The sequence below is a fragment of the Halomonas sp. KAO genome (genome assembly GCF_015595025.1).
Classification (GTDB): Bacteria; Pseudomonadota; Gammaproteobacteria; order Pseudomonadales; family Halomonadaceae; genus Halomonas.
This window is the reverse complement of sequence record NZ_JADNRL010000037.1, coordinates 66619-124289: the sequence shown is the minus strand read 5'-3', so window position 1 is coordinate 124289 and position 57671 is coordinate 66619. Positions and strand designations below refer to the sequence as shown.

General features: G+C 63.6%; 51 protein-coding genes (1 of these 51 running past the window's edge). 13 read left to right on the top strand and 38 right to left on the bottom strand.

Annotated features, from left to right (window positions below; genetic code table 11):
- From IOC61_RS16545 to IOC61_RS16510, 8 genes are all read right to left on the bottom strand, one after another.
- Window positions 1–1040, bottom strand: partial view of a VRR-NUC domain-containing protein gene (locus IOC61_RS16545; RefSeq protein WP_195689833.1) — the 5' portion only. 667 nt of this gene lie to the left of the window's left edge; only the first 1040 of its 1707 coding nucleotides appear in the window; the start codon lies at window positions 1038–1040; its stop codon lies beyond the left edge, outside the window.
- Window positions 1041–1174: 134 nt separating this feature from the next.
- On the bottom strand, window positions 1175–2182 hold the full coding sequence (locus tag IOC61_RS16540; protein WP_195689832.1) for a YihY/virulence factor BrkB family protein: 1008 nt from the start codon (window positions 2180–2182) through the stop codon (window positions 1175–1177).
- Between the two features lie 78 nt (window positions 2183–2260).
- Window positions 2261–3310, bottom strand: a complete 1050-nt coding sequence (locus IOC61_RS16535; RefSeq protein WP_195689831.1) for an NAD(P)H-dependent flavin oxidoreductase — start codon at window positions 3308–3310, stop codon at window positions 2261–2263.
- A 132-nt stretch (window positions 3311–3442) separates the two neighbouring features.
- The gene (locus tag IOC61_RS16530; protein ID WP_195689830.1) at window positions 3443–3964 is read right to left on the bottom strand and encodes a retropepsin-like aspartic protease family protein; all 522 of its coding nucleotides are present in this window, start codon (window positions 3962–3964) and stop codon (window positions 3443–3445) included.
- Window positions 3965–4036: 72 nt separating this feature from the next.
- On the bottom strand, window positions 4037–5416 hold the full coding sequence (locus tag IOC61_RS16525; RefSeq protein ID WP_195689829.1) for an MFS transporter: 1380 nt from the start codon (window positions 5414–5416) through the stop codon (window positions 4037–4039).
- A gap of 91 nt (window positions 5417–5507) precedes the next feature.
- Entirely contained in the window at window positions 5508–7541 is a 2034-nt protein-coding gene (locus tag IOC61_RS16520) for a CocE/NonD family hydrolase (protein WP_195689828.1), read from the bottom strand.
- Between the two features lie 15 nt (window positions 7542–7556).
- Entirely contained in the window at window positions 7557–8864 is a 1308-nt protein-coding gene (locus tag IOC61_RS16515) for an ATP-grasp domain-containing protein (protein ID WP_195689827.1), read from the bottom strand.
- Between the two features lie 128 nt (window positions 8865–8992).
- A complete protein-coding gene (locus IOC61_RS16510; RefSeq protein WP_195689826.1) occupies window positions 8993–9166 on the bottom strand; it encodes a hypothetical protein in 174 nt (57 codons plus the stop codon).
- Between the two features lie 242 nt (window positions 9167–9408).
- Here IOC61_RS16510 and IOC61_RS16505 point away from each other — a divergent pair, with 242 nt between their 5' ends.
- Both IOC61_RS16505 and IOC61_RS16500 read left to right on the top strand, forming a co-directional pair.
- Window positions 9409–10404 carry an LLM class flavin-dependent oxidoreductase gene (locus IOC61_RS16505; RefSeq protein ID WP_195689825.1) on the top strand — a complete coding sequence of 332 codons (996 nt, stop codon included), beginning with the start codon at window positions 9409–9411 and terminating at the stop codon, window positions 10402–10404.
- An 84-nt stretch (window positions 10405–10488) separates the two neighbouring features.
- On the top strand, window positions 10489–10890 hold the full coding sequence (locus tag IOC61_RS16500) for a hypothetical protein (protein ID WP_195689824.1): 402 nt from the start codon (window positions 10489–10491) through the stop codon (window positions 10888–10890).
- Window positions 10891–10974: 84 nt separating this feature from the next.
- On the opposite strand, the gene pobA is transcribed toward IOC61_RS16500, so the two are convergent.
- Window positions 10975–12159 (bottom strand): 4-hydroxybenzoate 3-monooxygenase, encoded by a 1185-nt coding sequence (pobA, locus tag IOC61_RS16495; RefSeq protein ID WP_195689823.1) that lies wholly within the window; start codon window positions 12157–12159, stop codon window positions 10975–10977.
- 159 nt (window positions 12160–12318) lie between these two features.
- Here pobA and IOC61_RS16490 point away from each other — a divergent pair, with 159 nt between their 5' ends.
- Window positions 12319–13206 (top strand): helix-turn-helix domain-containing protein, encoded by an 888-nt coding sequence (locus IOC61_RS16490; RefSeq protein WP_195689822.1) that lies wholly within the window; start codon window positions 12319–12321, stop codon window positions 13204–13206.
- Between the two features lie 113 nt (window positions 13207–13319).
- Here IOC61_RS16490 and IOC61_RS16485 read toward each other — a convergent pair whose 3' ends face one another.
- The 3 genes from IOC61_RS16485 to IOC61_RS16475 are packed head-to-tail and all read right to left on the bottom strand — an operon-like array spanning window position 13320 to window position 16161.
- Complete coding sequence (locus IOC61_RS16485) at window positions 13320–14609, bottom strand: TRAP transporter large permease (RefSeq protein WP_161424177.1); 1290 nt, start codon at window positions 14607–14609, stop codon at window positions 13320–13322.
- Complete coding sequence (locus IOC61_RS16480; RefSeq protein ID WP_195689821.1) at window positions 14599–15126, bottom strand: TRAP transporter small permease; 528 nt, start codon at window positions 15124–15126, stop codon at window positions 14599–14601. Before IOC61_RS16480 ends, IOC61_RS16485 begins: the two co-directional genes overlap by 11 nt.
- Window positions 15127–15132: 6 nt before the next feature.
- Window positions 15133–16161, bottom strand: coding sequence for a TRAP transporter substrate-binding protein (locus tag IOC61_RS16475; protein ID WP_195689820.1), 1029 nt, complete (start codon window positions 16159–16161; stop codon window positions 15133–15135).
- A gap of 179 nt (window positions 16162–16340) precedes the next feature.
- Here IOC61_RS16475 and IOC61_RS16470 point away from each other — a divergent pair, with 179 nt between their 5' ends.
- Together IOC61_RS16470 and IOC61_RS16465 are read left to right on the top strand one after the other, a co-directional pair.
- A complete protein-coding gene (locus IOC61_RS16470; protein WP_229333207.1) occupies window positions 16341–17246 on the top strand; it encodes an MBL fold metallo-hydrolase in 906 nt (301 codons plus the stop codon).
- Between the two features lie 146 nt (window positions 17247–17392).
- Window positions 17393–18439 (top strand): porin, encoded by a 1047-nt coding sequence (locus tag IOC61_RS16465; protein ID WP_195689997.1) that lies wholly within the window; start codon window positions 17393–17395, stop codon window positions 18437–18439.
- A gap of 255 nt (window positions 18440–18694) precedes the next feature.
- Here IOC61_RS16465 and IOC61_RS16460 read toward each other — a convergent pair whose 3' ends face one another.
- From IOC61_RS16460 to IOC61_RS16430, 7 genes are all read right to left on the bottom strand, one after another.
- Window positions 18695–19783: an NAD(P)-dependent alcohol dehydrogenase gene (locus IOC61_RS16460; protein ID WP_195689819.1), complete on the bottom strand. Its 1089-nt coding sequence runs from the start codon at window positions 19781–19783 to the stop codon at window positions 18695–18697.
- A gap of 88 nt (window positions 19784–19871) precedes the next feature.
- Entirely contained in the window at window positions 19872–20786 is a 915-nt protein-coding gene (locus tag IOC61_RS16455; RefSeq protein ID WP_195689818.1) for a SphA family protein, read from the bottom strand.
- Window positions 20787–20858: 72 nt separating this feature from the next.
- Entirely contained in the window at window positions 20859–22325 is a 1467-nt protein-coding gene (locus IOC61_RS16450; protein ID WP_195689817.1) for an aldehyde dehydrogenase family protein, read from the bottom strand.
- A gap of 67 nt (window positions 22326–22392) precedes the next feature.
- Window positions 22393–23268, bottom strand: a complete 876-nt coding sequence (locus IOC61_RS16445; RefSeq protein ID WP_195689816.1) for an MBL fold metallo-hydrolase — start codon at window positions 23266–23268, stop codon at window positions 22393–22395.
- A gap of 190 nt (window positions 23269–23458) precedes the next feature.
- Entirely contained in the window at window positions 23459–25009 is a 1551-nt protein-coding gene (locus tag IOC61_RS16440) for an FAD-binding oxidoreductase (protein ID WP_195689815.1), read from the bottom strand.
- A 32-nt stretch (window positions 25010–25041) separates the two neighbouring features.
- On the bottom strand, window positions 25042–25587 hold the full coding sequence (locus IOC61_RS16435; RefSeq protein WP_195689814.1) for a hypothetical protein: 546 nt from the start codon (window positions 25585–25587) through the stop codon (window positions 25042–25044).
- A 4-nt stretch (window positions 25588–25591) separates the two neighbouring features.
- The gene (locus tag IOC61_RS16430; RefSeq protein ID WP_195689813.1) at window positions 25592–25972 is read right to left on the bottom strand and encodes a c-type cytochrome; all 381 of its coding nucleotides are present in this window, start codon (window positions 25970–25972) and stop codon (window positions 25592–25594) included.
- 316 nt (window positions 25973–26288) lie between these two features.
- Between IOC61_RS16430 and IOC61_RS16425 the strand changes: the two genes are divergently transcribed.
- Complete coding sequence (locus IOC61_RS16425; protein WP_195689812.1) at window positions 26289–27998, top strand: sigma-54-dependent Fis family transcriptional regulator; 1710 nt, start codon at window positions 26289–26291, stop codon at window positions 27996–27998.
- Between the two features lie 34 nt (window positions 27999–28032).
- Here the strand turns inward: IOC61_RS16425 and IOC61_RS16420 are convergent, their stop codons facing one another.
- The 9 genes from IOC61_RS16420 to IOC61_RS16380 all read right to left on the bottom strand — a co-directional run bounded on the left by IOC61_RS16420 (window position 28033) and on the right by IOC61_RS16380 (window position 37070).
- Window positions 28033–28875, bottom strand: coding sequence for a 3-keto-5-aminohexanoate cleavage protein (locus IOC61_RS16420; RefSeq protein WP_195689811.1), 843 nt, complete (start codon window positions 28873–28875; stop codon window positions 28033–28035).
- Window positions 28876–29035: 160 nt separating this feature from the next.
- Entirely contained in the window at window positions 29036–29668 is a 633-nt protein-coding gene (pcaG, locus tag IOC61_RS16415) for a protocatechuate 3,4-dioxygenase subunit alpha (RefSeq protein ID WP_195689810.1), read from the bottom strand.
- Between the two features lie 13 nt (window positions 29669–29681).
- Window positions 29682–30410: a protocatechuate 3,4-dioxygenase subunit beta gene (pcaH, locus tag IOC61_RS16410; RefSeq protein ID WP_195689809.1), complete on the bottom strand. Its 729-nt coding sequence runs from the start codon at window positions 30408–30410 to the stop codon at window positions 29682–29684.
- Window positions 30411–30509: 99 nt separating this feature from the next.
- Window positions 30510–31424, bottom strand: coding sequence for a pca operon transcription factor PcaQ (gene pcaQ, locus IOC61_RS16405; protein WP_132041967.1), 915 nt, complete (start codon window positions 31422–31424; stop codon window positions 30510–30512).
- Window positions 31425–31519: 95 nt separating this feature from the next.
- Entirely contained in the window at window positions 31520–32698 is a 1179-nt protein-coding gene (locus IOC61_RS16400) for an alpha/beta fold hydrolase (protein ID WP_195689808.1), read from the bottom strand.
- 13 nt (window positions 32699–32711) lie between these two features.
- Window positions 32712–33914, bottom strand: coding sequence for a 3-oxoadipyl-CoA thiolase (pcaF, locus tag IOC61_RS16395; RefSeq protein ID WP_195689807.1), 1203 nt, complete (start codon window positions 33912–33914; stop codon window positions 32712–32714).
- An 18-nt stretch (window positions 33915–33932) separates the two neighbouring features.
- Window positions 33933–34700 carry a CoA-transferase subunit beta gene (locus IOC61_RS16390; protein ID WP_311430307.1) on the bottom strand — a complete coding sequence of 256 codons (768 nt, stop codon included), beginning with the start codon at window positions 34698–34700 and terminating at the stop codon, window positions 33933–33935.
- 20 nt (window positions 34701–34720) lie between these two features.
- Entirely contained in the window at window positions 34721–35551 is an 831-nt protein-coding gene (locus IOC61_RS16385) for a CoA transferase subunit A (RefSeq protein WP_195689805.1), read from the bottom strand.
- 175 nt (window positions 35552–35726) lie between these two features.
- The gene (locus IOC61_RS16380; protein ID WP_195689804.1) at window positions 35727–37070 is read right to left on the bottom strand and encodes a class-II fumarase/aspartase family protein; all 1344 of its coding nucleotides are present in this window, start codon (window positions 37068–37070) and stop codon (window positions 35727–35729) included.
- A gap of 170 nt (window positions 37071–37240) precedes the next feature.
- Here IOC61_RS16380 and IOC61_RS16375 point away from each other — a divergent pair, with 170 nt between their 5' ends.
- Window positions 37241–38026, top strand: a complete 786-nt coding sequence (locus tag IOC61_RS16375) for an IclR family transcriptional regulator domain-containing protein (RefSeq protein ID WP_195689803.1) — start codon at window positions 37241–37243, stop codon at window positions 38024–38026.
- 18 nt (window positions 38027–38044) lie between these two features.
- On the top strand, window positions 38045–38992 hold the full coding sequence (locus IOC61_RS16370; protein ID WP_195689802.1) for an AEC family transporter: 948 nt from the start codon (window positions 38045–38047) through the stop codon (window positions 38990–38992).
- Window positions 38993–38996: 4 nt separating this feature from the next.
- Here the strand turns inward: IOC61_RS16370 and aroQ are convergent, their stop codons facing one another.
- Complete coding sequence (gene aroQ / locus IOC61_RS16365; protein ID WP_195689801.1) at window positions 38997–39437, bottom strand: type II 3-dehydroquinate dehydratase; 441 nt, start codon at window positions 39435–39437, stop codon at window positions 38997–38999.
- Between the two features lie 298 nt (window positions 39438–39735).
- Between aroQ and IOC61_RS16360 the strand changes: the two genes are divergently transcribed.
- Together IOC61_RS16360 and IOC61_RS16355 are read left to right on the top strand one after the other, a co-directional pair.
- The gene (locus tag IOC61_RS16360) at window positions 39736–41184 is read left to right on the top strand and encodes an alanine/glycine:cation symporter family protein (protein ID WP_195689800.1); all 1449 of its coding nucleotides are present in this window, start codon (window positions 39736–39738) and stop codon (window positions 41182–41184) included.
- Between the two features lie 165 nt (window positions 41185–41349).
- Entirely contained in the window at window positions 41350–42789 is a 1440-nt protein-coding gene (locus IOC61_RS16355; RefSeq protein ID WP_195689799.1) for a sodium:solute symporter family protein, read from the top strand.
- Window positions 42790–42818: 29 nt separating this feature from the next.
- Here the strand turns inward: IOC61_RS16355 and IOC61_RS16350 are convergent, their stop codons facing one another.
- The gene (locus IOC61_RS16350) at window positions 42819–43709 is read right to left on the bottom strand and encodes a LysR family transcriptional regulator (protein WP_195689798.1); all 891 of its coding nucleotides are present in this window, start codon (window positions 43707–43709) and stop codon (window positions 42819–42821) included.
- A 111-nt stretch (window positions 43710–43820) separates the two neighbouring features.
- Between IOC61_RS16350 and IOC61_RS16345 the strand changes: the two genes are divergently transcribed.
- The 3 genes from IOC61_RS16345 to IOC61_RS16335 are packed head-to-tail and all read left to right on the top strand — an operon-like array spanning window position 43821 to window position 47610.
- A complete protein-coding gene (locus tag IOC61_RS16345) occupies window positions 43821–45458 on the top strand; it encodes an amidohydrolase (protein ID WP_195689797.1) in 1638 nt (545 codons plus the stop codon).
- The gene (locus IOC61_RS16340; RefSeq protein WP_195689796.1) at window positions 45448–46401 is read left to right on the top strand and encodes a CobW family GTP-binding protein; all 954 of its coding nucleotides are present in this window, start codon (window positions 45448–45450) and stop codon (window positions 46399–46401) included. The genes IOC61_RS16345 and IOC61_RS16340 overlap by 11 nt, the downstream gene beginning before the upstream one ends.
- Before the next feature lie 18 nt (window positions 46402–46419).
- Window positions 46420–47610: a pyridoxal phosphate-dependent aminotransferase gene (locus IOC61_RS16335; protein ID WP_195689795.1), complete on the top strand. Its 1191-nt coding sequence runs from the start codon at window positions 46420–46422 to the stop codon at window positions 47608–47610.
- A gap of 118 nt (window positions 47611–47728) precedes the next feature.
- Here the strand turns inward: IOC61_RS16335 and IOC61_RS16330 are convergent, their stop codons facing one another.
- From IOC61_RS16330 to trmB, 8 genes are all read right to left on the bottom strand, one after another.
- Window positions 47729–49114 (bottom strand): NAD-dependent succinate-semialdehyde dehydrogenase, encoded by a 1386-nt coding sequence (locus tag IOC61_RS16330; RefSeq protein ID WP_195689794.1) that lies wholly within the window; start codon window positions 49112–49114, stop codon window positions 47729–47731.
- Window positions 49115–49148: 34 nt separating this feature from the next.
- Complete coding sequence (locus tag IOC61_RS16325) at window positions 49149–50798, bottom strand: thiamine pyrophosphate-dependent enzyme (RefSeq protein WP_195689793.1); 1650 nt, start codon at window positions 50796–50798, stop codon at window positions 49149–49151.
- Between the two features lie 122 nt (window positions 50799–50920).
- Window positions 50921–53899 (bottom strand): bifunctional [glutamate--ammonia ligase]-adenylyl-L-tyrosine phosphorylase/[glutamate--ammonia-ligase] adenylyltransferase, encoded by a 2979-nt coding sequence (gene glnE / locus IOC61_RS16320; protein WP_195689792.1) that lies wholly within the window; start codon window positions 53897–53899, stop codon window positions 50921–50923.
- 79 nt (window positions 53900–53978) lie between these two features.
- Window positions 53979–54350, bottom strand: coding sequence for a diacylglycerol kinase (locus IOC61_RS16315; protein ID WP_195689791.1), 372 nt, complete (start codon window positions 54348–54350; stop codon window positions 53979–53981).
- A gap of 42 nt (window positions 54351–54392) precedes the next feature.
- Window positions 54393–55832 (bottom strand): D-alanyl-D-alanine carboxypeptidase/D-alanyl-D-alanine-endopeptidase, encoded by a 1440-nt coding sequence (gene dacB, locus IOC61_RS16310; protein ID WP_195689790.1) that lies wholly within the window; start codon window positions 55830–55832, stop codon window positions 54393–54395.
- Window positions 55833–55864: 32 nt separating this feature from the next.
- Window positions 55865–56194: a DMT family transporter gene (locus IOC61_RS16305; protein WP_195689789.1), complete on the bottom strand. Its 330-nt coding sequence runs from the start codon at window positions 56192–56194 to the stop codon at window positions 55865–55867.
- Window positions 56191–56610: a PACE efflux transporter gene (locus IOC61_RS16300; RefSeq protein WP_195689788.1), complete on the bottom strand. Its 420-nt coding sequence runs from the start codon at window positions 56608–56610 to the stop codon at window positions 56191–56193. Before IOC61_RS16300 ends, IOC61_RS16305 begins: the two co-directional genes overlap by 4 nt.
- A gap of 44 nt (window positions 56611–56654) precedes the next feature.
- Window positions 56655–57344 (bottom strand): tRNA (guanine(46)-N(7))-methyltransferase TrmB, encoded by a 690-nt coding sequence (gene trmB, locus IOC61_RS16295; RefSeq protein ID WP_195689787.1) that lies wholly within the window; start codon window positions 57342–57344, stop codon window positions 56655–56657.
- Window positions 57345–57671 lie beyond the last annotated feature (327 nt).

Sequence of the window (57671 nt, the reverse complement as noted above, 5' to 3'; positions counted from 1 at the left end):
CTCAGGCGGCGGCGCAGTCGCGTCAGCAGCCGGCCCAGGGCCTGGGCCTCCACGTCGTCGCGGGTGACACGCGCCAGCGGCTCGGCCAGGATCAGCGCCTGACGCCAGCGCCCCTGACGCTCGGCCAGTCGCAGGTAGCGAATCCGCCCCTCCCCACTGGCCTCGGGTGCCGGCCAGCCGGCTCGTCGGTAGAGTGTCGATGCCAGTTCGGCCATCCCGTCACGCTCCGCCCGACGCCCCAGCGCGAGGCACAGGCGCGCGTCTCGCGACGCCAGCCAGGAGTTGCCGGGCCTGGCGGGCAGCGCCTCGGCCAGATCCGCAGGCGACTCGCCCTCCTCCAGCCGCCGCCGCAGGTCATGCAGTGCCAGATAGGCATCGACCTGGTCACGCCGGTGAAAGGCCCGGGAGTCGACACCGAATGCCACTCTTTCGAAGCGCTGATGCCCCAGCTCGGCAAGCACGAACTCCGACCAGTCCTGGCGCAGGTTGCCGAAGAACATCAGCCGCAGACGATCACAGGTCGCCATGATGCGCACCCGCACCACTCGTTCGGGGGCCTCCGGCCACCAGGCGCTCAGCGGTCGCGGCACCGGCTCTCGCGCCAGCAGCGCCTCGCGCAGGGCTCCCTTGCCCACGGTCGCAGGCAGGCCCGCCTCGGCGATCTCTGCCGCCAGGGCCTGGCGCAGCTCGGTGAGTCGCAGCTGGGTGAAGAGCGTCGCCACATCGAGCACCGGCGCCTCTTCCACCAGCCCGGCCGCCACCAGCGGCGCCAGCGCCGACTCGGTATCGCCGATCTCGGCATCGATCTCGGGATAGGCCAGCCGCGAAGGGCGAAAGTGCTCGCCCTTGCGCATGACCATGCGCACCAGCAGCGCCCGTGAACCAAGCGGCAGGCCGGCAAACAGAGCCAGGAAGGCGTGCTCATCATCGCCGAGCAGGTCGCCGTGGCGCTCGGCCACCCAGGCCAGCACATGCTCGAAGTTTGCCAGGTAATACAGCGGGTCTTCGAGGGGGGCGGCGATGCCTTGATTACTGTTCATATATCCATGATATCAGCCGACAGGGGCAGACTCACCCCTCCAACGACGGCCAGTCGCCGGAAAAGTCTTGAGCGGTGCTGCCATCTGCGACAGCCCAAGGCAGCAATGTCGGTGGCGGCGCCGGCAGGCCAGCGTCATAAGGAATCATCCGGGTCGGAGGTCTTGCACTTCCCAGGACTGACGCCGCGCCATGGCCCCCCATGGCCCACGGTGTCGGCTGCATAGGCGTCGCGCTCTCCGAGGGGGCGAGGCTCACCGACGGTCGTATCACGGTAGGTCTGGCGCTCCATTTCCGCGTTGAACTCGGCCCCGAGCAGCACCACAAAGGCCGAGAGCCAGAACCACAGCATCAGCATCACCACCGCGCCCAGTGACCCATAGATTTCGCTTACGCTGACCACGCGACCGAAATAGAGCGATAGCCCAATGGAGCCGGTCAGCCACACCAAGGTGGCGACGACAGAGCCGACGCTGAGCCACCTCCAGCGTGGCGACCGCCGATAGGGCCCGAAGCGGTAGAAAACGGCAATCACCAGCATCATCACCACCAGCAGTGTCGGCCAGCGCAGCCAGGCGATGGCCCTTACCAGCAGGGTATCCAGCCCCAGCATGCCGATCGCCAGCGGGAAGAAGGCGACAAAGGCAACGGTGACCAGCAGCATGAGGATCAGCCCCAGCGTCAGAGCCGCGACGATCAGGCCGCGATGCAGCGCTCCGCGTCTGTCCTGTTCTCCATAGACAACATTCAGTCCCAGCACCATCCACAGCACGCCCTTGGAGCCGATAAACATCGCTACCAGCACGCTGCCCAGCGCCGTGAGACTGAGGCCGGTACTGGTGCTCTCGCCGATCTTGCGTGCCTGGTCGTTGATCAGGCTGGAGGCCTCGGGCGGCAGGTAACGGCTCAGCTGAATGATCTGACCCGCCAGGTCCTGAGGATCCATCACCAGCGCCCAGATCGAGATGATGGCCGCGATCATCGGGAAGAGCGCCAGCATGGCATTGAAGGCAATACCGGCAGCCATCATGGCGACGAGATCCTGGGTGACCTCCTGCTTGACGCGCCACAGGATGTCCAGCCAGCCACCCGCGGGGATCTGACCGGGCTTGCTGGCGCAACGCCCATGTGTCTGCTTCGCCATAGGCACCTCCGTTGCAGTGGGGAAGCTGCAGCGCTCTCCTTGCTCATTTATCGATGTTGCCAGTTGATATCGGCAGTCTCACATCCCGGCGGCAAGCTCGGCGATGACGCCGGCGGCGGGGATCGGACGACAGCGACTGGCGTTCTGCCCGGCCCAGAGTGGCGAGAAGTCACCGCTGCCCGTGGCCTCGGCGGCAGCGCGTAGCGGCGCGATTGCCGAGGTGGCCAGGGGAAAGGCCGGGGCCACCTCGGCCATGGGCCCCAGCTCTCGCATCAGCCGGGTGACGATGCCTCGGGCCGGACGACCGCTATAAAGGTTGGTCAGCGCCGTATGACATGCCGCCTCCGACTGCAGCGCGCGGCGATGGATCGCCGAGATCGTGGTCTCGGGGCAGCACAGCAGGGAGGTGCCTACCTGCACGGCATCGGCACCCAACGCCCGGGCCGCCGCCACCCCGCTGGCATCGGCGATCCCCCCGGCGGCGACCAGGGGCAGGCCGACGGCATCACGCACCTGGGGCAACAGGGCAAGGATGCCCATCTGGGTCGTGATCTCCTCTCTCAGGAACATGCCGCGATGCCCTCCAGCCTCCAGCCCCTGAACGATCAACGCATCGGCTCCCCGAGCGTCGAGCCAGCGAGCCTCCTCCACCGTGGTGGCCGTGGAGAGAACCGTGGCGCCCCAGGCCTTGATCCGTTCGAGCAGGGCGGCGTCGGGCAGACCGAAGTGAAAGCTCACTACCTCGGGCCGAAAGGGTTCCAGGACATCACAGGCCTGATGGTCGAAGGGGCGACGCCCTGGCCCCTGGGTCACTGCATCGATATCCAGGCCGAACTCGGCGAAGAAGGGCGCGAGCGCCTTGTGCCAGCGCGCCTGGACGCCAGGGTCCGGCTCGGGAGGAGCATGGCAGAAGAAGTTGACGTTGAGTGGCGCCGAGGTGGCGGCGCGGAACGCCGCGAGCTCCTCGCCCATGGCCTCGGGCGAGAGCATGGCACAGGGCAGCGCCCCCAGCCCTCCGGCTCGCGCCACGGCGATGGCAAGGGCGCTGTCCTGGGCACCGGCCATGGGTGCCTGGAGGATAGGCAGCTCGATGCCGAGACGCTGGTGCAGAGATGGCGAGAGGGTCATGACAGGCTCCGTCACGGGGGTGAGTATCGCTATAGTCTGCTTGCCCCCTCTTGTCCGCGGCAAGACGACATTGGGCGCAGCGCAGGTCTTCAACAAGAACCGGCGCGGTGGCTGTTGCGGGATGGTCAACGCTCACTCTGCGGCGGGCTCCAGCACCATCTGGGCGTCCCGGATGCGGATATCGAAATGGTCGAGGAAGCTCATGCCCAGCAGGGCGGTATCGCCCTCCAGGCCCAGGCTAACGGAACCACGCACATCACGGGCCACATAGCCGCCCAGGCTGACCTCATCGAGCATGGTGAGATCACCGCGCACTCGGCCGTTGGCGGTATTGAACCAGGCGCTGCCGGTCGCCTCGAGCCCCAGCCGCTCGGCCATCTGCCGCGGCAGTGCCACATAGGTGGCACCGGTATCCACCAGAAACTCCACCGGCTCGCCGTTGATTCGACCGGTGGCCACGAAGTGGCCGCCGCGATTGCGCTCGAGCACCACCGGCGTGCCCTCACCCACGGCATTGACCAGATGGCTGTTGGGGTTGCGCTGGCGCTCCACGAAACCCTGGAACCACCAGGTCCCGGTCGCGATGAACAGCATCCAGAACAGCAGCATCATGCCAAGCCCGGTGCGCTTCACTCCCCTGCCCTGATCGCTCATCCTGTCACTCCCGGCAAGGCCCCGATCTCCTTTGACCCACTCGAGGCTAGTGGATTCCCCACGCTCGACGGATCACTCTGCCGAGAGATCACCCCTGGCGCGGCCGTTGCGTGCCTCCCAGGCCGCGGCGGCGCGCTGGCCTCGAGCCTGGTCGACGAACAGGCAGATCAGGATGGCAACGACAAACAGCGCCGCACACAGCAGTATCGAGGCCTGCAGCCCCACCACCGACTGCAGCAGCCCCAGGGCGATGATGCCGAAGACACCGGCCAGCTTGTTGGCCAGCCCCCAGAAGCCGAAGAACTCGGCGGCCTTGCGGGTCGGCGAGAAGAGCCCCACCAGGGCACGGCTGGCGGACTGACTGGAGCCCAGCGAGAGCCCCGCCAGGCAGCCGACGAAGAGAAACAGATGCTGGGCCTCCCAGCCGAGCCCGAAGCGCCCATTGAGCAGGGCCGTCACCTCGGGGGTGGCCCAGATGGCAAGTATCGCCGCCACCCACAGCACCAGGGTGAACTGGTAGGTGAGCTTGGTGCCGATGCGATCCTGGATAAAGCCGAAACCCAGGGCACCGGCCGCCGCGGTGACCTGCACGATGATGAACATCAGGTTGCGAATCGACTCGTCCCAGCCGATCACCTGGGCGCCGTAGATAAAGGCGAAGGCGATGATGATGTAGACCCCGGCCATGGAGAAGAGCAGCGAGACCAGGAAGGTCGCCAGGTCCCGAAAGCGCCGCAGCTCATGCAGGGTCGTCGAGACACGCTCCCGGGCGATATCCCGGTAGGGCTTGCCGGCGGGCTGCGGCGTGCCACGCTCCTTCACCCACAGGAAGGTAGGAATGGCGGTGACCAGGAAGAAGCCGGCGGCGAAGGGCCCCACCCAGCGAATACGCTCGAAATTCTCCGCCGTCGCCTCCCCCAGCGCCACCAGGGTGAAGCCGGCGGCGAAGAGCCCCCCGACGTAGCCCAGCGCCCAGCCGAACCCGGAGATCTTGCCCAGATCCTCCGGCGGCCCGAGATCGGGCAGGAAGGCGGCGATAAATGACTCGCCCATGGAGTAGGCGTAGTTGGAGACCACGATCAGCGCGAGGCCAAGCAGCACGTAGCCCGGCGCCACGAAGTAGAGCATGGCGGTGGCGGCCACCGTGGCCAGGTAGCTGGCAAACAGGAAGCGCTTCTTCTCGGCGCGGTAGTCCATCACCGCGCCGCACAGCGGCCCGGTGACCACCACCAGCAGATAGCTGACGGCCAGCGCCAGGCTCCACAGGAAGTTGGCCAACCGGTAGTCGCCGCCGCGCTCACCGACGATCACCGTGGTGAACAGTTCACCGAAGACCACGGTGATGATCAGCAGGGTGTAGGCCTGGTTGGCGAAGTCGAACATCGCCCAACCCAAAATCTCCTTGCGCGAGGCCCTGGGCCTGCTGGGCGCGTCGGCGGCGGTCACGCTCATGGCGGGGCATCCCTATCGAGAAAGGGGCCAAGATAGCAGTCGCGGGCCTCCCCGGCCATTGAGGTTCGAGGGGCAAGGGTAGAGACAAGTGCTAGACCAGATCCCGAGTGATCGTCTCGTCCCAGGTCCCTGCATAGATACGGGTATCGCCCTCCCAGGCATCCAGGGTGGCACGGATACGGAAGTTGTCGACGTCGCTGGTCAGCAGGGTTCGGGTCAGGGTGTGGACCTCCCAGTCACCACGCCTGAAGCTGCGCCTCCACTCGGTCCAGCCGCTGACGCTGTCATAATTGCCGTAGGTGTACTGGTAACGCTCGGTGACCCGAGCCGCAATCTCGAGGCCAATATCGTCGATTCGATAGCGCCCCTCGTCGTGAATCACCTCCAGCATCGTCTTGTCGCTGGCGAGATCACGGATCACCCGCCAGGTCTCCTGGGTCGGCTGTAGCAGCGTCTTGGCCAGGGGCGGTGCGCCTTCGGGCTCGGCGAAGGGCACCAGGGCTGCCTCCTCCTGTGGCCGCGGCTCACGCAGGGGCAGCAACAGGCGGCTTTCCGCGGGCCACACGGTCAGGCGGACCGGGCGGGGTGCCGGCCAGGCCAGGGGCCAGTAGCTGGTGGAGAGCGCCAGGCGGATGGCATGACCGGCGGCGAATTGCTGGGCAATATGCTTGAGTGATATGCGCACGCGGTAGCGCCGTCCCGGCTCCATTGGCTCGGGGTGCTCATCGCTGTCGCGGTGGCTCAGGTTGAGCAACCCATAGGAGACCCGGGTGGCCTTGTCGTCTTGCCCGATATCGGAGAGGCGCAGCGCCACCATGGCCACCGGCTGGTCGGCGGCCACCATCAGCTCGACCACCGGAGCCCCGCAGATCTCCAGGGGGGCATCCAGGCGAGAGGTCTGGAAGACCAGTGCCCCGCCATCCTCGTCGCGCTGATCATAGGGCAGGTCCGGGGGGGCATTGTAGGAGCACCATTTGCCGGCGTAGAGCCCCACCGAGAGCGGCGACCGGATATCCAGGGTCGCCTCGGGGTCGCTCCCCGCCATCTCCTCTTCAGGCAGCAGGTCATGCCCCGGGGTCAGCCGTAGCGCCCAGGGGAGGATGTTCGGCGATGGCCAGTCGGGTTCGGCGACCCAGCGTCCGGGGCGCTCGTCGTAGCGGGCCGAGGGTGGGGCAGAATCCTGCATCCACAGCCGCAGCATGGGCTCGTCCATGATCCCGGTCTGCTCGCCCTTGAGCCACTGATCCCACCAGCGCAGCGACTCCTGAAGGAAGCCGATGGCCGGACCGGGCACGCCGAGATGCGGATACTTGTGAGCCCAGGGGCCCACCAGCCCCTTGCGCGGAACATCTATGCCCTCCAGCAGGCGAAACACCGCGTTGCAGTAGCCATCCGCCCAGCCGCTGACCGCATAGACCGGACACTGGATCCGCGCGTAATCCTCGCATACCGAGCCATGTTTCCAATAGTCGTCGCGACGCTGGTGTTCTAGCCACTGAGTGAGCCACAGGCCGCTGCCATCGAGGCGCTGCATCCACATATCGCGCCAGCGATCCCCCACCAGCTCCGGATCCGGCGGACAGGCGTTGCCGTCGAACATGGTCGATGCCCAGGAGAGATTGTCGGCGAGCAGACAGCCCCCCATATGATGAATGTCATCGGCGTAGCGATCGTCGGTAAAGCACAGAGTGATCACCGCCTTGAGCTGAGGCGGCTGCAGAGCGGCGATCTGCAGGCCGTTGAAGCCACCCCACGAGATGCCCACCATGCCCACGTCACCGGTACACCAGGGCTGGTCGGCCAGCCACTCCAGAACCGCCAAGCCGTCATCGAGCTCCTGGGGGGTATATTCGTCGGTGAGCACGCCGTCGGAATCGCCGGTGCCGCGGATATCGACCCGTACCCCGGCGTAGCCATGGCCGGCCCAGTAGGGGTGAACCTGGACGTCACGCTCGGCGGTGAGGTCGCGCTTGCGATAGGGCAAGTACTCGAGGATCGCCGGAACGGGATGACGCTCGGCGTCCACGGGACGCCAGATGCGCACCCCCAGGCGAATGCCGTCGGGCAGCGTGATCCAGGTCTCCTCCTCCATAACCCGGCGCGGAAAATCGGTGACGATGCGCATTCCTGTCCTCCTCCGTCAGCCTTCGATCTCGTCGAACTCGAACGTCAGTCGGGCCGCCAGACGCTCGTAGTCCTCGAGGAGGCGTTCTGCGCTGTCGGCGCCCATCCAGATATAGGCCAGGGCATAGCTGTAGCTGTCCTGCTCGAGCAGCGTCGACAGGCGCTGCCCGGCCTCCACCTGAAGGGCGATCACGCTACCCGGAAAATCCGCCTCCAGGGCGGCGACTTCCGCGTCACTCGGCACTCGGGTGGCCACGGCATCGACGAAGAACACCCGATAGAAGAACTTGGCCGCCACGGCGTATTCACCCTGGCGATGCGGCATGTCGGGGCGCCGCCCCAGGGCCAGGTCGATGGTGACCTGCTGGTTGCTGACCCCGTCGACCTTCTCGAAGAGGTCGCAGTGGGACTGGGAGATACGGGTATTGATCTCCAGCAGCCAGATGCGGTCCTGCACCTCGTCCCAGAAGTACTCGATGTTGAAGGCCGAGTTGTCGAAGCCGATGTGGCGCATCACCCTGTCGGTGAGTTCGCGCATCTTGTCCTGGATGGGGGCGGGCAGCCCCGAGGGGTAGCGATAGTGGAAGAAGCTCAGCACCTGAGGATAGCGCAGCGAGTCGACGATGCCGTAGCTGACCACCTCGCCCTCGAAGACGTAGCCCTCCACCGTGCACTGCCACCCGCCGATGATCTCCTCGGCCATGCAGAAGTGGCCGTCCACGGCGGCGATCTCGTCGGGCAGCCGGGCACGCTCGAGCACGGTGTTGAAGGGATCGGCGATCAGGCCGATCTCCTCACGCAGTTTCTCGATGGCGTGGTAGAAGTCTTCCGGGGTGTCGATGCGAAAGCCCAGCCGCGACCCCGAGGACTTGATTGGCTTGATGAAGAACGGGAAGTAGAGTCCGGCTTCGCCGATATGGACCAGCGCCTCGTCATCGAAGGGATCGAAGGCCGTGAAGCCGGGAATATAATCGGCGATCACCTCCTTCTGCACTCGGCGACTCCAGTACTTGTGCTCGCACTTGAGCAGGCTGGACAGCGTGGGGGAACGAGTGCCGAAACGCTCGCAGAGGATCGGCAGCATGGTCGACACCGGGAAGTCCATGTAGCCGACGATGGCATCCACGCTGCCATCGAAGGCCTCCAGCCGCTCGGTGGCTTCATCGAGCATGGCGGAAATGTCGAAGACCTCGGTGTCGTAGACCGCCGCGGGGTCGATGACCCCATGAAAGCGCCAACCGTCGGCTCCCCTGAGGCTCTCTAACCGCTCCCGGTTGAAGTCGTTGAGCCCCACCACGAAGACATGGCGCACTGCACTGTTCATGGTCACCTCCCGCCGCCCCTCGACGGCACCACTGACCAAGCCTGGTCGCCGTCACGGCGACACGGCCATCATCTTGCAGCATAGTCCTTGCAGCATGATCCAGCCGAGGAGGGATGAGCGGGCCCAGGCTACAGCACCAGGCTGACGATCAACGCCGAACCGCCGACCACCAGGGCGATGATCACGGCCAGTACGACCAGGCGATCGAGCCAACGATCGAAGCGTGTATACCGGGCAGCGGAGTGTCGCCGTCGAGTCGCTCCCCGACGGCGACGCTCACCCGTAACAGGAGTGGGAGGCATGGCGGAAGTCCGATTTCACCATTGATACCCAAAGCTTACGACCTGCACCAGCGGTAGGCCAGCGATGAGAGGCCCTCGCGGGGATTGATAGGTCACTCGACCACCTTGAGGCTCGAGGCAGTTGCCCCTCCCCCGCCCGGCGAAGCGGTCTCGACGTAAGCGGCATTGCATCGAAGGCGATCCGCCCCCATCAATACTCTTCAGCAGGCTAACTTTTTCGCCCCACGCCAACCGGAGCTTTCATGTCTCGCCTCGCCGCTACTTCCTTGTCCGTTCTCGACCTGGCCCCCATCCGCGAGGGTGGCAGCGCCGCCGACAGCTACCGTGAAAGCGTGGCCCTGGCCCAATTGACCGAGCGCCTGGGCTTTACCCGCTTCTGGCTCGCCGAACATCATGGCATCGAGGGCATCGCCAGCGCCGCCACCGCGGTGCTGATCGGCCATGTGGCCGGTGCCACCCAGCGCATCCGTGTGGGCAGCGGCGGCATCATGCTGCCCAATCACCCTCCCCTGGTGATCGCCGAACAGTTCGGCACCCTGGAAACCCTCTACCCCGGGCGTATCGACCTGGGGCTGGGCCGCGCACCGGGTTCCGACGGTGCCACCATGGCGGCGCTGCGCCGTGACCCCTATGCCGGGGTGGACGACTTCCCGCAACGCCTGGAGGAGCTGCAAGGCTTTCTCGACGACCCGCGACCCGACCAGCGGGTGCTCGCGGTTCCCGGCCAGGGCACCCATGTCCCCCTCTGGCTGCTGGGCTCCAGCGGCTACAGCGCACAGCTCGCCGCACGCCTGGGCCTGCCCTTCGCCTTCGCCGCCCAGTTCGCCCCGGGGTATCTGTTCGAGGCACTGCGCCTCTACCGCGACAACTTTCAGCCCTCTGCGGTCCTCGAGCGCCCCCACGCCATGGTCGGGCTGCCGGTGGTCGCCGCCGAGACCGATGCCCACGCCGACTACCTGGCTTCCACCATGCGCCAGAAGTTCCTGGGCATGATTCGTGGTCGACGCACCAGCGCCAAGCCCCCGGTGGAACACCTGGAGATGTCGCCTATCGAGGAGGCTCAGCTGCAACAGTTCCTGGGCGCCGCCATCGTCGGCGGCCCCGAGACCGTGCAGCAGGGGCTGGAGGCCTTCCTCGAACAGACCGGCGCCGACGAGCTGATGCTCAACACCGACGTCTATGCCCTGGAGGACCGCCTGAGAAGCTACGAGATCGTTGCCGACATGTGGAAGAGGTAGTCTATAAGGAACGAACTCTGTCCCCGGGCTTTCCAAGGGGCAGTTCATCTTGCGTCACACCCGACGCGACCCCTGGAGGTTAACATGCCCGATTCCCAAGGCCCGCACCGAGATCCCCGCCAGAATCCCGCCTGGCGCGCCGCCCAGCAGTGGCAGCAGCGCGCACGCCAACGCCAGGGCAATGGCCTGCTCGACAGCCTCAAGATGCTGCTCGCCTGGCTGCTGTTCGGCATCCTGATGATCGTGGCCATGGTCTTCGGCCTGATCTTCATGCTGCTGGGCTGGGCGCTGATGCCGCTGCTGCGCCACCGCCTGAAGAAGCGCATGGAGCAGATGCGTGCCGATCAGGCCGAAGATGTCAGCGGCGGCTTCAGCTACCGCGAGACCCATTATCGCGAGACTCACTCCTCCAGAGGAAACCACCACGAACAACAGGTGCTGGAGGGGGACTACGAGGTGAAGGGAGACGAGGAGCAGAAGCGGTAAGCAGAGTCGACAAACACTACGGGCCCGCCATCAGGCGGGCCCGTATCACGATAGCTCCACATCAAGGGTCGCCAGAGAGCAGGCTTATTCCAGCGACTCGTAGGGTAGCCCGACGTAGTTCTCGGCGATGGTGGTCAGCCCCGCCTCGGAGCTTGTCACATAGTCGAGCTCGGCCTGCTGCATGCGAGTATTAAAGTCCTCTTCTTCGGAGAACTTGTGCAACATCGAAGTCATCCACCAGGAGAAGCGCTCGGCCTTCCAGATCCGCTTTAGGCATGTCGCGGAGTAGTTGGGGATCAGATCGGTACGCCCTTCCTGGTAGACCTGAACCATCAACCGATAGAGAGTGTTGACGTCGCTTGCCGCCAGGTTGAGCCCCTTGGCCCCGGTGGGCGGCACGATATGTGCCGCATCCCCTACCAGGAACAGCCGGCCGTACTGCATCGGCTCGACCACGAAGCTGCGCAGCGGGGCAATGCTCTTCTCGAGAGACGGTCCGGTAACCAGCTTGGCGGCGACATCATCGGGAACACGCCGCTTGAGCTCCTCCCAGAAGCGCTCGTCGGACCACTCCTCGACCTTCTCGTCCAGACCCACCTGAATATAGTAGCGGCTGCGGGTCGATGACCGCATGCTGCACAGGGCGAAGCCACGTTCGTGACGGGCATAGATCAGCTCGTCGGCCACCGGCGGAGTATCGGAGAGCAGGCCCAGCCAGCCGAAGGGATAGACCTTCTCGAACTCCTTGATGCGATCCGCCGGGATTGACTTTCGCGAGATACCGTGGAAGCCGTCGCAACCTGCCACGTAGTCGCAATCGAGACGGTGAGTCTCGCCATCCTTTTCGAAAGTGATATAGGGACTATCGCTCTCGAGGTCGTGGGGCTGCACGTTGTCGGCCTCGTAGATGGTCGTGCCTCCGATCGCTTCCCGCGCCTCCATCAGATCACGCGTCACCTCGGTCTGGCCGTAGACCATCACGGTCTTGCCCCCTGTCAGCCCGGCCAGGTCGACGCGCACACGACGATTGTCCAGGGCCAGCTCCACACCATCATGAACCTCACCCTCTTCATCCATGCGCTTGTCGACACCCGCCTCGCGCAGCAGATCGACCATGCCCTGCTCGAGTACACCCGCACGAATACGGCCCAACACGTACTCACCGCTCTTGCGCTCGAGAATAATATTGTCGATTCCCTGGCGGCTCAGCAGCTGGCCAAGCAGAAGGCCCGAGGGCCCGGCACCGATGATCGCGACCTGAGTTTTCATGACGGGGAGACTCCACTGTTTGGAATGGTGAACAGATGTTCGCTATATGAATTGTATTTTTTACTGAAAACCCGCCCCGAATAAGGCAATATTGGTAGTTAAATATGGACAATCACAATACAAGCCTGCAACTTTAGTCACATGCCTGCTGAAAAGCTTATGTCCACCAACGCCGTCCCCGTCTTCAAGCTGTATGGCGAGACGCGCCACTGGCCAACCCCGGATCTACTCCACTGGGAATCGATTGCCGAGCGCAGCCGGCTGCACGACTGGAAAATCCAGCCTCACCGCCATGCCGACCTGCTGCACCTGCTCCATTTGACCACCGGGCGCGTCCGCCTTGAGCTGGAGGGGAGCCAGCGCTCCCATGAGGCTCCCCTGATCATCGTAGTGCCCGCCATGAGCATCCATGGCTTCCACTTCTCGCCGGATACCCAGGGCCATATCATCACCCTGGCCAGCCCCCTGGCCGAACGGCTGGAGCAGCAGCTGGGTGCCCTGTCAGGAGCGATGTCACTGGCCACCGCCTACCCTCTCGAGGCCGATCGACCGGCCCGGCGCATCGCGACCCTGGTGGACCAGCTGGGAGATGAGTATCGCCACCCCGCCCCCGGCCGCGAGCGCATCCTGGAAGCGCTCACCGAGGCGCTGTTCATCGAGATCTCCCGCCTGATCGCGAGACCGCTCCACACCGGCAGCACGAGTGCGCCTCGCCCCCAGGAGCGAGGACTGGTACATCTGCAGAACTACCAGGCACTTATCGAACAACAGTTTCGTCAGCAGCCTAGTGTCGAACGGTTCGCCGAGCAGCTCGGCATGACCAGCGCTCATCTCAACCTGCTGTGCCGGCGCCTCGCCAATCGCAGTGCCCTGCAACTGCTGCATGAACGGCTGCTGCTCGAGGCGAAGCGCCAGCTCACCTACACCAACATGACGGTCGCCCAGGTTGCGGATAGCCTTGGGTTTTCGGAACCCGCCTACTTCACTCGCTTCTTCAAGCGCCTGACCGGCCTGGCACCGCGTGAGTTTCGGCGGCGCCAGGCCTAAGCGCGGCCCCGATATCATGCCCGCGGCAGTATCCCAAAAACGACAGCGCCCCCGCGAGCATGGCTCTCGGGGGCACTTGTTAGTCTAGAGATTGGCCCAGGGACTTCTGATGCTCACATCAGGAACAGCGCCGTCAGCGCCGGAAAGAGGATCAGCAAGGCCAGTCGCACGAAATCCGAGACGATAAAGGGTGCTACCCCCTTGAATATCTCGCCCAACCCGACATGAGGCGCCATGGCCTTGATCACGAACACGTTCATCCCAACCGGAGGGGTTATCAGCCCCAGCTCAACGGTCAGCACGGTGATGATGCCGAACCAGATGGGGTCGATACCGAGCGCCTGGATAATCGGATAAACCACCGGCACCGTGATTACCAGCATGGCAATCGCATCCATGAACATCCCCAGCACGAAATAGAGCAGCAGGATGCACAGCACCACGACCATGGGCGAAAGCTCCATGCCATAGAGCAGATCGGTAATCGAGAAGGAGATCCGTGACACCGAGATGAAGTAGCCCAGGGTCTCGGCACCTACCAGCATGAAGAACACCACCGCCGAGAGCGCCAGGGTCTCCTGCACGCTGCGCCATAACGCGGCTGCGCGCATGCCCTTGACCAGGGCGTAGAGCAGGGTGGCGAAGGCGCCGACACTGGCTCCCTCGGTAGGGGTGAAGGCGCCGAAGTAGATGCCCAGAATCATTACCAGAAAGACCGCGAAGAAGGGCACCAGGCCAGAGAGCGAAGCCAGCTTCTGCGTCCAGGTGGTCGACTCGCCGGCCACCGCCAGCGATGGCTTGAGTCGCATCACCACGCTGACCGTCAGTGCATACATCACCAGCCCCATCAGCCCCGGCACCAGGCCTGCCATGAACATGTCGCCGACCGATTGCTCGGTAAGGATGGCGTAGATCAGCAGGGCGATGGAGGGCGGAATCATGATGCCCAGGGTTCCCCCGGCCGCCAGCGCGCCGGTGGCCAGGCCCCGGTTGTAGCCATAGCGTTCCATCTCGGGCAGAGCGACACGGGTCATGGTGCTGGCGGTGGCCAGCGAGGAACCGGAGATCGCCGAGAAGATGCCGCAGGAGCCGACGGCAGCGATGGCCAGGCCACCCTTCCAGCCACCGCAGATCACACGGGTAGAGTGGAACAGCTTGCCGGCCATGCCGGAATGTGCCGCCAGCACGCCCATGAAGATGAACATCGGTACCGCACTGAAGCTGTAGTTGGAGAGCACTTCTACCGGCACGGTCTTGAGCTGGGCGATGGCGGCATCCCAGCTGATCACCTGGGCAAAACCCACCACCCCGACAATCAACATGGTCAACGCTACTGGTACCCGTAGCATCATCAGTACCAACAAGAGGCCCAGACCGATGGCCCCGATCATCTCACTCCCCATGGGAGACCTCCCCTTCGACGCCGAAGATGGCACTCAACAAGGCATGGACCAGACTCCGTAGTCCCAGCATCAGACTGAGTACGGCGGCGGCGTAATAGATGGGCCCCATGGGAATCCGCAGGTCCTGAGTCACCTCACCATACCGAGCAGCCGAACTGCCGGACTCCAGCAGACCGAAAAAGAGCACCAGGCCAAGGGCCGTGAAACCCAGAAGATAGACGCCGTGCAGGCGGTTCTTGATGGTGGGTGACAGGCCATGGGAGAAGGCCTCCACCACCACCTGGCTCTTCTCCACATTGGCGGCCATGGCCGCCAGCAGCGAGAACAGCATCAAATAGCTCACCAGTTCCACACTACCGGTCACGCTCAACGCCACGCTCCCGTCGGTGAGCCGCGATAGATAGCGGGTAGTGACATCAACGATGGTGACCCCCAGCAGCCCCAGCAGGGCGATGCCGGCCACTAGCTTGCACAACAGGGCCAGCCAGTGGCTGGCCCTTTTCAAGGTTGACTGCATATGGCTTTACCCCTGATCGGCGACGCAGGACGCGCTGGCGGCCAGGGCCGCCTCGTAGACCTCGCGACCGGGCAGTCCTCGCTCTTCGAGCTCGTCCAGGTAGCTCTCGATCCCGTCCTGCAGCGGCTTCTGCCAGTCCGCATTTTCCAGCGGGCTTTCGATCTCGCGGATGGTATGTCCCGCTGCCTTTGCCTCCTGCTTGCCCTCCACGTCGAGGCGGTCGAATACCGTCCCCGCATTCTCTGCCCATTTCATTCCGGAGTTGGCATCGATCACCGCCTGCTGCTCGGGGCTAAGGCGGTCGTAGGCGCGCTGGTTCATGGTCGCCACGAAGATCAGGGTGTAGAACGGCACCTCGGTGTGATACTCGACCAGTTCATTGATACGAAAGCCCTTTAACCCCTCCCACGGAAAGCTCAGACCGTCGATGACACCTCGCTGCATGGAGGTGTAGATATCCGGCGCCGGCATGCCCACGGGGGTTGCCCCCATGTTCTCGAGCATCTCTCCCGCCACTGCGGTGGGGCGACGGATACGCAGCCCCTCGAGGTCAGCCGGCACCTTCACCTCGGTATCGATGGTGTGAATCCCCCCGGGGCCGGTGGTAAAGAAGAACAGCGGGCGGGTGTCAGCGTACTCATCGTCGAGGTGCCCATCCTCGTAGAGCGTCTGCAGTACACAGGCCCCCTGGGTCGCGCTGGTCGCTACCCCGGGCAACTCCACGATCTGTGACAGCGGGAAGCGACCGGCGGTATAGCCCTGCGCTGTCGCACTGATATCGGCGATTCCCTTGGACGCCGCTTCATAGAGAGAGTCTGGCTTGGCCAGCGTACCGGAGGGGAACATCTCCACCTTAAGCTCACCCCCAGACTCCTCCTCGAGGGTTGCGGCCCACTCCTCGAAGATATCCTGGTTAATGCCCGAAGCACCCGGCCAGAAGTGGGCCATGCGCAGGGTAGTGGCTGATTGAGCAGAAGCCGCGGCCAGGCCGGCAATGGACGCAACCAGCAGGCAGGCGGTGAACTTGGTTTTCATGGTAATCCTCCGAGAATTGTTGTCGCTGCGTCAGTCGTTCGCATAGTGAACATGAGTTCGCAGAATAGGCCAAAAGTAAACCATTGGCCCGCGCCACGAAAAGCGACTTTAGTCTTACCCCAGCAACTCCGAGCATAACCACACCCTCGTAGTATCAGTTTCAAATCGCCTGGGGGTGGTTGGTCACCACCTCCGGAATGGCGATAACAGGACTTGCAATAGGTACTTCCATCACAGCTATTGCGGATACGCAGGTGGTCATGCTGGGTACTGGTACCCCCGTACCCAATGGGGAGCGCGCGGGAGCCGGTATCGCGGTCATTTACAACGATGAGGCCTATGTCTTCGATGTCGGCGCCGGAGTGATCGAACGCGCGACCCAGGCCGCCGAACGTCTCGACATCGCTCCACTAAGCCCCGTCAATATCGACCACCTCTTTCTGACTCACCTGCACAGCGACCATGTTCTGGACTACCCGGAATTGCTGGGCACCTACTGGTGGCGCCGCACGGATCAGCTCAAGGTCTTCGGCCCCGAAGGCACGCAGGCCATGAGCGAAGGCATCTATACTATGCTGGCCGATGACACCGAGACCCGGCTCAAGGACAAGAGCCCGGTCACCAACCCCGATGCGGCATATGCCGATGTCACCGAAATCACCGCCCCGGGCACGGTGTTCGAGGAGGATGGAATCAGGATCGAGGCATTCCCCGTCTCCCATGGTCACTGGGACTTGGCCTATGGCTATAAGGTGACAACCCCTGACAAGACCATTGTCATTTCCGGCGACACCTCGATCAACGAGGAAGTCGAAAGGCAAGCTGAAAAGGCCGATATCCTGATCCATGAGGTCATCAGTCACTCCGGCTGGAAGGAGCTTCCGGAACAGTGGCAAGCCTATCATCAGTACGCTCATACCCTGACCGACGAGCTGGCTGACTTGGCGAACGCCGCTCAGCCCGACCTGCTGGTGCTCTATCATGTACTGCACTACGGGGCCCCCATCGAGTCAGCACTCGAGGAAGTCCAGCGTGACTACGACGGCGACGTGGTACTAGCCGATGACCTGGATGTCTTTAAATAAGTTCGAACCCTAGGTTTATAAGATACTTGCGTTCATCGGTGGCCACCGATGTGTCTACTCGAATTCGTCTTACGGCCGGGGAGTTGACTCTCTGGCCGAAGTTGCGGATCTGAGCAGCCCCGCAACCACAATCCCACCAGCCCCCCCTGTCGTTTACATCACAAAAACTACTCAAAGGATACATCCATGCAGCAACACACCCCCTATGGCTTGCTCCCCTCTCTTGCGCCATCCTCCTAGCCGGACCGGCACAGGCCCAAGAATCCCATAGCGGCCCCAATTTCAAGGGCGAACTGGCGACCGGCGCACTCAAGGTCGATGACCGCGACATCGATGCCTGGGCCTTTGGCCTGGAGGCGGGATTCGACGGACTTTTCACCTTCGATGATACCCCGCTCAAGCTCAGCTATGACTTCGTCGCCGACTTCACCAACGCCGTCAATGACAATGACGCCTTGACCTGGACGCCGGGCAATCCCAACGGCGGTACCGATGACGACATTTATATTCGTACGGCAAGATTGTTACTGATCAGCGATTATGGCTCCTTGCTGTTTGCCCCCCGCATTCCCTCCGGTCAGTGGAACGCACTCTACTCCGAGATCGACAACTACTACTATAATCGCTTCCATGCCCAAACCGGCGACATCGCCATCTTCGGCCAGGTGGAGCAGGCCAGTGATGTCATCGCCTATGTATCGCCGACGTTCGGCGGAGGCTTCCGCTTCGTAGGCACTAGCCTGACCCTGGACGATGCCAACAATAAAGACTCGGATGTCTGGGCCGCTCGACTGGTGTATAACAACGCCGAAGGCCTCAAGGCAGGCATCGGTCACGTCATCACCAATGCCGAACAGCTACCCACGGACGATGACTATCACCGCTCGGTGGCGTCGCTGAGCCATGAATTCGGGCGCCTGGACCTGGCAGGCATCTACGAAATCAACCGAGACCATCCTACCGGCGACTTCGATTCCTATGGGACAAATGTCACCTACGACCTGACCAATCGCTGGACGACAAGTCTGGGCTACGCCGAGAAGCGCCACGATGATAACGAGGCACTGAATGAGCGGGTCGTCGTCGCGGACATCAAGTACCACCTCGGCGAGAACACCACCCTCTTTCTGGAGACGGGCCAGTACGAAGAAGCCCATGACAATATCGCAGGCGGTATCAGCATGAAGTTTTAAGTGCACGCCGCATGGTGCCCGTCATCCAAACCGATGACACCGGGAAGAGCCGACGCTATTTACGAAGTCGTCTTAGAAGACAGGGCTCAGGTAGAGCTATCCCAGTTCAGTTCACGAAGCAGGCTGCTCCCGAGACCGCCATGTCACTCGATGTGCATGAAACCGGTATTGCCAGTGCAGGGATCCAGACTCTCAACAAGATCATCACCCTGCACCAGGCCACGCACGACTGGCGCCATGCAGCGGGGCACAATACTATCCGATCTTCAGCACCGGCTTGACGGTGGTGCCGTTCGCCGAGTCCTCGAAGGCCTGGTTGATCTGCTCCGGCGCATAGAACCTGACCAGCCTGTCGAAGGGAAAGCGCCCCTCCTTGAAGTAGTCCACCAGCTGCGGGATAAACACCCGCGGCACCGAGTCACCCTCGATCACGCCGATCATCGACTTGCCCTCGGCCATCAGATCCTGGTGCACGTCGAACGTCACTTCGGGGGTGACGCCGACGATCGCCGAGACACCCAGCGGGCGCAGCGCCTGCAGCGACTGGCGCACCACTGCCGGCACACCGGTGGTCTCCACCGCAAACTCGCTGCCGCCACCGGTGATCTCGTGTACCCGCTCGACGGTATCCTCATTCTGGCCATTGATGGCATGCGTCGCCCCCAGCTCCCGGGCCAGTTCGAGGCGGCTATCGTGGACGTCTACCGCAATGATGTGACGGCACCCGGTGATGCGCGCCGCCATGATGGCGGATAGCCCCACGGCACCACAGCCGTAGACCACCAGGCTGGAGCCGAACTCGGGCTTGAGCCGGTTGAGCACGGTACCTGCACCGGTCTGGATGCCGCAGCCCAGCGGACCGAGCAGCGCCAGATCCACCACGGGGTCGACCTTGACCGCATTGCGGGCATTGACCACGGCGTGACTGGCAAAGGACGACTGGCCAAAGAAGGTCGCCAGCGCCTCGTCACCCCGGGCGATACGGTGGCTGCCATCGTCCATGGCGCCACCGAAGTTCAAGTCATTGAAGGTGTCGCAAACGGTAGGATGCCCGGTCAGGCAGTGTCCGCAGCTACCGCAATGGGCAAACGACAGCACCACATGATCGCCCACCTCGAGCCCGGTCACGCCCTCGCCGAGGGCCTCGACTACGCCGGCTCCCTCATGCCCCAGCACGATGGGGAATGGGGCAATCCCCAGGTCGCGGGCCACGGCATCGGTATGACAGACACCGGTGGCCACGATGCGCACCCGCACCTCGCCCAGGGCGGGCTCGGCCAGTTCGACCGATTGCCATTGAAAGTCGCTGCCCTGTTCGGCGGTGACTGCCGCTTGAATCTGCATGGATAGTCTCCTTCATCGGAAGGCCCCGCCGGTCCGGCGGGGCATTAGAGTGCCATCAGTGTACGAGGCGCCTCCACGCCGCCTTGCCTCAGAAGAACTTGGTCAGCTGCAGGCGGATAGCATCGCCCTCGCTTTCGAGCCCCTTCAATCCACCGGCCTCAGCATCGTATTCATGGTAGACGGCACCCTTGAGCATCACCCCGGCCTGGGGCCAGAGGTAACCCGCCTCGGCGCCAATGGCGTGGCGCTCAGCCTTGGCGCCGATCGCTGCGCCGTCATCTGCCTCGAGCTGCCAGGCGTCATAACCCACCAGGCCGAGTTCCAGGCCGCTGTCCAGTCGATGACCGAAGCCCCACTCCACCAGCCAGCTATCGCCGGGGGTAATGCCGGTAGCGTCCTGCTCGGTCTTGATCTCGTAGCGTGACAACGCCGAGAAATTCCAGCGACGCTCGGCATCGAAGTGCCAGGCACCGCCCAGGGTCAGCATGGTGGTACCGTAGCCCTTGCCTACCGACGCCCGGTTATGGCGGTCAAAGTCGGCGGTGTCGAACCAGTGGCCGGCGGCAAAGGTGGCATCCCACTGCTCGCCGTGCCAGCCAAGGATCACCGGGCCGATGAAGATATCGCCGATACCATCGTCATCGAAGCTTCGCCTCCCGGCCGAGGTTTCCAGATCGAGCTCGGTATCGAGCATGGGGATGATGGTCTCCATGCCATAGTCAGCCCCCAGGAACTGCTTGTCGGTGATCCAGATCAGGCGATGGGCCAGGGCGTTGACCGAGCCGCTGTTGCTGCCCGGCGCCGCATCCCCGTTCTTATCATTGAAGCTGTCGATGTCGTAGCGCATCAGATAGGCGCGGTAGTAGAGGCCCGCGGGCGGCGCGGCGGCGGCGCTCAGCCCCTCGATGCCCGGCACGTAGTGGCCGTTGACGGCGAATGCCGGTGTGGTGGCGAGGCCGGTCCCGAGCAGGGCCACCAGCCGAATGCTGTTCTTGAATATCATCGTGCGTTGTCTCTGTTATTGGCATGGCCTGACCCCGCTTGCCGCGGGGCAGGCGTTATAGGCGACGTAGAATCAGAAGGGATAGCCGCGCGGCGCATGCTGCACACTGATCCACTGATCAGTGGTGAACTCCTCGATGGCCCAGTCGCCGTTGAAACGACCCAGGCCAGAGTTCTTCTCACCGCCGAAGGGCACATGAGCCTCATCGTTGACCGGCATGTCGTTGACGTGAGTCATGCCAGCCTTGACGCCCTGGGCGAATCGCGCCCCGCGCGCCAGGTCGGCGGTGAACACCGCGCTGGAGAGGCCGTACTCGCACGAGTTGGCCAGCTCCAGGGCATGCGCCTCGTCACGCGCCTTCTGGATGCCGACCAGCGGGCCGAAGATCTCCTCGCGGCTGATCTCCATGTCGGGGGTGACATCGCCGAACACATGAGGCGGCACCAGCTGGCCCTCGACCTCGCCCTCAAGCAGCACGGTGGCTCCCTCCTGCCTGGCGATGGCGATCTTCTCCTCCAGCCCCTCGCGCTGCTTGGCGTTGATGATCGGGCCAACCACGGTGGCCATATCATCGGGATCACCGACCTTGAGTCCCTTGACCTTGGCCACGAAGCGCTCGACGAACTCGTCGTAGCGCGACGCATCGACGATGATGCGGTTAACCGCCATGCAGATCTGCCCCTGGTGCAGGAACTTGCCCATCGCCGCGGCGTTGACGGCCTGTTCGATATCGGCGTCATCAAGCACCACGAAGGGGCTGTTGCCGCCAAGCTCCAGGGCCACCTTCTTGATGTGTTCACCGCCGCTGCAGATGCCACCGATGCGACGCCCCACCGGGGTCGAGCCGGTGAATGAGATCATGCGCGGTACGCGATGCTCGACGAAGGCGTCGCCGATCTCGCTGCCGGCCCCTACCACCACGGAGAGCAGCCCCTTGGGCAGGCCGGCTTCCTCGAAGATGCGCGCCAGCAGCAGGCCACCGCACACCGGCGTGTCGCTGGCCGGCTTGACCACCACGGCGTTGCCCAGCGCCAGCGCCGGGGCGATGGAACGCTGCGACAGGTGCAGCGGAAAGTTCCAGGGGCTGATCACCCCCACCACGCCCAGCGGCTTGCGATAGACGCGGTTCTCCTTGCCCGGCACGTTGGAGGCCAGGGTCATGCCATGCACGCGACCCGGCATGCTGGCGGCTTCCAGCGTGATGCCGCGCGCCGCACCCCACTCGACGTTGGCCTTGAGCCGGGTGCTGCCCGACTCGCGGATCAGCCAGTCGATGATTTCCTCCTTGCGGGCGTCGAAGATCTCGACCACGCGGTGCATCAGGCCGGCGCGCTCCGCCGGCGGCGTCGCCGCCCACTCGGCCTGGGCCTTCTCCGCCGACAGATAGGCGGCATCCAGGTCATTGCGGTCGGCCAGGCGAATCTCGAGCAGCTCGCTGTCATCGAAGGGGTTGGTCACCCTTGCGCTGCGCTCGCTCGCTCCCTCGCGCCACTCGCCGGCGATGGGTTGCAGATGGAAGTCACTGTAACGTTCCGTCATCTCTTGATTCCTCCTGGAGGATCACGATGGCGTCAGGACCATCGCGATGTATGAGTGAAGACCGGCCTCAGTCGTAGATCGCCAGGTCCGAGGCCAGTACGAAATTACCGTCGTAATAGCCGGCCATCTCTTCGCGAAGCTGCTCATCGGTCTGCCCGAAAAGCAGGGGATGAGTCATCACCAGCAGCTCCGGCTCAATGGCATCGCCGATCTCGGCCAGCTGCTTGGTGCTGGTATGGGCGTGGTACATGTAGTCCTGCCAATCCTGTGGCAGCTGGTGAACACCACCCTCACTCATGACCTCATGGATCAGGATATCGGCGCCCTCGAAGTGCTCATAGAGCGCCTCCTCGTGGCGCGTGTCGCCGCTGATGACCACCGTCTTCTCGGGTGTCTCCACCCGGTAGCCGAACGCCATGCCGTCCTCCCAGCTGCCGTGGGGCACCTTGAAGGCGGTGATGGTCACCTTGTCGTCCTGATGCACCACCTGGGTCTCGCTGATCTCGGTGACATCGACATTGAAGCCATCCGGGTTGGCCGGCTGGGTGCCATGCAGGCGATGGTCGATATCATCGACATAGGCCTCCAGGATATTGGTGGTCATGGCCTCGACTCCCTTGGGCCCGATCACCTTCATCGACTCGCTGCGCCCCATGACCCAGGGACGCAGCATCAGCTCCGGCATGCCCATCACATGATCCGAGTCCAGATGAGTGACGAACACCTTGTTCATCTCGCCGTAGACGGAGTCGTTGCTGAAGTAGATATCCTCGGGCATGAAGTCCTTCCCGGAGAGCGCATCGAAGTTCCTGACGAACCCCGGACCGGCATCGAACAGATACATCTCCTTGTCGACCACCACCAGGATGGCCTGACCGGCGCGCTCATGCTTGAGCACCGGCGTGCCGGTGCCCAGCATCACCACGGTGGTATTACTGGACATCGTTGCGTTGCTGGCGGCAGATTCCGGTTCCGCGGCCAGCACGGACTGGCCGCCCAACAAGCCAACCAGGACCATCGGTACCAGTGGTTTCAGGGGAAAGTGCATGGACATATGGGGTTTACCGTTTCTATTGTGCTTTGATGTGTGCAGGCCACCACGCCGAGGGTGGCCCGTGTGACTCGACCGCTGATCAGGAGCGGATGCCCGACTTACCCGGCGACAGGATGCCATTGGGATCCAAAGCATTCTTCAGCGTCTTGTGCACCTCGCGCAGTGGCTCGCCGAACGTCCCCGCGACCTGCTCCATGAACTCGGTGTTCGTGCGGTAGAGACCGTAGCCACGCTTGGCGAACTCGTCGATCAGCTCGGCGAAGCAGTCATGGGCCCGCTGGGTCTCTTCCGGATCCTCGCGGTTGTAAAGTAGGTCGATGACATGGTGCATGTCGCGCCAGCCGACGATGTACTCTGCCACGTAATCGAAGCCGTACTTGCCGAGGATCTTCTGAGCCAGCTCGGTCTGATCCTTGGTCTCGCTGCCCTTCGCCTGGGAGACCGGCGCAAACCACATGGAGCCACCACCCCCACGCCAGTTATAGAGGCCGAACTCCTGAAGGTTCATATCCCCCCTCATCAGGGCCGCACGATACTCGAAGCCACCGCCCCGTTTCTCGGCCTCCTCGCCGTACATGATCTTGGCCTTGCCACTCTTTCCGAAGGCCTGCTCGACGATCTTCCAGTTGACGTCAATCTGCTCGGGGGTGCCGTATAGCGCCGCGTAGACGTTCCACTCGCCGACGCCCTCATCCTGCTTGATGCGCTCGATGGCCTCGCGCGGGATGGAGTCACTACCCTCGTAGTAGGTCTTGCGCTGCACATGAGTCCCCGCATCCCAGAGGGTGTGCACAATCACCACCGCATTGGGGATGATCTGGGCAATGCGCAGCGGGCGCAGAACATCAACGATCTCCTCGATATCCTCCAGGTCGTCGTACTGGATAACGAAAGGACGATAGGCCGGAGGCTCGGGCATCAGCCACAGGCCCATCTTGGTCACGATGCCGTAGTTGGACTGGGTAAAGAGACCGTCGATATAGGGACCATAGCCCCACTTGAACACCTGCCAGGAGCTGGAGTTCTCGATGCCTCCCATGCCGGTGCGTACCACCTCACCGTTGGCCAGCACCACCTCCATGCCACACTGGAACATGAAGTGTTCACCATAGGGTGTATAGCCCACACCGCGGTCCAGGGTATTGCCCACGGGGCCTGCGATGGCCGAAGGAGCCGGCGGATCCAGCCACAGCTTGAGGTCGTTCTCCTTGATGTAGTCGTAGAGCTGCTGATAGGTCACGCCGGGCTCGAGCAGTGCCGTGCAGACCTCGGGGTCGACATCGAGAATCTGGTTCATGCGGTGCATATCGAGGATCACCTGGCCAGTCTCGCCGGGGGCGGCGCTGCCGTAGCCCAGGTTCTTGCCGGTGGAGATGGTCCAGATCGGTACCTTGTACTCGTTGCAGGTGCGCACGATGCCCTTAACCTGCTCGGTAGTGGTGGGCAGCAGCGCCGCGGAAGGGATGTAGTCCTTGTCGTCGCCGGCCATCATGATCTTGGTATAGGGCGCGAGCTGGTCGCCTTCGGTCAGGACACTATCGGCCCCGAGAATCTCGCGGAACCGAACGAGGGCAGCGTCGAAGTCAGCTTCGGACACGCCCTTGGGAAGAATTCGCTGTGTGGTGCTCATGAAGTCGTCTCTCGATTATTGTGATCGGGGGCTTACAGCCGAACCAGGAAGCTCAGCTCGGTGGCACTGACGGACTCACCGTACGGACGCCTGATGTCTTGGCGATGGCGCGCGCTACCCGAGGCCGTTGCCAGGCGGGCATATTCACGCCCCAGTGCGGCTTGCCAGCTGCCCGCATCTACCGCCAACGGCGCCGCGATGGGACCGCGATGGCTCAGCAGGCGATGCTGTCCCGCGTCATGTCGCCCCAACGCCAGCACTCGGCCGCGACCGGCCAGTAGACTGGTCAGCAGTACCAGGCCCGCCTCATCGGTAAATCCAGTCGCCAGCGTGCCGGCGGGCTGTGCATTCAGCGCTAACGGGTCGAGACGACCTTCATAGCGCGGCGTCCAGCCCTGCTGACGCAACCCCTGACCTAGCTCGGTCGTGGAGCGATCGACGCCGAAGAGGCTGATCGAGCCATGTGCCGGATCATCAGCAAGGCCGACATCGGAGGCCCAGGCGGCCCCCAGCGAGAGCGGCACGGAGGCGCCCAACAGCAGGCCATTCTTCATGAGTTGTCGCCGTGTCAGCTTCATGGCGCTACTCCTCGCTATCCGCGGCGGGCGCCAGATCGCCGCCCATCAATGCCTGAATCAGCGCCTCCAGCTCAGGGTCGCTGATCTTGGCTTCGCGGAAGGACGGCATGGCGGCTCGGCCGTTGCGTACCGTCATACGGATATAGTTTCCACGCGCCTCATGGGCCACTTCGGGGAATGCCATGGTGATCGGAGCCACCTTGTTGGCGACGTCCGTTTCGTGGCAGTGGGAACAGACCTGCCGGTAGACTTCGGCGGGTTCACGCATATCGGTTTCACTCTCTGCCGCCGCCACGGAGGGGAGCAGCAGAGAGCCGAACAGGGTCAGTGCCCCGATCGTCACTGGGGAGAGGCGCCGGGAAAGCACCCTTGTTATGTTTTTCATGGTCAATGTCACCCGTCTGGTCGTTATGGGCTTGCCGTCGATAGAGCCTCCAACACCCTAGACTTTAGTCTAATCAAAAGGTTATCAGCGGACTCCAGCCCTATTTACCTGTCAAGAACCGTGCCGAAACTGTAAAACCATGGGTAATCAAGACATTAGGCGAATTACACGCAAACATTCATTCGCAATACGAACATACGTTCGCTAATATCGGTTAACCATTTGCTCATCATTGCCTAAATCATCACCCCAGGGCGTCACCTCCTGATACTGCCTGGGTGATATCCTGGCATTGCGACTTGTCGACGAGTGACTCATGACTGCCAGCACTCCCCAGTACCCCAGCGCCCGCGACCTGATGGACGCCCTGCGTTTCCTTCCGGAGGAGGGGCAGGTCTGGTTGGGCGAGCAACGCATGTTGCTGATGTCGCTGCAGGCGTCGGCGTTCTTTCGTAATGAGCTGGTGTCCACCCTGGGAGCGGAGCGCGCCCGTGGCGTCTTCATCCGCCTGGGCTACTACTCCGGCCTGCAGGATGCCGAGCTCGGCGAGTCACTGCGCGGCAGGCAACTGGGGCTGCACGACAGCTTCCTGGCTGGCCCACAGCTTCACGCGCTGCTGGGCCACGTCAAGGCAGTACCAGGCCAGCTGGATATCGATCTGGAAGCCGGCCGGTTCTACAGCGAGTTCATCTGGCAGGGCTCGTTCGAGGTTGAGGTGTGGCGTTCTCGTGGCGTACAGAGCGCGCCGGTGTGCTGGACGCTACTGGGGTACGCCTCGGGTTATGCCACCCAGCTGCTGGGACGCGAGGTGCAGTATCGAGAAGTGGAGTGCCTGGGCTGCGGCGACGCCCGGTGCCGGATCATCGGCAAGCTGGCCGAGGAGTGGTCCGACCATGAGGCCTTCTCCTCCCTCCTGCGTGAAGCCCCACTGATCGATGAGCTTTACGAGCTGCAGGCGCGGGTTGCGACCCTGGAGGGAGACCTCACCCATCAGCGGCCCGACGATGACTGGGGTCCCATCGGTTCGGCACCCGCCTTTCGAGAAATGTTGACGATGCTCGACAGTGCAGCCGTCTCGGAAGTGCCGGTGTTGCTGCTCGGAGAGACCGGCACCGGCAAGGAGATCCTGGCTCGGCGCCTTCACGAACAGAGCCTGCGTGCCAAGGGCCCCTTTGTCGCCGTCAACTGCGCCGCCATTCCGCCGGAACTGATCGAGTCTGAGCTATTTGGTGTCGAGAAGGGAGCCTATACCGGCGCGGTACAGTCACGCCTCGGTCGCTTCGAGCGGGCCCACGGCGGCACCCTGTTCCTCGACGAGCTGGCCGAGCTTTCTCCCCGTGCCCAGGCCGCCCTGCTCCGTGCCCTGCAGGAGCACCAGATCGAACGTGTCGGTGGCCAGGACGTGAGGGAGGTAGATGTGCGGGTAGTCGCGGCCACCCACAACGATCTGCACCAGCGGGTCGCGGAGGGAGCCTTCCGGCGTGACCTGTTCTTTCGACTCAATGCCTTTACGCTGACGGTACCGCCCCTGCGCGACCGTCTCGAGGATATTCCCACTCTGGCCGACCACTTCCTCGCCAGCTGCGAGCACCACTATCAGCGCCGCACCTTGGGCTTCTCCGACCAGGCCCGCTCGGCCATGGCTCAGTACACCTGGCCCGGCAACGTGCGTGAATTGAAGAACACCATCGAACGTGGAGTGATTCTCACCGCCGACCAGAAACATATCACCGAACGGGCACTGTTCGGCGACTACCGAGTCCCCACGCTGCAAAAGGAGAAGGGGCAAGGACTCAACGACCGGGGCCGACTCGAGGCGCCGACAGAGATCCCTGACTCGGAGGACACACCCCGGCAACATATCCAGGCCCTGTTCGATGCCGGGCTGACCCTCGAGGATATCGAGCGAGAGGTGCTGATCGCGGCCCAGGAGGAAAGCGAGGGCAATATTGCCGCCGCCGCCCGCCGGCTGGGCATGACACGCCCCGCCTACGCCTACCGTTTGAAGAAGTACGACCTACGCTGAGGTCGGGCCGGGCATCGTTATCACCGGTTCATTTTCAGGGCGACCCTGAAGGCATTGAAAGTCCAAGAATCTCGCGGGCCTGTTGCCAGGTCGCCACCGGACGCTCATACCTCTCGCACAGCGCCACCGCACGCTCGACCAGGGCCGCATTTGAGGAGGCGAGGCTATCGCGATCGAGACGCACGTTGTCCTCGAGCCCGGTGCGGGTATGACCGCCGGCGGCGATCGACCACTCGTTGAGCAGGTACTGGTTGGCACCGATGCCGGCACCACACCACTGGGCGTCGGGCGCCAGCCGCTTGAGGGTCTCGATATAGAAATCGAAGGTGGGCTTGTCCGCCGGCATGGCATTCTTTACCCCCATCACGAACTGCACATAGAGCGGCGCCTTGAGCTTGCCCTGCTTGGAGAGGCTCACCGCCTGGTGGATATGCGACAGATCAAAGGCCTCGATCTCGGGCTTGATGTCATACTTGAGCATCTCATCGGCGAGCCAGTCGACCAGCTGCGGCGGGTTATCGTAGACGCGATTGGGGAAGTTGTTGGAGCCCACCGAGAGGCTGGCCATATCGGGCTTGAGCGGCAGCATGCCGCCGCGCTCCTCGCCGGCCCCTGAACGACCACCGGTGGAGAGCTGCACGATCATGCCAGGGCAGTGCTTGTTCAGCCCCTCCAGCAGGCGACCAAACTTCTCCGGGTCGGAGCTGGGCGTCTGGTCGTCGTTGCGCACATGACAGTGGGCGATGGTAGCGCCGGCCTCGAAGGCCGCCTGGGTGCTCTCGATCTGCTCCGTGACGGTGATCGGCACGGCGGGGTTGTTTTCCTTGCGCGGCAGGCTGCCGGTGATCGCAACACAGATAATGCAGGGTTTGGACATGGTGACCTCTTTTTCTTATATCGAAAGTGCATGGGGGGCAGTGTTGGAAGGGGGAACCGTTCCCCCTCTAGGCTAGTGGCCGGCGCCATAGACACCAGCGCCGCCCCCGAAAGAGCGGCGTCACTGATCGGGTCACGGCAGAATGGACAAGTCGTTCCGATCAGAAGTCGAAGAAGACCGTTTCACCCTCGCCCTGCAGGCGAATGTCGAGGCGATAGCGCACCTTGCCGTCGACCTCTTCACGCTTGGCAATAAGGGTCTGGCGACGTGCCGGCGACTCGATGCGCGACAGCACCGGACACGCGGCGTTGGCCTCGGCCTCATCATCGAAGTAGAGGCGAGTCTGCAGCTGGATATTGATGCCGCGGGCAAAGATCGCCAGGTTGATGTGCGGCGCCTGGGACTGACCACTGGCGTGAGCCACGGGGCCCGGTTTGACGGTAGTCAGTGACCACTCGCTGCCATGATCAAAGGTGGTGGCGGTTCTTCCGAAGCTGTTGAACGGCTTCTCAAGGTCGAATTCCGGCTGATACTCGCCGTTGCTATCGGCCTGCCAGGCCTCGATAAAGGCATCGCGGACCAGATCGCCATTGCCATCGATCACGGTGCCGACCACCTCGATATGCTCACCCTCGACCTCGGGGCGAGCCATCTCGTTCCAGATCTCCTCGTCGCGGGTCGGGTTGCCGGCGGCGGCCAGGGCCAGGCCGATATGCACGTAGGGGCCGGCGGTCTGGGAGGCGGTCTCACGCAGCATCAGTTCGCTGGTGGGTCGGGAATTCGGCTGGTTCATCTCGTCACCCCTGTTACTGATTTTCGAAGTAGGTCTGCAGTTCGCCGCGTACCACCAGGTCGAAGCGATAGGCCAGGCAGTCCATGGGCTTGCTGCGGGCCATGTCCAAGCGACCTATCATGGTCTCCACGGCTTCGGGGTCCTTGAGGGTGTGGACGATGGGACACAGCGGGATCAGCGGGTCGCCCTCGAAGTACATCTGGGTGATGAGGCGCGTGGAGATCGAGGGGCCCATCACCGACACGTGAATATGCGAGGGGCGCCAGCTGTTGGGATCGTTGGGCCAGGGGTAGGGGCCCGGCTTGATGGTGCGAAAGCGATACCAGCCCTGCTCATCGGTCAGGGTGCGCCCCACACCACCGAAGCTGGGGTCCAGCGGCGCCAGGTAGCTATCATTTCGGTGGCGGTAGCGACCACCGGCGTTGGCCTGCCACATCTCCACCAGAGTATGAGGAACCGGCTTGCCGAACTGGTCGACCACGCGGCCGAACATGATGATGCGCTCGCCCTGGGGTAGCCCCTGGTTCTGGTCCTGACGAAAGTTCAGCAGCAGGTCATTATCGTGTGGGCCCATTCGCAGTTGACGAAAGTCGGGGCCGGAAAGCTCCGATACCGTAGGCCTCTGCATGCTGACCAGAGCCTGCTGCGGTGACCGGGCAACGGAGGTCTTGTACCCCGGGGCATAGGCCGGCGGGTGCCAGTTGCGGTCGCGCTCGACGAATCGCTTGCTGTCGTATTGCATTTCATTCCTCTCAGGGGAGATTACATTGACCCAGATCAGTCTGACGGTAGTCACACGGGCTGCCAATTGACACCTTGGGCCCCACCCATAACTCAGGGGTTATGGGGTGCCCGATGCCACTCCTCGCAGCGTCTCACAGAATGTCTCCAGCGCCAGCGAGGGCGCCAGGCTGGTATTGATGCATAACCCCACCGATCCCCCTCGCTCCTCCAGGGGCAAGGCCAGCTCGGCAAGCACTCCCGCGTCGACCGCCTCACATGCGGCCTCCTCCGGTGCCACCCAGACGGCATCGCTCCCCTGAACGTAGTGTTGGCCGATTGGAAGGGAAAGCGTCTCGAGTTGGCTCGTCGGCAGCTCCAAACCATGACGTACGAAGAAGCTGTCCACCCGCTGGCGTAGCGTGGTCTGAGGGGGCGGCAGCACCCAGGGGAAGCGCATCAACTGATGTGGTTCCAGATGAGCCTTGTCGGCGAGCGGGTGTCCGCTTCGTACCACCAGAACCAGGCGTTGGTAGAAGAGGTGCTCGAAGGAGAGATCGAGGATCTCCCGCGCCTCGGTCATGCGCCCCACCACCAGGTCCAGCTCACCACGGCGCAACCGAGAGAGCAGGAAGGCGCTGGGGCCGGTGACTACACTGACCCCGCTCTCTCCCTCCATGCTCGCCTGCCAACGCAGGATCGCCTCCGGCAGCAACCGGCTCTCCACCGTGGAGAGAGCCCCGACACGCAACCAGCTGCCGGCATGTTCCTCGCCTAGCGCACCCACTCCCTCTTCCAGGGCACGCAGCGCCGGGCCGGCATGCCTCAGCAGGGTCAGGCCGGCCTCTGTCAGGGAGACGCCACGGGGGGTCCGTTCGAAGAGGCTGGCATCGGTGATCTCCTCGAGCTCCCGAATGGTCTTGGAGACTCCCGGCTGAGTGATCGACATCCGCTCGGCGGCCCGGGCAAAGCTTCGCTGGCGAGCCACCTCCAGGAAGGCCTGGATATGACGGAGCTTGATCCGCGCATTGAGCACATCAGACCTCCTGTTATCGAGATGGCGACCTTACGGTATTGCCACATGCCATACGCTGGGCAACACGCCGGCCTGATATCGAAGCAGACCGGGGGTCACTCCGCCGTTTCGCCCCACCCCAGCTCCTTGGCCAGTGCAAAGGCGTGGTTGGCCGCCGGCACGCCGCCATAGATGGCCACATGCATCAGCACCTGGCGCAACTCCGACTCGGATAGTCCGATACGCTTCGCCGTCTTGAGGTGCAGGGTCAGTTCTTCACGCCCCAGGGCAGCAAGGATGCCGGTGGTGATCATGCTGCGCTCGCGACGGGTCAGGTCCTCGTTGCTCCACAACTCCCCCCAGGCCAGGCGGGTGATCATCTGCTGGAAGGGTGCGTCCAGGCTGTTGGCATTCGCGGTGGAGCGTGCCACATGCTCCTCGCCCAGTACCTGTTTGCGAGTAGCGAGACCGGTGGCATAGTCGACGCCTCTGGAGCCCACGTCCCCCAGGTCCACGGCCAGCACCGCCAGCAGCTTCTCGGCAAACAGCTCCGGAACCTCCACGGAGGGCACATGACCCACACCATCGAGGATCTCCAGAGGAGCGCCATCGAGCTCTTCGGCCAGGGCCTCGAGAGTCGCCGGCGGGGTGGCCAGGTCCTCGCTTCCACCCAGCAGCTGTACCTTGACCCCCTTCCCCGACAGCTTGCCGGTGAAGGTGTCGCGACCCAGCATCTCGCAGAGCTTGGCGTAGGCCTCGTCGTCACCGCGCCCCATCTGGGTGCACCAGCCCGCCTTGAGGGCCGGCTCTGCCTCGAAGCAGGCGGGGGCGAACCAGCGCGGGACGATCTCCTCGGACATCGCCGCCAGTCCCTCCTGGCGCACCCGGCCGGCTCGGGTGTTCCACAGCTCGTCGTTGCCGATCACGGCTCCGGTGTTGGTCAGGGTGGCGGTAAGCAGGCGCTCTGCATGTTCGGCGATCAGCTGCTGGCCCACCGCACCTCCGATGGAGGTGCCGGCATAGTGGAAACGCTCGGCGCCGGCATGGCTAGCCAGAGCCAGAACCTCTTCGGCGAGTGCGGCAGGCGTGATGGCCCCTTCTCCCCAGGCCTGGCTGGCCCCATGGCCGGGCAGGTCCCAGGTCAGCACGCGATAGCGCGGCAGCAGCATCGGCAGCACGTCATCCCATACCGCCTGACTCATGCCCAGCGGATGGGCCAGCACGACCAGCGGGTTGGCCTTGGGGCCTAATAGACGATAGGCGACGCTGCGCCCGTTGATAGTCAGAAATGCCATATAAAGCCTCCTGTCATACCCGTTCGATCAGGGTCGCAATGCCCTGGCCCACGCCCACGCACATGGTGCATAGCGCGTAGCGCTTGCCGCTCTTCTGCAGCTCATGGGCGGCGGTCAGCAACAGGCGCGCACCGGACATGCCCAGCGGGTGCCCCAGGGCGATGGCACCACCGTTGGGATTGACCCGCGGGTCATCGTCGGCAATTCCCAGGTCGCGCATGCAGGCCAACGCCTGGGCGGCGAAGGCCTCGTTGAGCTCGATCACCTCGATCTCATCGAGGGTCACGCCGGTGCGCTCGAGCAGGCGGTTGACCGCCGGCACCGGACCATAGCCCATGATGCGCGGCTCGACACCGGCGGTGGCCATGCCGAGAATCTTCGCCATGGGCGTCAGTCCATGCCGCTCGACTGCGGCGGCACTTGCCACCAGCATGGCGGCGGCGCCGTCGTTGACACCGGAGGCATTGCCGGCGGTAACGCTGCCATCCTCACGAAAGGGAGTCGGCAGGCCGGAAAGCTTCTCGAGGCTGGTCGCGCGCAGATGCTCATCCTGGTCGAAGATCAGCGGCTCCTGCTTGCGGCGCGGGATCTCGATGGCGGTAATCTCTTCCTGGAACCGCCCGGCCTGCTGTGCCGCGGCGGCCTTCTGCTGGGAGCGCAGGGCGAAGGCATCCTGGTCCTCACGGGAGATGCTGAACTGCTCGGCCACGTTCTCGGCGGTCTCGGGCATGGAGTCCACGCCATAGGCCCTCTTCATCTGAGGGTTGATGAAGCGCCAGCCGATGGTGGTGTCCTCGATCTTCTGCCCCCGGGAGAAGGCGCTGTCGGCCTTGCCCATCACATAGGGAGCGCGGGACATGGACTCCACGCCACCGGCCAGGGCCAGGTCCATCTCGCCGGCCTTGATGGCACGGAAGGCCGTGCCCACGGCATCCATGCCGGAGCCGCACAGGCGGTTCAGGGTGGTGCCCGGCACCGAGGTCGGCAGGCCCGCCAGCAACGCGGACATGCGTGCCACATTGCGGTTGTCCTCACCGGCCTGGTTGGCACAGCCCATGAAGACCTCTTCGATGGCGGCAGGCTCAAGGCCCGGCGCCTCGGCCAATACCGCCTTGAAGATGGTGGCGGCCATGTCGTCGGGGCGCACGCTTGCCAGGGTACCGCCGAAGCGGCCCACGGCGGTGCGGCGTGGATGACAGAGGAATACGTCGGTCATGTGACTCTCCTGATCGGCTTACTGGCCGGCATGGGCTCGTTCGGTACGCGCTTTCAGCTCGCGCAGGATCTCGAGCTCCTTCTCGCTGGGCTCGGGGGTGCTCTCGAGCACCTCGGCGAAGCGAATCTCCCAGCCGGTGGCTTCCTGGACCTGCTCGGCGGTGACTCCCGGATGGAGCGAGACCACGACCAATTCTCTGGTCTCGGGGTCGGGCTTCATCACACAGAGGTCGGTAATCACCCGAGTCGGCCCCTTGCCGATATTGGGTACGCCGTCACGGCCCTTGCCGTCGCGGCCGAAGCCCAGCGTGGTGACGAAGTCGACCTCGTCCACGAAGGCACGCTTGGAGTGCTTCAGGGTGATAAACACTTCACCGGCATTCGTTGCGATCTCCGGCGCCCCCCCGCCACCCGGCAGGCGTACCTTCGGCTCTCGGTAGTCGCCGATCAGGGTAGTGTTGAGGTTGCAGTAGCGATCGATCTGGGCGGTGCCTAGAAAACCCACATCGATCTTGCCGCCCTGCAGCCAGTAGCGAAACATCTCCGGCACCGCCACGGTGGTCAGGGCCGTCTCGGCCAGCTCGCCGTCGCCGATGGAGAGCGGCAACACATCTGGCTTGGTCTGCAGGGTCCCGGACTCATAGATCAGCACCACGTCAGGGGCGTGGGTCAGGCGCGCCAGGTTGGCTGCCTCTGAGGGCAGGCCAATGCCAACGAAGCAGGTGGTGCCGTTCTCCAGGGCACGGGCCGCAGTCACTGTCATCATCTCGGAAGAGGTGTAGTCCAGACGCTTATCGGCGGCACTCATCAGGCGTTTCCTCCTGCGTTCATGACATTCTCTTCGATCCAGGCCGTGAAGGTGTCGCGATCCCTGGCGATGGCATCCCACTCCTTGTAGAAGGCGTTGTTGCGCGGGTAGTAACCATGGGCATAGGAGGGCAGCGAGCCCCGCTCGGCCACGGCGATGGCGTCGATGGCCCAGCCGGGAAGGATACAGGCGTTGGGATGGTAGCCCGGCTCGCTGCGCAGATCCTCCACGACCTCCTCGACGGTGACGATACTCTTCCTGGCGGCCAGCACCGCCTCCTTCTGGACGCCGACGATGCCTTCCACCAGCACGTTGCCGGCGCGATCGGCCTTCTGAGCATGCACGATGGAGACGTCCGGACGCACCGAGGGTACCGCGGCCAGCCGCTCGCCGGTAAAGGGGCACTCGATAAACTTGATCTGGTCATTGACGCTCGGCAGTTCACTGCCTACATAGCCGCGCAACACGGCCAGGGGCAGCCCCGCCGCACCGGCCTCGAAGGCGCAGGCCATGGCGGCATGGCTATGCTCGAGAATCTCGACCTTGTGGGGCCAGCCCTTTTCTACCGCGTCACGCAGGCGATGCAGGGAGCCCACCCCGGGGTTACCGCCCCAGGAGAAGATCACCTTCTTGGCGCAGCCGGCGCCGATCAGCTGGTCATAGACCAGATCGGGCGTCATGCGGATCAGGGTCAGGTCACGTTTCTTCTGGCGGATCACTTCGTGGCCCGCGGCGAAGGGAATCAGATGGGTAAAGCCCTCCATGGCCACGGTAGCGCCGTCCTCGACGTAACGCGCCACCGCATCATGCAGGCTCAGGAACTCAGCCATGGGTTTTCTCCTGGCGGTTTCTCTTGCTAAAGTTCGCCAAGCGAACTTTGATTTGTGATACGAACAATCTACTCCGCCATTACCCATATCGTCAATTTGGCTACCATTTAAATCACACGAGGGAGGCACTGCCTCCCTCATAGATAACGATTATTTTCCATTTATTTTCATAAACTTAACCATCAATCAACCAGTTCCTGGCACGCTGTACCTGATCCCTGCTGCTACCAAGGTACAAGGCGGGATTCGTTGCCCGGGCGACCGTCTCGGCTTCCAGTCGACCCTGGACCTCGGGGTGGCAATTAATGGCGTCGGCATAGGCAGTGCCTTGAAGACGCGCTGTTTCGGCGGCCTCGGCACTGATCCGCTTGGCAACATCGGGCCCCAAGGTCGGCGCCAGCAGCTTGGCGACCGGCTCAGCCATGATGCCCCCACCCGTTACCGCCAGATTGCGCCGCATCGCCTCGGGATGCACCTCCAGGCCCTCGAGCAGCACTGCCGCCTGCTCCAGCGCCCCCTCCAGCAACAGGGCGCTATCGATCAGCGGTGACCATTCGGCATGCCACTCTCCCAGCCCCCGTTCCAGCGGCTGGGCGGCGGCGTTGAGCAACACCGTGGTATGACCATGCACCTGGCGGGCCGCACCGCGAATCAACGCGCAGCGCACTGGATTGCGCTTGTGGGGCATGGAGGAGGACTCCCCCATGCCTGGAGCCGAAGGCTCGGCGACCTCGCCGACCTCTGTCTGGGTCAGCAGCGACACATCCAGGGCTAGTTTCTCGGCGGCTCCGGCCACCGCATCCAGGGCGGTACCCAAGGCGTGGACTGGTTGACGGTCGGTATGCCAGGGCAGTATTGAAACATCGAGCCCCAGCCGTCCTGCGAGGGCATCCATAAAGGCGAGCCCCAGATTGTCCCCGCCAGCCCCTTCCAAACCGGAGTGCACGCCCACTGCCCCGCCGAACTGTACCGGTAGTTCGATTGCCGCCAGACGGCGACGCGCCTGTTCCAGCCCGACCGCCCAGTGGGCCACCTTGACCCCGAAGGTGATCGGCAGCGCCTGTTGCATCAGCGTTCGTCCCACCATCACCGTGCCGGCATGGGTCTCCATCAGCGAGATGGCGGCACTGCGGCATCGCACCAGCAGAGACTCCAACGCCGCCAGGCGCGGCTTGAGCAGCAGCATCAAGGCGCTATCTACCACGTCCTGACTGGTGGCTCCCTGATGGAAGTAGCGCCTGAGGTCATCGGGCAGTGCCGACCGTGCCTGCTTGACGAAGGGAATGGCCGCATTGCCACCGCTGGCGATGCCGGCAGCGATCGCCTCGCTATCGAAGACATGCGCCTCGAGGCTCTCGCGCATGGAACGGCTGGCACGGACTGGCACGGCACCGCGGGCCTCCTGAACCTCGGCGAGGCCCAGCTCGAAGGCCAGCATGGCCTCCACCATGGCCTGGGCATTGCACTGGCTCAGTGCGGTTTGGCTCATAAAGGGGTGCTGCAGCAGGGAGGCAGGCATAGTGGTCTCTCGATATCGTTCGGATCGGGTCTGTTCGGAATAGGCCCTGGCCGATATAGCCTGGCCAATCGACTAAAGCCCAACCACGCACACATGTTCGCGATTCGAACATTATGCTAGATTGGAGATCGACCTCGAGCAACCCAGCATGGCGCATGGATGGAGCGAATATGACACCCAAGGAAGACGTGCTAAGCCCCGACGACCGCGACTTTGTCACCGCCCTGGCCAGCGGGCTGGAGGTAATCCTGGCCTTCGACGATGCTCACCCCCGCATGACGCTCAGCGAGGTCGCCGCGCGTACCGGCATGAACCGCGCCCGCGCCCGGCGCTTCCTGCTGACCCTCCATGCCCTGGGCTATATCAGCAAGCAGGGGCGAAACTTCGAACTGGCCCCCAGGGTACTGCAACTCGGCTACGCCTTTCTGTCCAGCAACAACTACCGCAGCGTGATCCAGCAGGTGCTCGAAGATATCACCCAGCAGTGCGGTGAATCCTCCTCGCTGGGTGTACTCGACGGAGAGGCGATAACTTACGTCGCCCGATCCTCTTCACCACATCGACTGATGGCCATCACGCTCTCGGTAGGTACCCGGCTGCCCGCGGCCCATACCTCGATGGGCCGTGTGCTGCTGGCCCAGCTACCCGAGGCGGAGCTGGATGCCTGGCTCGCCCGAGTCACGCTGGAGAAACATACCGACAAGACCATCACCGACAAGGGAGAACTGAAGCGCTGTATCCTCGAGGTTCGCCGCCTGGGCTACGCCATCGCCGACCAGGAGCTCGACTCCGGGCTACGCTCACTGGCGGTTCCCGCCTTCGATGCCAATGGCAAGCTACTGGGCGCCATCAATATCAGCACCAATGCCGCCCGTATCGATCACGACACCCTGATACAAGAGTATCTGCCGCTGCTACAGCAGAAGGCGCAAGAGATTCGCACTACCATCAGCTGATCTGCCAAGGAAGGCCTCATGCTGGAGATTCTGACGATCACGCTTCCGATCTTTATCTTGATCGGTGCCGGCTTCCTGGCGGCGTTTTCCGAAGTGCTGAGTCGCGACAATATGCAGGGCATCGCCACCTTCGTGATGTTCTTCGCGCTGCCCTCGCTGCTGATTCGAGCCCTGACCGCCACCCCGCTCGAAGAAGCCTTGAATATCGGCTACCTGCTGGCCTATGGCCTTGGATCGTTACTGGTTTTCGCCGTGGGGATCGCCCTGGCGCGCTGGCGCGGCCATGCGCTGGATGCCGCGGCCATTCACGCCCTGGGCATGTCGGCGGCCAATAGCGGCTTTATCGGCTATCCGGTTGCGGTGATGGTCATCGGCCCACCGGCGGCGATCTTCATGGCGCTGAACATGGTCGTGGAAACCCTGCTGATCATTCCTATGGCCCTCACCCTGGCTGAGGCCAGCCGTCATGATGGGGGAGGGCTCACCCAGATAGTGCGCAAGACACTCGTCAGGCTCTCCCGTAACCCGGTATTGATCGGCCTGCTGACAGGCATGGTGCTGGCCCTGACCGGCTGGCAGCTGCCCACCCCACTTGCCAAGGCCATCGATATGCTCGCCGAGGCGGCTGGGCCGGCTGCCTTGTTCACCATCGGTGGCATGCTGCATGGCCTGAAGGTGCGTGGCATGGCGGCCAATATGGGGCAGATAGTGATCGGCAAGCTGCTGCTGCACCCCCTGGCGGTGCTGGCCTTCTTGCTACTGCTTCCCGAGCCAGACCCGATGATGATTGCGGGCGGCCTGCTGTTCGCCTGCGCGCCGATGATCAGCGTCTATCCGCTGTTCGGCAAGCAGTTCGACCAGGGCGATACCAGTGCCGCCGCACTGATGGTCGGCACCCTGGCCTCCTTCCTCACCATCAGCCTGTCGATCTGGCTGCTGACCCAGGTCGGCCTGCTGCCCATCTAGTCACCTAGTTCGACTGCATCACCGCCTCCAGGGCGGCGCGATAGCCCTGGCTCCCCAACCCCGCAATCACACCATCGGCACGCAGCGAGACATAGGAGTGGTGGCGGAAACTCTCGCGCCGGTGCACGTTGGAGAGGTGGACCTCGATGACCCGGCCGTCGAAGGCGTTCAGGGCATCGAGGATCGCCACCGAGGTGTGGGTATAGGCCGCCGGGTTGATGATGATCGCCGCGGTGCCGTCCAGGCGCGCCGCCTGGATCCAGTCGATCAGCTCCCCCTCATGATTGCTCTGCCGACAGGTGATTTCCCAGCCCCCCTGCGCCGCCTGTTCATGGAGCGTGTTATTGATGCCATCCAGGGTCTCATGGCCATAGACCTCGGGCTGGCGGGTGCCCAGCAGGTTGAGATTGGGGCCATGCAGCACCAGTGCCTTATTGTGTCGCATCACATTTTCTCCAGGCGCATGGGGACGCACGCCCCCAGTTTTTCATTACACCACCTCGACGCGAAGCGGCCACGAAGTCGTTTCCCACTATCACTCTAACATACTGCCATTATTCGGTTTTGTGGTCATCATTAGCGGACGGCATCGCACCATCAGAAAACGGCATCGCCAATCACTGCCAGCGTTATTGTGCGCGCCTTTCTCGGCTCGATAGGCTCATAAGGTAAGTGAGCCCAGCCTGCAATGTGCAAGCGCACTTCATCGCTCGCCAGAACAAAGTCAACAAGGTGTCTGCCGCATGGTAACCGAATCTCTTATCGGCCTTGCCGAAACGCTAGTCTATGGTTTCATGGGCATTGTATTCACCAGCGTGCCTATCGCCGGCAACTCCGTGCCTATTATTGTGCTTTGGCTGATTGCAGGTGCCCTCTTCTGCACCGTTCGTTTCGGCTTCCAGCAGTTCCGTTCGCTGCCTTTGGCACTGCGTCTGCTACGAGGAGAGTTCAACGACCCCGACGCCCCCGGCGAAGTCAGCCACTTTCAGGCGCTGACTTCAGCACTGTCGGTTACCGTTGGACTCGGCAATATCTCGGGCGTGGCGATTGCCATTGCCATTGGCGGCCCCGGCGCTGTTCTTTGGATGATGGTGGCGGGCTTTCTCGGCATGGCGACAAAATATGCCGAATGCACTCTGGGGGTGAAATATCGCACCGTGCACGCCGATGGCACCGTCTCCGGCGGCCCCATGTACTATCTCAAGCGAGGCCTTGGCGAGCGTGGCTGGCCACGACTGGGGGCTGCACTCGCGAGCTTCATTGCACTAGCCATCATGCTGGCCTCATTTGTCTCCACCAACATGTACCAGGTGAATCAGGTTTACACTCAGGTCGTGACGGTGACCGGTGGAGCAGGTAGCTTCTTCGACGAGAACGCCTGGCTGTTCGGCACGGTGATAGCAGGCTTCGTGGGCGGTATCGTCATCGGCGGCATGCAGAGCATCGCTCAGACCACCGAGAAGCTACTGCCAGCCATGTCGCTCCTCTACGTCACCGCGGCGCTGATAATTCTGATAGCCAACTACGCCCAGCTTCCCCAGGCGATGATGACGATCCTGACTTCGGCCTTTGATACCGACAGCGTCACCGGTGGCCTCTGGGGCGCTATTACCCAGGGCTTTATTCGGGCCATGATCTCGAGCGAGGCCGGCATGGGAACCTCGGCAATTGCCCACGCAACTGCCCGAACCCGCTTCCCGGCCGCCGAAGGTCACGTCGCTCTATTGGAGCCCTTCATCGATACCGTCGTGATCTGCACTCTGACGGCCCTGGTCATCGTCGTCACTGGCACCTACCTGGAAGAAGGGCTGAATGGCATCGAGATGACCTCGGCAGCTTACGCCACTGTACTGCCCTGGTTCCCACTGATACTGGCGGTGTCGGTGACTCTATTCGCTTTCTCCACCATTCTGGTCTCCTGCTACTACGGTCTCCAGGCCAGTGAAATGCTTTTCGGCTATCGCAAGCGGGTGAAAGCCACTTATCTGATTGTCTTCCTGTCGCTGACCGTCAGCGGCTCTCTGGTCAGTCTGGACCTGATCGTCGGACTCATGGACTCCCTAGTGGTGCTGATCTGCATTCCCAACATCATCGGGCTGATCGTCCTTGCTCCCGTTATTCGCGATGAGCACCGTCGCTTCAAGGCGCATGTCCACCAGCGAGATCGAGCACGGCTATCGGTCAGTTCCTGATTCGGCGCTCCCATTACCTACCGCCGGCAGAGACTCTATCGCTCGCTACCATGCACCTCACGCATCGCATGAAAGCGAAACGGCATTGTCCGGAGCGACTCTCCCGGACATAGCATCAATGCCATAACGACGTTTCACCTCCAATAACACTCAGAGGAAGTCGAGATGCTGATTCCCGACCACCAGCTCCCTGCCGTCGTGGCGCTGACAGGCGTCTATGCGACCTTCATCCTGCTCTACGCCTACTACTTCTATCGCAAGGTGAAGACCTTCGCCGGCTACAACGTGGCCGGGCGCTCCATACCACTGGTGCCGATGATACTGACGATTCTTGGCACCTCTATCGGCGGCGCCATGTTGCTGGGACTAATGGCCGATGCCTATCGTATCGGCATCAGTCAGATGTGGATGCTATTCCCGCTGATCGGTGTACTGGCCATCCTGACGGCCTTCTTCGTCCGACGCCTGCGCCAGGTAGGTGATAAGCATGAGCTCTTCACCGTAGGCGACTACGCTGCAGTGCGCTTCGGCCCACTGGCCCGTTACCCGGCTTCGATTGCCAACCTGGTGGCGATCTCGGCGCTGACCGGCATGCAGTTCGTGGCCCTCGCGACCATTCTCAGGCTACTGTTCGGCCTCGAGACGACGCATGGCATCCTGATCGCCTGTGCCTTTCTCACCCTCAAGACCTATCTGGGCGGCTTCACCTCGGTCGTATGGTCCGATGCGGTGCAGGGCACCATACAGACCATTGGCATCGTGTCGCTGTTTGCTGCCATCTATGTGATGTCCGGTGGCTGGGGAGAGATAGTCACCAAGGCCGGGGACAGCGGTCAACGGGCGCTGCTTACCTTGAGCAATATCTCGACCTATAAGATCGCCCTGTTCATGCTGACCCTGGGCGCTGCCGTGCTGGTACGCCAGGACTTCTGGTCACGCATCTGGGCCGCCCGGGATCTGCGCACCACGATCAAGGCTTACTGGTGGTCGGTGGTGCTAGTACTGATCACCGGCTTGGTAGTGGTGCTGACCGGCGTCTTTGCCAAGATAGGCTTGGGCATCGTCGCCGAACCGCCAGCGATGATCTATTACCATGTCATACAGGAAGCGATGCCCTTCTGGTTCTTTGCCCTGATGCTGATCACGCTGATGGCCACCGTGGTCTCCTGTGCCGACTCCTACTTCATCGCCGGCGCCTCCACGCTGGTCAGCGACTTCGTTCAACCCCACTTTCGGGGCGCCAGCGACCGTCAGCTGCTGATGTGCAGCCGGGGCGCGGTCATCGTCATGGCCCTGATCTCGCTGCTGTTGGCGCTGGCGGTACCGCGGCTGATACAGCTATGGATCACGGGGTCGGCAATCCTGGTATCAAGCCTGCTGGTGCCGCTTCTTCTTGGCGTGCTGTGGACACGCCCCAGCCGACGCGCGGGCGCCTGTGCCATGTGGGCCGGTCTGGTGGTGGCGATGGCCTGGCAGCTGCTGGGCGAGCCCGGTGGCTGGAGTCCAGTGTTTGTCGGAGTGCCTGCATCGGCGCTGATGCTGGCCGGCATCATGCTGCTCGATGCGCGTCGCGCTCCGCTTGCCCCGGCCACAGACTTCGACTGAGCCAACATTGCCGGGCGCAAGCCCGGCATTCAGCGCTCGAGGCGATGATAAAGGTGCTCCAGAAAATGGCGCTGGAGCGGTGAATCACGCTCGCATCGCCATACCGCCGAGGTATGGAAGGTCGCGGTGACATCGCTAAGTGGTCGTACGATCACTCGATCGCCGATCCAGCGCCGCGCCGACTCGATATGGATGCTGACCCCCATGCCTGCCGCCACGAAGGCAAATACCGCCTGGCTGTTGAACGCCTCCTGGGCCACCCTTGGCTCGAAGCCGTGCTCCAGGAAGATCGCATCGAGATGGCGGCGATAGTCACGCCAGTTGCGTCGATTACCGATCACGTAGGGCTCATTCTTGAGATCGGCAAGCGCGATCTCCGTCTTTTCGGCCAGGGGGTGGTTGGGAGGCAACAGAGCCACGAAGCGCTCCTTCTGGACGACGCGAGCATCGAAACCTTCGATCTGCATGGTCCCGGAAACAAAGGCGACGTCGAGCTTGCCGTCCTCGAGTCGCTGCAGCTGTGGAGCATTGGGCTCGTAGATGAATTCCACATCGACGCCCGGATAACGCTCTCGAAAGGCCTGTACCACCTCGGGAAGGCACCCTAGCAACGCCATATCGGTGTAGCCGATCCGTAAACGCCCCTGCTCCCCACTGCCGGCCTGACGAGTCAACTCAACGGCATCATCGAGCTCCTCGACGATACGCTGCGCCTTGTCCAGGAAGACCCGTCCCGCCTCGGTCAGGGATACGCTGCGATTGCTGCGTATCAGCAAGGGTTCACCGATAGCCTCCTCCAGCTGCTGAATGGTTCGACTGAGGGCCGGCTGGGTTAGATGCAGCGCCGTCGCCGCCTGACCGAAGTGCAGCTTGTCGGCCACGACGATAAAGGCCTTGAGCTGTCGGATTTCAATTCTCACGGCGATAACTCCGGCGCATGGTGGGATGTGTGTTCAACATTATACTTTGCCGCCCCCCTTCCCAATAATCGAAGCCATCCAAGCTCCACTCTTCAACAACAAGGTATCACCATGACCACCACGGTGTTCAGTGCCAGGAAGATCATTACCATGAACCCGTCGCTACCCGAAGCGACGCATATCGCGGTGTGCGACGGTCGCATTCTGGCGGTAGGCAATGCCGAGAGCATGGCCGAGCTGGCGCGCCATCAGGGTGATATGCAACATGACGACCGCTTCGCCGACAGGGTGATCATGCCAGGCATGGTGGAGGGGCACAGCCACGCCCACGAGGGCGCCCTCTGGCAGTACCTCTATCTGGGCTACTATCCTCGTCGCGATCCGGAAGGCACCCTGTGGCAGGGCATTCAGGACACGGCCGCCATGCAGGCGAGGCTGCGTGCCGCCGCCGACGCCATGCCGGCCGGAGAGCCGATCATCGCCTGGGGCTTCGATCCTATCTTCTTCGGCGACCAAGTCGTCGACCGCCACGCGCTGGACACCGCCGTCAGCGATCGCCCGGTTGTGATCGTGCATCTTTCCTTCCATGCCATGACCGTCAACAGCGCCATGATCGAGCGGGCTGGACTGGATCGGCATACGCATATTGAAGGTGTCCTGCTCGATGACCAGGGCAACCCCACCGGCTCGATCAAGGAGATGGCGGCCATGCACGCCATCCACGAGAGTCTTGGCATCAACGTCTTCGATATCGTCTCTCAGCCCGACACTCTGCGCCGCTTCGGCCGCGCGGCGACTCAGGCAGGGGTCACCACCGCCACTGACCTCTTCAATCCCCTCACCGACGAGGGCATCCAGGCACTGGAGACGGTGACCCAGGAAGATGACTTCCCGCTACGCCTGGTGCCGGCGATGAGCACCCTCGGCCGTCCCATCGATGAGGGTATCGAACGGCTCGCCGCCTGTTGCGAGAAGAGCAATCCGCGACTTCACTTCGGTCTGGCCAAGGTGATGAGTGATGGCTCCATGCCCGCCTTCACCTGCCGCATGAAGTGGCCCCACTACCATAACGGGATGCCCAACGGCGCCTGGAATGCTTCTCCAGAGGAACTACGGCGTGTGATTCAGGCCTATCACCAGGCAGGCGTCCACCTGCAGATCCACACCAATGGCGATGAAGCCGTGGAGCTGATCCTCGATTGCCTCCAGGAGGCACTGGAACTGTGGCCACGCCTCGACCATCGCCATACCCTGCACCACTGCCAGGTTGCCGACCAGGCCCAGATGCGCCGCGCCAAGGCGCTCGGGGTGTGCATGAACCTGCTCACCAACCACCTCTATTACTGGGGTGACGTCCATGCCGACACCGTGCTTGGCTGGGAGCGGGCTCAGCGGCTCAACCCTGCCGCCTCGGTGCTTCGCCACGGCATTCCACTGGCGATTCACAGCGATGCCCCGGTCACCCCGCTGGGGCCGCTGTTCACCGCTCATGTGGCCTGCACCCGCAAGACCGCTTCCGGCCAGCTGTTGGGGCCCTTCGAGCGAATCGACGTCCCTCAGGCACTGGAAGCGGTGACTCTGGGAGCGGCCTATACGCTGAAGCTGGATCACCTGGTCGGTAGCCTGGAGATGGGCAAGTATGCCGATATGGCGGTACTCGATCGCGACCCCCTGGCCGGAGACGGGGAGGCGCTAGCCGAGGTAGGCGTGGTGGCCACGATGCTGGGAGGCCGGGTCCATGAGGCCTGAGGCCGAGGCGGCGGCGACGCCGATCCCCATGACGGTGATCGGCGGTTTTCTTGGCGCGGGCAAGACCAGTTACCTTAACGCCCTGATTCAGGCCGGCCTGCCGGCCGGCTCGCTGATCCTGGTCAACGACTTCGGCGACATCAATATCGACAGCGCCCTGATCGACTATCAGGACGACCGCGTGATCAGCCTGACCAACGGCTGTATCTGCTGCACCCTGGGGGGCACCCTCGCCGAACAGCTCGCCGAGGCACTACGCTTTACCCCGCCACCCACGGCGATCTACATCGAGGCCAGCGGCGTCGCCAACCCGGCGCGCATCGCCGATATTGCGCGCATCTCATCACGGCTTTATCTGGCCGACGTCGTCTGTCTGATCGATTCCAGCCAGGCACTCACCAATGCCGACCACCCTCAGATCGGAACGGCCTGGCGAGAGCAGGTCGCCGCTGCCAACCGGCTGCTGCTCAACCGGACGGTGGATGACCCGGAGCACCGCGCCAAGGTCGACCGCCTGATCGACTCCCTCAACCCTGGCGCCGTACGGCTCGAGCTGGCTGCACCGGAAGGGGCGCCCAAGCCACAAGCCGCGCCCCCCCCGCCACGCTTTGCCCCCGCCCCCCGGGGCCAGGGGCATCCATGGCGCAGCGTCACACTGTCACCTGCTGGCGAGGTGGAGGCCGATGAACTTACACGGCTCCTCGAAGCGCACGCCGACGTGCTGACGCGGGCCAAGGGGTTTATGCGCTGCCGCGGACATGCCCATCCCCGACTGCTGCAGTTCAGCGGCGGACAGGCCCGGTGGCAGTCGGCACTACGCCCGGCCAACGAGTCCCGGCTGGTGCTTATCGGCCTCGAATCATCGCGCTTTGACACGCTCTGTCGACGGGTCGAGGCACTCGGCAACACCGGCCTTTCGGGCGGTGATGACACTCCTCACTAATTCGCGACGGAGGTTTCCTTGAACTATTCCCGACTCACACAGCGCATCGCCGGTGAAGGCTCGGCTGCCTGGGATATCCATATACAGGCGCTGCAACGCCGCGCCCGCGGCGAGGATGTGACCATCCTCTCGGTCGGCGATCCCGATTTCGACACCCCAGCTCCGATCGTCGAGAGCGCGGTGGAGAGCCTCCGCGCCGGACACACCCACTACCCCGACATGCAGGGCAAGCTAGCCCTGCGACAGGCCATCGCCGCACAATATCGCGAACTCGGCGTGAGTGACGTCGTCGCCGAGAACGTGATCGTGCTGCACGGCGCCCAGTGTGGGCTCTATGCCGTGGCCCAGTGCCTGCTCGACCCCGAGGATGAGGTGGTGGTCCCCGAACCCACCTACGTCACCTATGAGGCGGCCATCAAGGCCACGGGAGCGCGTATCAGCCAGGTGCCCCTGAGCCCCGACGATGACTTCCGGCTTCGTCTGGAGGCGCTGGAGGCGGCCATCACTCCCCGCACCAAGGCGCTGATGCTCAACAGCCCCCACAACCCCAGCGGTCAGATCATCGACCGCGCGACCTGGGAGGGTATCGCCGAGCTGTGTCATCGCCACGACCTATGGCTGGTGTCGGACGAGGTCTATGCCGATCTGGTCTTCGATGGCGAGCATCTATGCCCTGCCACCCTGCCCGACATGGCGAAGCGCACCGTGGTGGTGAACAGCCTCTCCAAGTCCCATGCCATGACCGGCTGGCGCCTGGGCTGGGTGATGGCGCCGCATGGACTGATCGGCCACCTCTTCAACCTCTCGCTGTGCATGCTCTACGGTTGCCCAAGCTTTCTCCAGGATGCGGCGCTGGAGGCGCTACGCCGGCCACCGGCGGCACTCGAGGAGATGAAGGCCGCCTATCGTGCACGCCGCGATACCGTCTGCCGGTCGCTCGCCGACAGCTCGTTGGTGTCGGCGGTATGCCCCGCAGCAGGCATGTTTTTGCTGGTGGACATTCGACGCACAGGCCTGTCAGCCAAGGCCTTCAGCCAGGCCCTGCTCGACGATTATGACGTTTCGGTGCTCTCCGCCGAAGCCTTTGGTCCCTCCGGGGCAGGCTTCGTGCGCCTAAGCCTTACCGTCGACGAAGCGCTGTTGATAGAGGCGTGCCGTCGACTGCTGGCCTGTGCCGAGCGGTATGCTCGACCCTCGATCGACACCTGAAGGGACTATCGCAAAGAGCGAGAAGCTGAGTGAGTGGTAACGAAGCGCCTCCTCGGTTTCCCTAGGAGGCGCTGTCGTATGATGAACATCGGCCAGCCATGGGCCAATAGGCGTCAGATCATGACTTGGTGCCACTCGCCAGCTTGACCAGCTTGCGGTTGACGAACTCCCCCATGCCATCGGGACCCAGCTCACGACCGAACCCTGACCGCTTGACGCCACCGAATGGCAACTCGGCGGCCGACCCCGGACCCTCGTTGATATGCACCATTCCCGCCTCGAGACGAACCGCGAGACGCTGTGCACGCTCGATATCCCGAGAGTGGATCACCGCCCCCAACCCGTAAGCAGAGTCGTTGGCCAGACGAACGGCCTCCTCCTCGCCGTCCACCGGATAGACCACCGCCACGGGACCGAATAGCTCCTCATGAAACAGACGCATCTCCGGTGTCACATCGGTGAGCAGAGTAGGCTCATACCAGGCCCCCGGACGATCCAGGCGCCGCCCCCCCGTCACGACACGTGCCCCCTGGGCCACGGCATCCTGCACCTGAGCCTCCAGGGTCTCGAGGGCTGACTCGGAGGAGAGCGGCCCCATGAAGGTAGCGTCATCCTGGGGTGCCCCTACCGCAATGCTCTCCACTGCCTGCTGGAAAGCGTCCAGAAAGTCGTCATGCAGGCGACGGTCTACCAGGATCCGCTTGGCCGCGTTGCAAGCCTGACCGGCATTGGCGAAACGACCGATCAGTGCCTGCTGCACCGCTAGTTCCAGATCGGCATCCTCCAGCACGATAAAGGGGTCGGCCCCCCCAAGCTCGAGAACCACCTTCTTGAGATTGCGACCGGCGATCTCGGCCACCGCCGCTCCGGCGCGCTCGGAGCCAGTCAACGATACGCCCTGCACCCGCGAGTCGGCGATCACTGTGGCGGCCTGTTCGTTGCTGGCATACAGATTGACATAGAGGCCCTCGGCCGCACCGGCATCGCGGAAGATCTGCTCCATGGCCGCCGCCGACTCCGGACACTGCGGCGCATGCTTGAGCAGGATGGTATTGCCAAGCATCAAATTGGGGGCAACGAAGCGAGCCACCTGATAGTAGGGGAAGTTCCAGGGCATGATGCCAAGCAGCACCCCGAGCCCCTGCTTGCGTATCACTGCACTACCTCCACTCGACGGAGACAAGGGCTCGTCGGCCAGCAGACTCGGCCCCTGCTCGGCGTAGTAGCGATAGATGGAGACTACAATGTCGATCTCGATGCCACCCTGAAAGAGTGGCTTGCCCATTTCTCGCGCGATAATCTCCGCCAGTGCCTCTCGACGCTCGGCATAGAGGTCTGCCACCCGATTGAGTAGAGCCGCACGCGCGGCGACATCGCTCTGACGCCAATCGCTGAAGGCACGATGTGCCACCTCAATCGCCGTTCGAACCTGATCATCGGTAGCAGTGGGAAACGTTTTTTCTACCTCGCCGGTGGCAGGGTTGGTCACGGCATACTGGGTCATGCGTGGCTCCTTGTACTGACTGTGGGAATCGCCTTCAGGGCAGGTCATGCTGCGAATCGGTGATCACATGAATCAACGCCGGGCGGCGCAGCTCGACGACCGCGTGCAGGCCTCGTTCTACCGCAGCTGCCGCTTCATCGTTGGACATCACGGTCTCACCATGACCGCCATAGGCTCGGCAAAGCGCGGCGAAATCAGGATTGGCCAGCCCCGTACCGCTAACGCGATGGGGGAAATGCATTTCCTGATGAGCTCTTATGGTGCCGTACTGGCCATTATCCATTACCAGGATCAGCATGGCGGCGCCGTACTGGACAGCCGTGGCGATTTCCTGGCCGTTCATCATGAACTCGCCGTCGCCAGCCACTACCACACATAGCCGCTCCGGATGCGCCAAGGAAGCCGCCACGGCGGCCGGCACGCTGTACCCCATGGATCCATTACGAGTACTCAGCTGGCTAGGAAAGGTGCGCGTGGGCAGAAAGCGCTGCGCCCAGGCGCAATGGTTACCGGCACCAAAGGTGTAGATGGCGTCGTCAGGGAGATGCTTGACCAGCTCACCCACCACTGCACTCATGTGGGCGGTCCCGGCACGCGTGGACGGCAAGCTCTCGGGAGCCGGCAGGAGAGAGGTTGCCTCCTGCACCGCCCGCCCCTCGGCCCGCCAGCCTTCCCACTCCGCACGACGCCCGAGGTCGAGGCCGTCCACCGCCTGAGCGAACGCCACGGGGCTGGCAACGATATGACGACTGACGGCGCCGCTGCGACCGCGCAGCGCGGTGTCGATATTGACCAGGATATTGGTGCGGTCGTGGCCTTGACGCGCGGTGAACCCCTCGGTGGGGACATCGCCCGGTACCGCTCCCACCGCAATCAACAGATCGGCCTGCTCGAACATGGCCAGACTCATGTCCGTGCGCCCATAGCCCAAGGCACCGCAATTGACCGGTGAATCGAAAGGCACCCGATCGGCAGCGCGCCAGTCGTGCACCACCGGAATACCGTTGCATTCGGCGAAGCGGGTCAGCGTCGCGGCTGCCTCGGGAGTCCAGCGCTGGCCGCCAACGAACAGCAGCGGCTTGCGCGCCGTCATCAGACTCGACTTGAGCGCCTCCAGCTCGGCGTTAGATACGGCCCCCTCGGAAAGCGGAAGCGCCGGATGCAGCCGCGAGGAAACCTCATGAGTAATCACATCTTCGGGCAGGCCGATCACCACGGGTCCCGGACGACCGGAGCTGGCGGCAAAGAACGCTTCGGCCACCACCTCGGAGGCGCGCTCCGCTTCGTCGAGCACAAAGACGCGCTTGCACTGGGTACCGAACCAGGCGTGGGGGTCGAACTCCTGGAACGACTCACGCATTCGGTCGGCGACAGGAATCAAGCCAACGAACAGCACCATGGGCACGGCATCCTGCCAGGCGGTGTGCAGGGCCACGAAGGCGTTGGCGGCACCCGGGCCACGCGTGACCATCGCCACGCCGGGCCGTCCTGTCAGCTTGCCATGGGCTTCTGCCATATAGGCCGCGCCACCCTCGTGACGACAGACCACGGTATCAATGCTGCTGACGTCATGCAGGCCATCGAGCACGGCGAGATAACTCTCGCCGGGCACCACGAAGACGCGTTCGACGCCGTGTAGCGCCAGTGAATCGACGATGACGCGACCGGCGTGGCGATGTGTCATAACTTGCTCCTAGGTTCCAGAAAGATACTTTCGGTTCCATGCTAGGAGCTGCGCCAACGACTGGATAATGCTTTGTTTCACTCGTTTGATACGCCAGAGGCATTACCTATCTCGGCGCACCCTTACCCGCCAGGTTCCAGCAGCCGCTGCCACGCCTCGATGACCGCCCGACGATGATCCTGGAAGGCCTCGTCGCGACCGCGTGCCGGCTCACGGGTGAGCGAGGCGCGATGAGCGGCGCTGCGCAGCGCCAGGTAGGCCTCCCGCAGGCGCTGGCACTCCCTGGCCGGCAGGCGCTCGCTGGCCTCCAGCGTCTCGAGGATGCGCATGTTGTCGCTCCACTCGAGCAGTGCCGGGGTCTCATGCCCCATGGCCAGCACGGCGTACTGGCAGAGGAACTCGAGGTCGATCATGCCGCCGGGATCGTGCTTGAGGTCGAACTCCCCCTCCCCGCTCTTGCCCCCCAGATGGTCGCGCATCTTGTGGCGCATCCTGGTGACCTCGTCGCGGAGCAGCGCCACGTCACGCTCACGCCCCAGAATCTCACGACGCACGCCGTCGAAGCCTTCGGCCAGCCGCGCTTCACCGGCCACGACCCGAGCACGCACCAGCGCCTGGTGCTCCCAGGTCCAGGCCTCGCGACGCTGGTAGTCGGCGTACGCCTTGAGCGAGGTGACCAGCAGGCCGGAGTTGCCCGAGGGGCGCAATCGCATATCCACATCGAACAGCGTACCCGCAGGCGTCACCGCGGTGAGCAGATGGATGATGCGCTGGCCGAGTCGCGTGTAGAAGATGGCATTGTCCAGCACGCGCTTGCCATCGGTCTCACCCTGGGGAGCGCCATCGTGGATAAACACCAGATCCAGATCGGAGCCATAGCCCAGCTCGATGCCGCCCAGCTTGCCATAGCCCACGATCAGGAAGGCCGGCGCCGCATCGGCGCGGCTGCCATCGGCCAGCAGCGGAAAGCCGTGCTTGCGGGTCAGGTGCTTCCAGGCCATGGCCAGCACCGCCTCGAGGATCACCTCGGCGATATAGGTAAGGTAATCGCTCACCTTCATCAGATGGCGAGTCCCGGCGATATCCGATGCGGCCACATGCAGCGTCTGGGCATGCTTGAAGACGCGCAGGGCCTCCAGCTGAGCCTCCTCGTCCTCCTCGGGGATACGGCCCAGGGATTGGCGCAGCTCATCGGCGAGCCGCGCCTTGTCGGCAGGGGTGTAAAGCGTATCGGGCGTCAGCAGCTCGTCGAGCAGGATCGGGTAGCGGGCCAGCTGCTCGGCGATCCACGGGCTCGCCGAGCAGAGCGTCATCAGGTGCCCAAGCGCGTCGGGGTTCTCGCGCAGCAGCGCCAGATAGGCGGTGCGCCGCAGTACCGACTCGATGAGTGGCAGCACGCGCTCCAGGGCGGTATCCGGCGCATCGCTCACGGCGACGGCATCGAGCAGCAGCGGCAGCAGGGCCTCCAGGCGCTCGTAGCCGATGCGTTGCATGCCCTGCACCTGCCGCGAGTGATAGAGCGCTCCGAGTCGACGTGCCGCCGCGGCGGGGTCATTGAAACCCGCCTCCTCCAGCAGCACGGCCCCCTCCTCCTCGTCGAGCTCGCCTCGCCACAGTGCTCGCCACTGCTCCAGGGGAGTGCCGCCGGCGGTCTCCTCGGCAACCTCCTCCACCTCCTCCTCGGGCTCGGCGATCACCGCGTCGAAGTGATGACGCACCCGGCCACGCACCTCGTCGAGGCACGCCATCAGTGCCGGCCACCCCTCCAGGCCCAGCGCCAGCGCGACCCGCTCACGATCGAGCTCGTCGTCGGGCAGGCACTGGGTCTGACGATCCTCCAGGGCCTGCAACGCATGTTCCAGGTCGCGCAGGAAGACATAGTCGGGCATCAGCTCCTCGACCACCTCGACGGGCAGCAGCCCCAGTTCGGGCAGGCGCTCCAGGGCGGTCTTCAAGGAGGTCACCTGCAGCTCGGTATCGCGCCCACCGCGAATCAGCTGAAAGGCCTGAACCACGAACTCCACCTCGCGGATGCCGCCGGGGCCGAGCTTGATGTTGCCCTCCATGCCCTTGCGTCTCACCTCGCGATTGATCATGCCCTTGAGTTCACGCAGCGACTCGATGGCCCCGAAGTCGAGATACCTGCGATAGACGAAGGGGCGCAGGCCGGCCAGCAGTTCGGCTCCGGCATCCAGATCGCCGGCCACCGGCCGCGCCTTGAGCATGGCGTAGCGCTCCCACTCGCGCCCCTGGTCCTGATAGTAGCTGGAGAGCGAGTTGAAGCTGCCGACCAGCGGTCCGCCGTCGCCCAGAGGGCGCAGGCGCATGTCGACCCGGAAGGCGAAGCCGTCGGCGGTGACCGCATCCAGGGCTCCGATCAAGCGCTGACCCAGCCTGGTGAAATACTCCTGATGCTCGAGGGACTTGCGCCCGCCTTCGGTCTCGCCATTCTCGGGAAAGGCGAAGATCAGGTCGATATCCGAGGAGAGGTTGAGCTCGCCGGCCCCCAGCTTGCCCATGCCCAGCACCACCAGACGCTGCTCATTGCCGTCGCGACGCAGGGCGGGACGACCCCAGCGCGGCTCCAGGAACGTCTCCAGCCAGGTCAGCGCTGCCTCCAGGCAGGTCTCGGCCAGCCGTGACACCGCCGCCGAGGTGGCCCACATGTCGGTACCCCCGGGTCGTGTCAGGTCACGCCAGACGATGCCCACCATGCGCGCGCGACGAAAGCGCCGAATGACGGCATGCATGGAGGCTTCGTCCTCGACCTCCTCGAGGCGCTCCTCGAGCCAGCCGCGCAGGACATCGGGATCCGGAGAGGCATCGAGCTCGCCACTGGCGTCCAGGTGCATGAGCCAGTCGGGATAGCGCACCAGCGTCTCGGCCACGAAGTCCGATATGGCCAGTACCCGGGCCAGCTGCTCGCGACGCGGCTCGGCGAGGCCGAGCCAGTCTTCCAGGGGGGAGTCGCGGTCGGTCATCTCCGCCAGGTGTTCGGCCTCCCCCAGCGCCTCGGCGAGCCGCTCCCGGGTGTGCTCGAGCGGCGCCCTGAGGGGTTCGGGAGTGTCGTTCAGTGGCAGGAAGTCTTCGGGCAGAGGCATCGGCGTCTCGCGTCCAGGGTGGCGAATACCCCCAGCATAGCGAAGCGAGGCCCCCGCTGGCACCCGCCGGGTCGATGTATCAGCCGAAGAGTTTCTGACCCAGCAGCAGCAGCCAGGTCAGGCCGGCCAGCAGCAGCGACATCATGACGGCGGCAGACCCCAGATCCTTGGCACGCCCGGAGAGCTCGTGATGCTCGGGGCCGATGCGGTCCACGATGCTCTCGATGGCGCTGTTGAGCAGCTCCACACTCAGCACGACCAGGCCGCTACCCAGCAGCAGGATCCACTCCACCGGCCCATCGCCGAGCCATCCGGCCAGCGGCAGCAGCAGCAGGAACAGGACCAGTTCCTGTCGAAACGCCGCCTCGTGGCGCCAGGCGGCCTTCAGCCCCTTTATCGAGTAGCGGGTAGAGTTCACCAGATGACGCCAGCCGGTATGTCCGGGTTTCATCGTGTCTTCCTTGTGTTTTCCTTGGCGCGTTGACCGGGTCGTTCAGTGGTCATCGATCATGCGCTCGAGATCCATCGCCAGGGGATCCAGGACCTCGGACCAGCTCAGGTAGGGAGTACTGCCGGTGCCGTTGATCAGCACGCTGAAGGCGCCCCAGCGGCCGCTGGCGGTGCGGAAATAGCCACTCACGGCCCTTACCGTCACCGGCTGGTTGAGGGTGCCGGTCTTGAGCATCACATGCCGCTGGAAGGTATCGGAGCCACGCCGAATAAAGCGCATGACGCCATTGTCCGGAGACTGCAGGGCGGCCACGAAGCTGGGGAACAGGGAGGGGCGGTGATAAAGACTATCCAGCAGGGCATTGGCGCCACGCGCCGAGGTGCGATTCTCCGGCGTCAGTCCACTCCCGCTGAACAGAGTCACCGGCCCATGGTCGGGAATGCCGGCCACGAAGGCCTCGATGGCGGCCCCCGCCGAGCGCAGGTCAGCGCGTGGCGACGCCACCAGGTTCAGGGCCAGCATATCGGCCATGTAATTGTTGGAGTAGTTCATGGTGCGCAGTAGCAGTTCCTGCAGCGGCTTGCCATCCACGGCGGCCAGCGTAGTCGCCGTGGATGGTGGTGCCTGCTGGGTCGTATCCGCCCCGCCACTCACGGCGATGCCGGCCTGGTCGAGCATCGCCAGCAGCGTCAACGCCATCTGGCCGGCCGGGTCGGCGCTGGCCCGATAGATATCGCGAGGATGGGCATTGGTGGAGATCTGGCCACTCAGCTGCATCACGTCGCGGCCATCGCGGGTAATGCGCACCGCGCTGATCTCGGTGCCGCTGTTGTCCGGGCGGGTCACCACCCCGTTGTCGATGGCCAGGATGGCCGCCTGGCTATCACAGCCGGTGACGTTGGCCGGCTCTCCGGGCGTGTCGGCGGGTGCCACATTGACACACCAGTTGCCGTAGTTGACCCCGGCCGAGGAGAGCAGCGCACTATAGGCGTGACGAGTCCGCTCTCGCGCCTCACAGCGGTCGTAGGTGAGGCACTCAACGGGACCGAAGCGCCATTGGCTGACCAGCAGTCTGCCGTTTACCCTGCGCACTCCCGTCTGATAAAGACGCTGCACCAGACGCCAGAGGTCTTCACTGGTCAGTGCCGGGTCACCACCACCCTCGAGGATCAGGTCGCCCTGCAAGACCCCGCGATTATCTGGCTCCCGTGTACTGATCAGACGAGTGGTGAAGCGGTGCTGTGGTCCCCAGCGATCCAGCGCGGCCGCGGCCAGGTAGCTCTTGCTGACCGACGCGGGGGACAGCAGGCGCTGCGGCTCTATGGCGGCCACCACGCGATCATCATCCAGCAGCCTGGCTTCGGCGCTGATCCGGAACCCCTTGTCGAGTAGACGCGAAAGAGTCTCGAAGCCGGATGCGTGGGCGGGCAGGATAAGAGACAGCAACAGCAGGGCAGCAGCAGGACGCAGGCAACAGCGCATGACAGGGCTCATAAGCGGGTGAGTGTGGGCCTTCAGTGGGCAGAGACGGTAGAGAACAGCTGGATCACCGCGACACCGCCAATGATCATGGCGATACCCAGCAGTGCCGGTAGATCCGGCCTTTCACCATAGAGCAGAACGCCTGCCACGGTCACCAGCACGATGCCCAGCCCCGCCCAGATGGCATAGGCGATTCCCACAGGCACGGTGCGCAGCACCAGGGCAAGCAGATAGAAGGCCAGGCCATAGCCCACCACCACAGCCACACTCGGCCCCAACCGGGTAAAGCCCTCCGAAGCCTTGAGTGCGGTAGTCCCCACCACCTCGGCGACAATGGCCATGGCCAGATACAGGTAGCTCATCGACATCTCTCCCGGGTCAGCCGGCGGTGCATGATGCGATCGAAGGCCGTGTTGAAGACCAGCGCGTAGCACAAGAAGAACAGCATAAAGCCAAGGTCCAGCCAGAATGCCTCGACCAGTCCGATCTGCAGCCACCACGCCACCGCCGGCAGCGTCATGATCAACAGCCCCAGCTCAAAGCCGCCCGCCTGAGCGATTCGCTGCCACACGCTGCGACGCCGAGTCGGTACCCAGCTATCAAACAGCCGATTCCAGATCAGATTCCACAGCATCGCCGCGCTTGCCAGGCCTACGGCCAGCACTCCGATGGCGCCGCTATCGTGACCGGTCAGCACGCTGCTTGCCGGGATCACGATCGCCAGCCCTAACGCTTCGAACAGCACCATATGAGTCAGGCGCTCTCGCCAAGAACGCATCGGTCTCTCCTTGCCATCAACACATTGCTTTCAGGATTGCCCACCTAGACCGTCGCAATCAGCTCCGGACGATACGGCAACTCGAGTGCTAGTCGCCATAGCGGCTGGTCACTAAGGTGGTATTTCTGCTCGAAGGGCGTCAGATACTCTCCCGCTGGATCCAGCACTTCGATCTCGGCGGCAGCACCGGTGGCATGCTCGAGCCCCAGCGCAAACTCCTCGACATACAGCCGCCAGTTGGAGCGCAACTCCAGCCGCCCACCCAGCGCCAGGATAAACGGGAAGACCGGATGGCCATGCCAGCGCAGCTTGAGAAGTGTCGCCTTGGGGTAAGGGTTTGGGTAGAGCAGGTAATGACGAGCCGGCCGCCATCCAGCCTGGAAGACAAGCCGCCAGAAGTCCACCAGGTCGGCCCTGACCAGCAAGGCGTTCTCCGGCAAGGGGCCATGATCCCGACTCAGCCGGCTCTCGCTACGATCCACCCCGATGACGGCATGATCAGGAAAGGCCCCCGCCAGCCGACGGGTCGAGATTCCCACCCCGCAACCGGCATCCAGGATCAGCGGCATGTCGCTGCGCGCCTCTCTCCAGCGTGCGGCGGATGCGAAGGCTTCGCGGGTGTGCTCGGCGACAGGCTTGCGCCACGGATACTTCAGGGCACGCGCCACGCGTGTCTCGAGGCCCTGGTGCGGCCCCGCCTGATTGGTAACGATGCGGCGAGAAGTGGCTTGCATGACGACCTGCTGTGATACGAAACGAACACTGATTCTACCAGCCTCGCCTATCCCCCGCTCGGACTGCCACACCCCCTTGGCAGCGCCGCAAACACACCCCCTTGGCAGCGCCGCAAACGCAAAAAGCCCCGAGCTCATCATGAGCTCGGGGCTTTTTAAAATAAGTGCCTGACGATGACTTGGCCGGCACTCCGGGACTCTCCATGGGGGGGCCCTAAAACGACGAAACCCCGACCATGGGCCGGGGTTTCTGAATAAGTGCCTGACGATGACCTACTCTCGCATGGGGAGGCCCCACACTACCATCGGCGCGGAGCGGTTTCACTA

What these genes read in the sequence shown, in the direction of transcription:
- IOC61_RS16540 (WP_195689832.1), bottom strand. Translation starts at nt 2,182, where the DNA reads ATGGCGAAGCAGACACATGGGCGTTGCGCCAGCAAGCCCGGTCAGATC.
- IOC61_RS16535 (WP_195689831.1), bottom strand. Translation starts at nt 3,310, where the DNA reads ATGACCCTCTCGCCATCTCTGCACCAGCGTCTCGGCATCGAGCTGCCT.
- IOC61_RS16530 (WP_195689830.1), bottom strand. Translation starts at nt 3,964, where the DNA reads ATGAGCGATCAGGGCAGGGGAGTGAAGCGCACCGGGCTTGGCATGATG.
- IOC61_RS16525 (WP_195689829.1), bottom strand. Translation starts at nt 5,416, where the DNA reads ATGAGCGTGACCGCCGCCGACGCGCCCAGCAGGCCCAGGGCCTCGCGC.
- IOC61_RS16520 (WP_195689828.1), bottom strand. Translation starts at nt 7,541, where the DNA reads ATGCGCATCGTCACCGATTTTCCGCGCCGGGTTATGGAGGAGGAGACC.
- IOC61_RS16515 (WP_195689827.1), bottom strand. Translation starts at nt 8,864, where the DNA reads ATGAACAGTGCAGTGCGCCATGTCTTCGTGGTGGGGCTCAACGACTTC.
- IOC61_RS16510 (WP_195689826.1), bottom strand. Translation starts at nt 9,166, where the DNA reads ATGCCTCCCACTCCTGTTACGGGTGAGCGTCGCCGTCGGGGAGCGACT.
- IOC61_RS16505 (WP_195689825.1), top strand. Translation starts at nt 9,409, where the DNA reads ATGTCTCGCCTCGCCGCTACTTCCTTGTCCGTTCTCGACCTGGCCCCC.
- IOC61_RS16500 (WP_195689824.1), top strand. Translation starts at nt 10,489, where the DNA reads ATGCCCGATTCCCAAGGCCCGCACCGAGATCCCCGCCAGAATCCCGCC.
- pobA (WP_195689823.1), bottom strand. Translation starts at nt 12,159, where the DNA reads ATGAAAACTCAGGTCGCGATCATCGGTGCCGGGCCCTCGGGCCTTCTG.
- IOC61_RS16490 (WP_195689822.1), top strand. Translation starts at nt 12,319, where the DNA reads ATGTCCACCAACGCCGTCCCCGTCTTCAAGCTGTATGGCGAGACGCGC.
- IOC61_RS16485 (WP_161424177.1), bottom strand. Translation starts at nt 14,609, where the DNA reads ATGGGGAGTGAGATGATCGGGGCCATCGGTCTGGGCCTCTTGTTGGTA.
- IOC61_RS16480 (WP_195689821.1), bottom strand. Translation starts at nt 15,126, where the DNA reads ATGCAGTCAACCTTGAAAAGGGCCAGCCACTGGCTGGCCCTGTTGTGC.
- IOC61_RS16475 (WP_195689820.1), bottom strand. Translation starts at nt 16,161, where the DNA reads ATGAAAACCAAGTTCACCGCCTGCCTGCTGGTTGCGTCCATTGCCGGC.
- IOC61_RS16460 (WP_195689819.1), bottom strand. Translation starts at nt 19,783, where the DNA reads ATGCAGATTCAAGCGGCAGTCACCGCCGAACAGGGCAGCGACTTTCAA.
- IOC61_RS16455 (WP_195689818.1), bottom strand. Translation starts at nt 20,786, where the DNA reads ATGATATTCAAGAACAGCATTCGGCTGGTGGCCCTGCTCGGGACCGGC.
- IOC61_RS16450 (WP_195689817.1), bottom strand. Translation starts at nt 22,325, where the DNA reads ATGACGGAACGTTACAGTGACTTCCATCTGCAACCCATCGCCGGCGAG.
- IOC61_RS16445 (WP_195689816.1), bottom strand. Translation starts at nt 23,268, where the DNA reads ATGTCCAGTAATACCACCGTGGTGATGCTGGGCACCGGCACGCCGGTG.
- IOC61_RS16440 (WP_195689815.1), bottom strand. Translation starts at nt 25,009, where the DNA reads ATGAGCACCACACAGCGAATTCTTCCCAAGGGCGTGTCCGAAGCTGAC.
- IOC61_RS16435 (WP_195689814.1), bottom strand. Translation starts at nt 25,587, where the DNA reads ATGAAGCTGACACGGCGACAACTCATGAAGAATGGCCTGCTGTTGGGC.
- IOC61_RS16430 (WP_195689813.1), bottom strand. Translation starts at nt 25,972, where the DNA reads ATGAAAAACATAACAAGGGTGCTTTCCCGGCGCCTCTCCCCAGTGACG.
- IOC61_RS16425 (WP_195689812.1), top strand. Translation starts at nt 26,289, where the DNA reads ATGACTGCCAGCACTCCCCAGTACCCCAGCGCCCGCGACCTGATGGAC.
- IOC61_RS16420 (WP_195689811.1), bottom strand. Translation starts at nt 28,875, where the DNA reads ATGTCCAAACCCTGCATTATCTGTGTTGCGATCACCGGCAGCCTGCCG.
- pcaG (WP_195689810.1), bottom strand. Translation starts at nt 29,668, where the DNA reads ATGAACCAGCCGAATTCCCGACCCACCAGCGAACTGATGCTGCGTGAG.
- pcaH (WP_195689809.1), bottom strand. Translation starts at nt 30,410, where the DNA reads ATGCAATACGACAGCAAGCGATTCGTCGAGCGCGACCGCAACTGGCAC.
- IOC61_RS16400 (WP_195689808.1), bottom strand. Translation starts at nt 32,698, where the DNA reads ATGGCATTTCTGACTATCAACGGGCGCAGCGTCGCCTATCGTCTATTA.
- pcaF (WP_195689807.1), bottom strand. Translation starts at nt 33,914, where the DNA reads ATGACCGACGTATTCCTCTGTCATCCACGCCGCACCGCCGTGGGCCGC.
- IOC61_RS16385 (WP_195689805.1), bottom strand. Translation starts at nt 35,551, where the DNA reads ATGGCTGAGTTCCTGAGCCTGCATGATGCGGTGGCGCGTTACGTCGAG.
- IOC61_RS16380 (WP_195689804.1), bottom strand. Translation starts at nt 37,070, where the DNA reads ATGCCTGCCTCCCTGCTGCAGCACCCCTTTATGAGCCAAACCGCACTG.
- IOC61_RS16375 (WP_195689803.1), top strand. Translation starts at nt 37,241, where the DNA reads ATGACACCCAAGGAAGACGTGCTAAGCCCCGACGACCGCGACTTTGTC.
- IOC61_RS16370 (WP_195689802.1), top strand. Translation starts at nt 38,045, where the DNA reads ATGCTGGAGATTCTGACGATCACGCTTCCGATCTTTATCTTGATCGGT.
- aroQ (WP_195689801.1), bottom strand. Translation starts at nt 39,437, where the DNA reads ATGCGACACAATAAGGCACTGGTGCTGCATGGCCCCAATCTCAACCTG.
- IOC61_RS16360 (WP_195689800.1), top strand. Translation starts at nt 39,736, where the DNA reads ATGGTAACCGAATCTCTTATCGGCCTTGCCGAAACGCTAGTCTATGGT.
- IOC61_RS16355 (WP_195689799.1), top strand. Translation starts at nt 41,350, where the DNA reads ATGCTGATTCCCGACCACCAGCTCCCTGCCGTCGTGGCGCTGACAGGC.
- IOC61_RS16345 (WP_195689797.1), top strand. Translation starts at nt 43,821, where the DNA reads ATGACCACCACGGTGTTCAGTGCCAGGAAGATCATTACCATGAACCCG.
- IOC61_RS16340 (WP_195689796.1), top strand. Translation starts at nt 45,448, where the DNA reads ATGAGGCCTGAGGCCGAGGCGGCGGCGACGCCGATCCCCATGACGGTG.
- IOC61_RS16330 (WP_195689794.1), bottom strand. Translation starts at nt 49,114, where the DNA reads ATGACCCAGTATGCCGTGACCAACCCTGCCACCGGCGAGGTAGAAAAA.
- IOC61_RS16325 (WP_195689793.1), bottom strand. Translation starts at nt 50,798, where the DNA reads ATGACACATCGCCACGCCGGTCGCGTCATCGTCGATTCACTGGCGCTA.
- glnE (WP_195689792.1), bottom strand. Translation starts at nt 53,899, where the DNA reads ATGCCTCTGCCCGAAGACTTCCTGCCACTGAACGACACTCCCGAACCC.
- IOC61_RS16315 (WP_195689791.1), bottom strand. Translation starts at nt 54,350, where the DNA reads ATGAAACCCGGACATACCGGCTGGCGTCATCTGGTGAACTCTACCCGC.
- dacB (WP_195689790.1), bottom strand. Translation starts at nt 55,832, where the DNA reads ATGCGCTGTTGCCTGCGTCCTGCTGCTGCCCTGCTGTTGCTGTCTCTT.
- IOC61_RS16305 (WP_195689789.1), bottom strand. Translation starts at nt 56,194, where the DNA reads ATGAGCTACCTGTATCTGGCCATGGCCATTGTCGCCGAGGTGGTGGGG.
- IOC61_RS16300 (WP_195689788.1), bottom strand. Translation starts at nt 56,610, where the DNA reads ATGCGTTCTTGGCGAGAGCGCCTGACTCATATGGTGCTGTTCGAAGCG.
- trmB (WP_195689787.1), bottom strand. Translation starts at nt 57,344, where the DNA reads ATGCAAGCCACTTCTCGCCGCATCGTTACCAATCAGGCGGGGCCGCAC.